Consider the following 55568-nt stretch of genomic DNA (forward strand, 5'->3'; position numbering starts at 1 on the left):
CGGCTCTGATCGGCAGGGAGGCGGAGAGGCGGCGCACGGAAGGAAGCGAGGGTCGCACACTCCGGCGCCTTGCCCAACGTCTGCCCCGTAGGAGCTGCTAACAATCGTTCACTCAGCAGTGATTGTTCCGGCTCGTATCCTGGTCCGGCATTCACATCTCGCACGTGCGCCGCAGCCGCGATCCGGCGCACAAGGAAGCGTGGAAGAGGTCGCACGTTGAGTCAGCCGAGCCACAGCAGTCGGCAGATCCCGGTCGTCGTACTCGCCGGATTCCTGGGTTCCGGCAAAACCACCCTCCTCAACCACCTCCTGCACCGCAGTGGTGGCAGCCGTATCGGCGCCGTCGTCAACGACTTCGGTGCCATCGAGATCGACGCCATGGCCGTCGCCGGTGCGCTCGGGGACTCCACCGTCTCCCTGGGCAACGGGTGCCTGTGCTGTGCCGTCGACGCCAGTGAGCTCGACGACTACCTGGAGCGGCTCGCCCGTCCCTCCGCCGGCGTCGACGTCATCGTCATCGAGGCCAGCGGGCTCGCAGAGCCGCAGGAACTCGTGCGCATGGTGCTCGCCAGTGAGCATCCGGGGGTCGTCTACGGCGGTCTCGTCGAGGTCGTCGACGCCGCCGAGTTCGACGACACCCGCGCCAGGCACCCCGAGGTCGACCGGCATCTCTCCCTCGCCGATCTCGTCGTCGTGAACAAGCTCGACCGCACGTCCGACGCCGAGCGCGTTCTCGGGCTCGTCCGGTCCCTCGTCGACCGTGCCGCCGTCGTTCCGGCCTCCTACGGCCGTATCGACCCCGAGTTCCTCTTCGACTGCCGGCCCGGTACCGAGCGGATCGGGCAGCTGTCCTTCGACGACCTGGACGTACCGGATGATGTGGACGTACCGGACGATGTGCACAGCCTCCACGATCACGCGGACCATATGCACGCCGCCTACGACAGCCTGTCCTTCACCTCCGAAGTGCCCATGGATCCGCGCCGGTTGATGGAGTTCCTCGACAGCCGGCCCGAAGGGCTGTACCGGATCAAGGGATACGTCGACTTCGGGGCGTACGACGTCCGCAACCGTTACGCCGTGCATGCCGTGGGGCGCTTTCTGCGGTTCTATCCCGAGCCCTGGCCCGGCGGCTCCGGCGACGCACGCCTCACGCAACTCGTCCTCATCGGCTCCGGCGTCGACGCGCCCACCCTCGGCAAGGGGCTCGAGGCGTGCAAGAGTGACGCCCCGCACACCGCCGACGAGGCCGGTATGTGGGGCGTCCTGCGCTACGTGCAGGATCCGGACGAGCAGGATCCGGTACGGCCGTCGGCCTAGACCGGTGCGGCCGCCGGTCTATACCGGTCCCGCCACCACCGACACCGTCCTCGCCAGCGACACCCCGGAGCCGTCGCGCCGCGGGTCGATGTCCGGGAGGTCGGCCGGAGTGCCGTTCTTCTGGGCCGCCTTGGCCGGGACGGTGCCCGCCCAGGCCAGGGAGAGGCAGTCCTCGCCCTTGAGGAAGCGCTGGCAGCGGACGCCGCCGGTGGCGCGGCCCTTGCGCGGGTACTGGTCGAACGGGGTGAGCTTGGCCGTCGTCTGGACCGAGTCGTCGAGCGTGCCGCGCGAGCCCGCGACGGTGAAGACCACCGCGTCCGCCGCCGGGTCCACCGCGGTGAAGGAGATGACCTTCGCGCCGTCCGTCAGCTTGATGCCCGCCATGCCGCCCGCGGGACGGCCCTGGGGGCGGACCTGCGAGGCCTGGTAGCGCAGCAGCTGGGCGTCGTCGGTGATGAAGACCAGGTCCTCTTCGCCGGTGCGCAGCTCGATCGCGCCGACGATCCGGTCGCCCTCCTTGAGCGTGATGACCTCCAACTCCTCCTTGTTGGTGGGGTAGTCGGGGACCACACGCTTGACCACGCCCTGTTCCGTGCCGATGGCGAGACCGGGGGAGGACTCGTCGAGCGTGATCAGGCAGACCACCGTCTCGGGGCCGTCCAGCGAGACGAACTCCGTGAGCGGCGCTCCGCCCGAGAGGTTCGGCGCCGACACGGTCTCCGGGAGCTGCGGGAGGTCGACGACGTTGATGCGCAGCAGGCGGCCGAGCGAGGTCACGGCGCCGATCTCGCCGCGCGCCGTCGCCGGGACCGCCGAGATGATCACGTCGTGCTTGACGCGCTTGGCGGCCTTGTCCTCCGGGAAGGGCTCGCCGTTCGCCGTGCGGGCCAGCAGGCCGGTGGAGGAGAGCAGGACCCGGCAGGGGTCGTCCGCGACCTGCAGCGGCACGACGGCGGCCGCGGCGCCGGACGTCTCCAGCAGGACCGTGCGCCGGTCGGTGCCGAACTTCTTGGCCACCTGGGCCAGTTCGGAGGAGACCAGCTTGCGCAGCTCCGTGTCCGAATCGAGGATCCGGGTCAGCTCCGCGATCTCCGCGTTGAGCCGGTCCTTCTCCGACTCCAACTCGATGCGGTCGAACTTGGTGAGGCGGCGCAGCGGTGTGTCGAGGATGTACTGGGTCTGGACGTCCGACAGGGAGAAGCGCTCCATCAGGCGCTCCTTCGCCTGCGCGCTGTTCTCGCTGGAGCGGATCAGGCGGATGACCTCGTCGATGTCGACGAGGGCCGTCAGCAGACCTTCCACCAGGTGCAGACGGTCGCGCCGCTTGCTGCGGCGGAACTCGCTGCGGCGGCGCACGACCTCGAAGCGGTGGTCGAGGTAGACCTCCAGGAGCTCCTTGAGGCCCAGCGTGAGCGGCTGGCCGTCCACCAGCGCGACGTTGTTGATGCCGAAGGACTCCTCCATCGGCGTCAGCTTGTACAGCTGCTCCAGGACGGCCTCCGGCACGAAGCCGTTCTTGATCTCGATGACCAGACGCAGGCCGTGCTGGCGGTCGGTGAGGTCCTTGACGTCGGCGATGCCCTGGATCTTCTTCGAACCGACCAGGTCCTTGATCTTGGCGATCACCTTCTCCGGGCCGACCGTGAAGGGCAGTTCGGTGACGACCAGGCCCTTGCGGCGGGCGGTGACGGTCTCGATCTCGACCGTGGCGCGGATCTTGAAGGTGCCGCGGCCGGTCTCGTACGCGTCCCGGACGCCGGAGAGGCCGACGATGCGGCCGCCGGTGGGCAGGTCGGGGCCCGGGACGTGCTTCATCAGCGTGTCCAGGTCCGCGTTCGGGTACCGGATCAGGTGGCGGGCGGCCGAGATGACCTCGGAGAGGTTGTGCGGCGGCATGTTCGTCGCCATGCCGACCGCGATGCCCGACGCGCCGTTCACCAGCAGGTTCGGGAAGGCCGCCGGCAGGGCGGCCGGCTCCTGCTCCTGGCCGTCGTAGTTCGGCGCGAAGTCGACGGTGTCCTCGTCGATCGACTCGGTCATCAGGCTCGTCGCGGCGGCCTGGCGGCACTCCGTGTACCGCATGGCGGCCGGCGGGTCGTCGTTGCCAAGCGATCCGAAGTTGCCGTGGCCGTCGACGAGCGGCACACGCATGGAGAAGGGCTGTGCCATGCGCACCAGGGCGTCGTAGATCGACGCGTCGCCGTGCGGGTGCAGCTTGCCCATGACCTCGCCGACCACGCGCGCGCACTTCACGTAACCGCGGTCGGGGCGCAGCCCCATCTCGTTCATCTGGTAGACGATGCGGCGGTGCACCGGCTTGAGGCCGTCGCGGGCGTCGGGCAGGGCTCGCGAGTAGATGACCGAGTACGCGTACTCGAGGAAGGAGCCCTGCATTTCGTCGACGACGTCGATGTCGAGGATCTTCTCCTCGTACGAGTCGTCGGGCGGCGGGGTCTTCGTGCTGCGGCGGGCCATCGCTGCCGGCTCCTTCTTTCTGGTCGCTCGCCTACGGGTCGCGCCCCTTCGGCTCACTCTTGCCTGAAGCGTGAACGAGATCTGACGCGGACCATTGTGGACCGCGGCACTGACAACGCGGACCGGGACCCGGAGCGGGCGGCCCGGACCGGCGCTCGGGGATCACCCTCGCCGCGGCTGCCCGCAGGTTACGCGATCCGCTGTGGGCGTACGTCGTCCGGGAACTTCGCCCGCGCTCCGCACGCTTGCATACAGTGGCAGGAACGGCAGGAAAACCGCGGTTCGAACCACCGCCTCGGCGATCGAAGGGACGTACATGACCATGGGTCACACGGCCACAGACCAGGCAGGCTCCGGGGGCCTGACAGCGACTGAGCACCGCCTGGCCAACGGCCTGCGCGTGGTGCTCTCCGAGGACCACCTGACCCCGGTCGCGGCGGTGTGCCTCTGGTACGACGTCGGCTCCCGGCACGAAGTCAAGGGACGTACCGGCCTGGCTCACCTTTTCGAGCACCTGATGTTCCAGGGCTCGGGCCAGGTGAAGGGCAACGGCCACTTCGAGCTGGTGCAGGGTGCGGGCGGTTCGCTCAACGGCACCACCAGTTTCGAGCGCACCAACTACTTCGAGACCATGCCCACCCACCAGCTGGAGCTCGCCCTCTGGCTGGAGGCCGACCGCATGGGCTCCCTGCTCGCCGCCCTGGACGACGAGTCCATGGAGAACCAGCGGGACGTCGTCAAGAACGAGCGCCGGCAGCGCTACGACAACGTGCCGTACGGCACGGCGTTCGAGAAGCTCACCGCGCTCACCTACCCCGAGGGCCACCCCTACCACCACACTCCCATCGGTTCGATGGCCGACCTGGACGCGGCGACGCTGGAGGACGCGCGCGCGTTCTTCCGCACGTACTACGCGCCGGGCAACGCGGTCCTGTCGATCGTCGGCGACATCGACCCCGAGCAGACGCTCGCCTGGGTCGAGAAGTACTTCGGCTCCATCGCCTCGCACGACGGCAAGCCCGCCCCCCAGGACGGTTCGCTGCCCGACGTCATCGGGGAGCAACTGCGCGAGGTCGTCGAGGAGGAGGTCCCGGCGCGCGCCCTGATGGCCGCCTACCGGCTCCCGCACGACGGCACGCGCGCGTGCGACGCGGCTGACCTGGCGCTCACCGTCCTCGGCGGCGGCGAGTCCTCCCGCCTCTACAACCGGCTCGTACGGCGCGACCGTACGGCCGTCGCGGCCGGGTTCGGCCTGCTGCGCCTCGCCGGAGCCCCCTCGCTGGGCTGGCTGGACGTGAAGACCTCCGGTGACGTCGAGGTGCCGGTCATCGAAACCGCCATCGACGAGGAGCTCGCCCGGTTCGCCGAGGAGGGTCCGACGGCCGAGGAAATGGAGCGCGCCCAGGCGCAGTTGGAGCGCGAGTGGCTGGACCGGCTCGGCACGGTCGCGGGCCGCGCCGACGAACTGTGCCGGTTCGCCGTCCTGTTCGGCGACCCGCAGCTCGCCCTCACCGCCGTGCAGCGCGTCCTGGAGGTGACGCCCGAGGAGGTCCAGGAGGTCGCCAAGGCCCGCCTGCGCCCCGACAACCGCGCGGTGCTCGTCTACGAGCCCGTCTCGGCAGAGTCCGCCGAGGACGCGAATCCCCCGGAAGACCCCGAGGCCGAGGCCACGGTCGAAGCCGGCGACGACAACGAGGAGGCGGCCAAGTGACCGAGCTCGCCACGATGGAGTTCCACCCGCAGCCCCAGGCGGGCGAGGCCAGGCCCTGGGCGTTCCCGGCCCCGGAGCGCGGCACGCTCGCCAACGGCATGACCGTCCTGCGCTGCCACCGCCCCGGCCAGCAGGTCGTCGCCGTGGAGGTGTCCCTGGACGCGCCCCTGGAGGCCGAGCCGGCCGCCGTCGAGGGCGTCGCCACGATCATGGCGCGGGCCTTCTCGGAGGGCACCGACAAGCACTCCGCCGAGGAGTTCGCCGCCGAGCTGGAGCGCTGCGGCGCCACCCTGGACGCGCATGCCGACCACCCGGGCGTGCGTCTGAGCCTCGAGGTCCCGGCCTCCCGCCTGGCCAAGGCGCTCGGTCTGCTGTCCGACGCCCTGAGGGCGCCCGCGTTCGCCGACAGCGAGGTGGAGCGGCTGGTCCGCAACCGCCTGGACGAGATCCCGCACGAGCTGGCCAACCCCTCCCGCCGTGCCGCCAAGGAGCTCTCCAAGGAGCTGTTCCCGGCGGCCTCGCGCATGTCGCGCCCGCGCCAGGGCACCGAGGACACGGTCGAGAAGATCGACGCCGCGGCCGTACGCGCCTTCTACGACCGCCATGTCCGGCCCGCCACAGCGACCGCCGTGGTGGTCGGTGACCTCACCGGCATCGACCTGGACGCCCTGCTCGGCGACACCCTGGGCGCCTGGACGGGCTCCTCGGGCGAGCCCCGTCCGGTGCCGCCGGTGACCGCCGACGACACCGGGCGCGTGGTCATCGTGGACCGCCCCGGGGCCGTCCAGACGCAGCTGCTCATCGGCCGCGTCGGCTCCGACCGGCACGACCGCGTCTGGCCCGCGCAGGTGCTCGGCACGTACTGCCTGGGCGGCACCCTCACCTCCCGCCTGGACCGCGTCCTGCGCGAGGAGAAGGGCTACACCTACGGCGTGCGCGCGTTCGGCCAGGTCCTCAGGTCCGCCCCGGACGGCACCGGTGCCGCGATGCTCGCCATCAGCGGCTCCGTCGACACGCCCAACACGGGCCCGGCGCTGCAGGATCTGTGGACGGTGCTGCGCACGCTGGCCGAGGGCGGCCTGACGGACGCCGAGCGCGACGTCGCCGTGCAGAACCTCGTCGGGGTGGCGCCGCTCAAGTACGAGACCGCGGCGGCCGTGGCGAGCACGCTGGCCGACCAGGTCGAGCAGCACCTGCCGGACGACTACCAGGCGACGCTGTATCAGCAGCTCGCCGCCACCGGCACCGTGGAGGCCACCGCGGCCGCCGTGAACGCCTTCCCGGTGGACCGCCTGGTGACGGTCCTCGTCGGTGACGCGGCCCAGATCAAGGAGCCCGTCGAGGCCCTGGGCATCGGTGAAGTCACCGTGGTGTCCGCCGAGTAGGGACACGCGCGCGTGGGGGCCCTGGTGACCGATGCGTCACCAGGGCCCTTGTATGTCCGAATTGAGGAAGAGTTGCCTGTCTGCCCTGTGGGATGCGCTACAAAAGCCCGGATCCGTTTGGGAATTGAAGACCGCTCTGCCTAGCGTCGTCCGGGCTGTTCGTCAGGCAGTGCGCCGCGCCCGCGGCACCGGACAGTCATCGCCGAGTCCCCGTACGGCGCGAGCCAGGGGAGCCGGGGACCCATCGCAGTCCCTGGGGTGAATCGGACGCCCGCGCGCGAGCGAGGGGGTCCGTAGGAGACCTTCCTGCTCCGAACCCGTCAGCTAACCCGGTAGGCGAGAGGGAAGGAAAGGACAAGCCAGTTCATGGCGTTCATCTGCGCCACCGGGAAGCACCGTCGTCCCAGCAGGATCAAGCGCGGCACCGTCCGGGCGGCCGGCGTCGCGGCCCTCGCCACCACCGGCATCGTCGGCGGCCTCGCCGCCCCCTCGTTCGCCGCGGAGAACTCTGCCGAGAACTCCGTCGAGCAGACCGGCCTCAACCCCGTCATCACCATCGGCAACACGATCGCCGACAAGATCGACGCCCAGGCCGAGGCCCAGAAGAACGCCGCCGAGGAGGCCGCCCGCCAGAAGGCCGCCCAGGAGGCCGCGCGTCTGAAGGCGGCCGCGAAGGCCAAGGCGGAGCGTGAGGCCAAGGAGCGCGCCGCCCGTGCCGCCGAGCGCAGGCGCCTGAACAGCTTCGTCGCCCCGATATCGAACTCGTACGTCTCGACGGGCTACAAGACCGGCGGCTCCCTGTGGTCCTCCGGCAGCCACACGGGTATCGACTTCCACGCCGCGAGCGGCACGTCCGTGCACGCCGTCGGCGCCGGCACCGTCGTCCAGACCGGCTGGGGCGGCGCCTACGGCAACCAGATCGTCATCAAGATGCACGACGGCACGTACACCCAGTACGGCCACCTGTCGTCCATCGGTGTCTCGGTGGGCCAGTCGGTCACCCCGGGGCAGCAGATAGGTCTCTCCGGTTCGACCGGCAACACCACCGGACCGCACCTGCACTTCGAGGCCCGTACGACGCCCGAGTACGGCTCGGACATCGACCCCGTCGCCTACCTGCGCTCGCACGGCGTCAGCGTCTGACGAACCACCGCGCGATCTCCTTCAGGCCCCGGCTCCCGAGCCGGGGCCTTTCGGTGTTTCACCGGCCCGGTGTCCAAAAAATATCCATGGATTCCGGCCCGCCGTCGGAAATTCCCGCCCGGTGCAATAGAGTCACCGGAACACACGCCCATCATTGGCGTTTCGCGGGGATTAAGTCGGAGGTCGGTCATGCGTATTCCGGCGCACTCGGTGTGCACGGCGATCCGGGACGACATCGTCGCGGGTGTCTACGAGCGCGGCAGCCGGCTCACCGAGGAACTCCTCGCCCGCCGCTACGGCGTCTCGCGCGTCCCCGTGCGTGAGGCGCTGCGCACCCTGGAGGCGGAAGGCTTCGTGGTGACCCGGCGGCACGCGGGCGCGTGCGTGGCGGAGCCGAACGAGCAGGAGGCCGCCGACCTGCTGGAGATGCGCGTGCTCCTGGAGCCGCTCGCCGCCTCCCGTGCGGCCCAGCGGCGCACGGAGGCCCACCTCAAGGTCCTGCGCGGCCTGGTCAGGCTCGGGCAGGAGCGCGCCAGGCGCGGCAACAGCGACGATCTGCGCTCCCTGGAGAGCTGGTTCCACGAGACGCTCGCCCAGGCCTCCGGCAGTCCCGCGCTGACCTCGATGCTGACCCAGCTGCGGCACAAGATCGCCTGGATGTACGCCGTGGAGACGCCCGCCAGCCCCGTGGAGTCCTGGGCGGAGCACGGCGCGATCGTCGACGCCGTGGCCCGCGGCGACAGCGAGCGCGCGCGTGCGGTCACGACCCTGCACACCGAGCGCTCCGGCGCGGCGCACCGGTTGCGGTTCGCCCTCGGCGGCGACCGCGCCGACCGTGTGAGGACCTCGCAACATGCCGTAAACGTGACGGGCCTACGGCATTAACATGCGCGCCGTATACAACGAGGGTGGAATTGGGCGGGGGGTCATTTCTGCTGCCCGCGACCGGAAATTCCGATGACGTCGACCGGAATTTCTTCCGTTCCGTCGGGAGAAATGCGAAGGGCTCGCCCGTAATTCGGACGAGCCCTTCTGTGGTGCCCTGATCAGACGGTCTCGGGGAGTTCCTCGAGACCCTCGGAGACCAGCTTGGCCAGCCGGTCGAGGGCCGCGTCGGCGCCCTCGGCGTCGGAGGCGAGGACGATCTCCTCGCCACCCTGGGCGCCCAGGCCCAGGACGGCCAGCATGGAGGCCGCGTTGACGGGGTTGCCGTCGGCCTTGGCGATCGTCACCGGGATACCTGCGGCCGTGGCGGCCCGGACGAAGATGGAAGCGGGGCGGGCGTGGAGGCCCTCGGCCCAGCCGACGTTGACGCGGCGCTCAGCCATGTGATGCTGCCCTTCGGTGTTCAGGGTTGTCTAGACCAGTTTCCCACAACGTGAAGCATGCCCGGAGCGGTCCTTCGTCCCGTCCGGAGGTGCGTCGTCGGACCGCGGCCTCGGCCCGACTTGCGTCCCTGTTCTGTTCTCGGCGACTGCCGTCCTCACCACAGACTGCCTCGCGCCGTTGTCGGACGCGAGCCGTACTCTGGGGCCCATGCAGACCTCGTCGGACCGGCACGAGTACCCCGCCCACTGGGAAGCCGACGTGGTGCTGCGCGACGGCGGCACCGCGCGCATCCGCCCCATCACCGTTGATGACGCCGAGCGCCTGGTCAGCTTCTACGAGCAGGTTTCGGACGAGTCGAAGTACTACCGCTTCTTCGCGCCGTACCCTCGCCTGTCCGCCAAGGACGTCCACCGCTTCACGCACCACGACTTTGTGGACCGGGTGGGACTCGCGGCCACGATCGGCGGCGAGTTCATCGCCACCGTACGCTACGACCGCATCGGCGCCGACGGAATGGCCGCGTCGGCACCGGCCGACGAGGCCGAGGTGGCCTTCCTCGTCCAGGACGCCCACCAGGGGCGAGGCGTCGCCTCCACGCTCCTCGAGCATGTCGCCGCGGTCGCCCGCGAGCGGGGCATCCGCCGCTTCACCGCCGAGGTGCTCCCCGCCAACGTCAAGATGATCAAGGTGTTCACCGACGCCGGGTACACCCAGAAGCGCAGCTTCGAGGACGGCGTCGTACACCTGGAGTTCGACATCGAGCCCACCGACCGGTCGCTCGCCGTGCAGCGCGCGCGGGAGCAGCGCGCCGAGGGGCGGTCCGTACGGCGGCTGCTGCTGCCCGGCTCCGTCGCCGTCGTCGGCACCGGCCGCACGCCCGGAGGCGTGGGCCGCGGCATCCTCGACAACATCCGGGACGCCGGCTTCACCGGGTCGCTGTACGCCGTGAACAGGGCGCTCCCCGAAGGGCTCAAGGAACTCGACGGGGTGCCCGCGTACCGCTCGGTGCGGGACATCGACGGGCCCGTCGACCTCGCCGTGGTCGCCGTCCCGGCCGACCACGTGCCCGAGGTCGTCACCGAGTGCGGCGAGCACGGCGTGCAGGGGCTCGTCGTCGTCTCCGCCGGGTACGCCGAGAGCGGGCCCGAGGGACGCGAGCGCCAGCGCGAACTCGTGCGGCACGCGCGCACGTACGGTATGCGGATCATCGGCCCGAACACCTTCGGCATCATCAACACCTCCCCCGAAATACGGCTGAACGCCTCCCTCGCCCCCGAGATGCCCCGCCCCGGCCGGATCGGCCTGTTCGCCCAGTCCGGCGCCATCGGCATCGCGCTGCTGTCCCGGCTGCAGCGCCGCGGCGGCGGAGTCACCGGGGTCACGGGCGTCTCGACCTTCGTGTCGTCCGGCAACCGCGCGGACGTGTCCGGCAACGACGTGATCCAGTTCTGGTACGACGACCCGGACACCGACGTCGTCCTCATGTACCTGGAGTCCATCGGCAACCCGCGCAAGTTCACCCGCCTCGCCCGGCGGACCGCGGCCGCGAAGCCGCTGGTCGTGGTCCAGGGCGCCGGTTCCGCGCCCCAGGGGCACGCCGTGCGGGCCACGCAACTGCCGCACGCGACGGTGTCCGCACTGCTCAGGCAAGCCGGGGTCATCCGCGTGGACACGATCACCGAACTGGTCGACGCGGGCCTGCTGCTCGCGCGCCAGCCACTGCCGGCGGGGCCGCGCGTGGCGATCCTGGGCAACTCCGAATCACTGGGACTGCTCACCTACGACGCCTGCCTGTCCGAAGGGCTCCGGCCGCTGAGGCCGCTCGACCTGACGACGCAGGCGTCGGCGGGCGACTTCCACGCGGCGCTCGCGCGCGCCCTGGCGGACGACTCGTGCGACGCGGTGGTCGTGACGGCGATCCCGGCGATCGGTGAGGGCTCGCCCGATGACGCGGAGCTCGCGGAGGCGCTGCGCTCGGCGGCCGAACAGGTCCCGGGGAAGCCGGTGCTCGTGGTGCACGTGGAACTCGGCGGGCTCGCGGAAGCCCTGTCGGCCGCGACGAGCACCGCGCCCCAGCCGGACGCCAGGGCCTCCGGCGCCCGCCGGCTCCGCCCGTCGCAGCAGCTGCCCCCGCCGGTGCGGACCCAGGAACCCGCGGCCCCCGACACCGGCCCCCGGCTCATCCCCGCCTACCCCGCCGCCGAGCGTGCGGTCCGCGCCCTCGCCGAGGCCGTGCACTACGCCCAGTGGCGGCGCGAGGCGGCCGAGCCCGGCAGGGTGCCCGAGTACGAGGACATCGACGAGAAGGGCGCCGCCCGGCTCATCGACGGGATGCTCGCGCGCGGCCAGGGGCTCACGCTCGGCACCGAGGAGACACGCCAGCTGCTCGGCCGGTACGGGATCGCCGTGCGCAAGGCGGTCCCCGCGTTCACCCCGGACGACGCCGCCCGGGCCGCCGCCGACCTCGGCTACCCCGTCGCCCTCAAGGCCACCGCCCCGCACCTGCGCCACCGCGCCGACCTGGGCGGCGTACGGCTGGACCTCGCCGACGAGGAGCAACTGCGGCGGGCGTACGCCGAGTTGACCGAGCTGTTCGGCAAGCCGGAGGAACTGCGGCCGGTGGTGCAGCAGATGGCGCCACGCGGCGTGGACACCGTCGTGCGGGCCGTCATCGACCCCGCGGCCGGGGCGGTGCTGTCCTTCGGGCTCGCCGGCGCCGCCTCCCAGCTGCTCGGCGACATGGGGCACCGGCTGGTCCCGGTCACCGACCGGGAGGCGACCTCGCTGATCCGCTCGATCCGGACGGCGCCGCTGCTGTTCGGCTGGCGCGGCTCGACACCGGTCGACACGGCTGCCCTGGAGGAGCTGCTGCTGCGGGTGTCCCGGCTCGTCGACGATCACCCGGAGGTCGTGGCGGTGACGCTGGAGCCGGTCGTGGTCGCACCGCGTGGCCTGACCGTTCTCGGCGCCTCGGTCCGCCTCGCGCCGCCGCCCGCCCGCAACGACCTCGGTCCGCGCACGCTCCCCCTCTACTGAGACGTGTACACGGAGACCGCATGACCGGTGCCTCGCAGTCGGTGCACCCCCTTAGGATGGACGTCATGGCCAAGACCAGTACGACGACCCAGGGGCTGCGTGCGGCGATCGAGCGCAGCGGCTACTACCCGGCCCTCGTGGCCGAGGCGGTGGAGGCCGCCGTGGGCGGCGAGCCCATCCGGTCGTACCTGGTCCACCAGGAGACGACGTTCGACCAGAACGAGGTGCGGCGGCACGTGACCGTGCTCGTCCTCACCGGCAACCGCTTCATCGTCAGCCACACCGACGAGCAGGCGGCGGACGACACCTCCCCGACGCCGTACGCCACGACCTCCACGGAGTCGGTGAAGCTCGGCCGGATCTCGTCGGTCGTGGTGAGCCGCGTGGTCGCCAACCCGGAGCAGTACCAGCCGGGCACGCTGCCCCGCGAGGTCGTCCTCACCATCGGCTGGGGCGCCGTCTCCCGCATCGACCTCGAGCCGGCCGCCTGCGGCGACCCCAACTGCGAGGCGGACCACGGCTACACGGGCAACTCGACCGCGGACGACCTCAGCCTGCGCGTCAGCGAGGCCGGGGACGGCCCGGACACGGTGCGCCAGGCGCTCGCCTTCGCCCAGTCCCTCTCCGAAGCGACCGCGGACACCACGCGCTGATGGCCCACCCGCCGCCGCCCGCCGCCCATGATCGAGGGCGCTCCGCGCCCACCCCTCCTTACTCACCCTGGGACGCCCACCCCGAGCCTCTCGCGGTCGACTCCGCGCCGCTCCCCGAGTACGGCAGCGGCTCGCTCGCCGACCTGCTGCCCACCCTGGCCGCCGGCATGGGCGTACCGGAGACGACCGCCGCGATCACCGAGCTGACCCCCGCCGACCGCAACTGCGTCTTCCTGATCGACGGGCTCGGCTGGGAGCAGCTGAAGGCCCACCCGGACGAGGCCCCCTTCATGACCTCGCTCCTCGGCAGCTCGCGCGGCGGCACGGGACGCCCCCTGACCACCGGCTACCCGGCGACCACCGCGACCTCCCTGGCCTCCGTCGGCACCGGCCTGCCGCCCGGCGCGCACGGCCTGCCCGGCTACACCGCGCGCAATCCCGAGACCGGCGAGCTGATGAACCAGCTGCGCTGGCAGCCGTGGACCCAGCCGCGCAAGTGGCAGCCGTACCCCACCGTCTTCCAGCGGGCCCACGACGCGGGCGTGCACGCGGCCCAGGTGTCCTCGCCCACCTTCGAGACCACCCCGCTGACCAAGGTCGCGCTCAGTGGCGGAACGTTCCACGGGCGGCTGTCCGGCGAGGAGCGCATGGACCTCGCCGCCGAGCAACTGGCCGCCGGCGACCGCTCCTTGGTCTACACGTACTACGCCGAGCTCGACGGCGCCGGCCACCGCTACGGCGTCGAGTCGGACACCTGGCGCGGCCAGCTCATGCACGTCGACCGGCTCGTCCAGCGCCTCGCCGAGCAACTGCCGGAGCGCACCGCGCTGTACGTCACCGCCGACCACGGCATGATCGACGTTCCCTTCGACGAGGAGCACCGCATCGACTTCGACGCGGACTGGGAGCTCCGGGCGGGCGTCGCCCTGCTCGGCGGCGAGGGCCGGGCCCGGCATGTGTACGCGGTCCCCGGCGCCCGGAACGACGTGCTGACGGTCTGGCGCGAGGTGCTCGGCGAGCAGTTCTGGGTGGCGTCGCGGGACGAGGCGATCGAGGCGGGCTGGTTCGGCCCGCGGGTCGACGAGCGGGTGTACGCGCGTATCGGCGACGTCGTCGCGGCCGCCCGCGACGACGTCCTGATCATCGCCTCAGAGCGGGAGCCGAAGGAGTCGGCGATGGTCGGCAACCACGGTTCGATGACCCCTGCCGAGCAGCTGATCCCCCTGCTCGAAGTACGCTCCTGAAGCCCGATCTCCGATCCCGCACGCCGAAAGGTGCTCAACTCGCCATGCCCGAGCTGGTGTTCTTCTCCGGAACCATGGACTGCGGGAAGTCGACGCTGGCTCTGCAGATCGAGCACAACCGCTCGGCGCGCGGCCTGGCGGGCATGATCTTCACCCGCGACGACCGCGCGGGCGAGGGCAAGCTCTCCTCGCGTCTCGGCCTGGTCACGGACGCGGTGGAGGTCGAGGACGGGCAGGACCTGTACGCGTACCTCGTCGACCACCTCTCGCAGGGCGGCCGCGCGGACTACGTCATCGCGGACGAGGCGCAGTTCCTGGCGCCGGAGCAGATCGACCAACTCGCGCGCGTGGTCGACGACCTGGGCCTGGACGTCTACGCCTTCGGCATCACGACGGACTTCCGCACCAAGCTCTTCCCCGGCTCCCAGCGCCTGATCGAGCTGGCCGACCGCGTCGAGGTCCTCCAGGTGGAGGCCCTGTGCTGGTGCGGCGCCCGCGCCACCCACAACGCCCGCACGATAGGCGGCGCCATGGTCGTCGAGGGCGCGCAGGTCGTCGTGGGCGACGTCAACCAGCCGGAGGACATCGGCTACGAGGTCCTGTGCCGGCGCCACCACCGCCGCCGCATGACGGCGGCGACGTCCGGTGCGGCGGCGCTGTCCCCGGACGTGCTGCCGATGTCGCAGGTCTAGGGACTTTCGCAACAGGCCCTGGGACCGAGGCGGGCGGGGCCGCGGCTCAGCGCGAGCTCTCGATGAGGCAGAAGCGGGCGCCCTCGGGGTCGGCCACCGTGGCCTCGCGCCCGTGGGCGCCGTCCTTGGGCGGCGACAGCACATGGCCGCCGAGGTCCATTACGCGCTCCACCGCGCCGTCCGCGTCGGCGACTTCGAAGTACGTGATCCAGTGCGGGCCCCGGTCGCGGGGCAGGGCGTGGCCCACGCCGTGGATGCCGGCGACCGGACGGCCCTCGATCTGCAGCGTCAGATAGTCGAAGTCGGCGGAGACGACCGCCTCCTCCTCGTAGCCGAAGACCGTCTCGTAGAACTTCGCCACGCTCACCGACTCGACGGTCAGCAGCTCGTTCCAGGCGGGGGTGCCGGGCACGCCCGTGATACCCGTGCCCTGGTGTTCGGCCGCCTGCCAGATGCCGAAGACGGCTCCGGAGGGGTCCGAGCCGATCGCCAGCCGGCCGGCCTCGGCGGCGTCCAGCGGCCCCACGCCGATGGTGCCGCCGCACAGGCGTACCTTCTCGGCGGTCACGTCCACGTCGTCGGAGGCGAGGTAGGGCGTCCAGGCGATGGGCAGATGGCGGTCCGGCGGCAGCTGGCCGATGCCGGCCACCTCGGCCCCGTCGAGCAGTGCCCGCACGTACGGGCCGAGCTGCTGCGGGCCCGGCCGGAACTCCCAGCCGAACAGCGAGCCGTAGAACTCCTGGGTGGTGGTCAGCCCGTGCACCATCAGGCTCACCCAGCAGGGCGTGCCGGGCGCGTGCCGAGTGTGCATCCCGCCGTTCGGGCCGGCCGGTCCCCGTGCCTCGGTCATCGTCGCTCTCTCCTCGACCCCTCGCCGTGGCCCCGTGGCCCCGCTCTCCGGATCTCCGTGCCGATGCTCGCACCACCGACGCCGGTGCGCGCTCCGGGCGCGCCGCCCTTCCCGGAGGATGCCCGGTGTGCGGTTTCCCATCCGTTTCTGTGCGATTGCCGACGAATGTCGATCAGCTGTACAGCATGTGCTCGAACCCGTACGCCTCGTGATCGAGGCTGTCCGGCCGAGCAGAGTAGCCGGACATGAACGATGCGGCCACCCCGTACGCAAGGATGGTGGCCATGAACGCCATCATCTCCGCTTCCGAACTCGCGAGCGACCTGGCGGGGCAGCGCCCGCCCGTCCTGCTCGACGTCCGCTGGCAGCTCAGTGTGGCCAAGGCGGCCGGTGAGCCGCCCTTCGACGGACGTGCCGAGTACGCGGCCGGGCACATCCCCGGTGCCGTCTTCGTCGACCTGGACGCCGAACTCGCCTCCGAGCCCGGCGAAACCGGCCGCCACCCGCTGCCGGACCTCGAGGTCTTCGGCGCGGCGATGCGACGGGCGGGGGTGTCGGCCGCGCGGCCGGTGGTCGTGTACGACGGCGGACAGGGATGGGCCGCGGCCCGTGCGTGGTGGCTGCTGCGCTGGACGGGTCACCCGGACGTACGGGTCCTCGACGGCGGACTGCCGTCCTGGGCGGGCCCGTCGGAGACGTCCGCGCCCACGCCCGCCGAGGGTGACTTCGAGCCGGTGCCGGGCGCCGAGGGGCTGCTGGACGCCGACGGCGCGGCGGCGCTGGCGCGTACCGGCGTGCTGTTCGACGCGCGGGCGGGGGAGCGGTACCGCGGCGAGGTGGAGCCGATCGACCGCGTCGGCGGGCACATCCCGGGCGCGGTGTCGGCGCCCACGAACGAGAACGTGGCCGGCGACGGGCGGTTCCTGCCCACGGAGGAGCTGGCCGCGCGCTTCAAGACCCTGGGCGCGATGGACGGTTCACCGGTCGGCGTCTACTGCGGCTCGGGCGTCTCCGGGGCGCACGAGGTGCTCGCACTGGCGGTCGCGGGCGTCGACGCGGCGCTGTACGTGGGTTCGTGGTCGGAGTGGTCGTCCGACCCGTCGCGTCCGGTGGCCGTGGGGCCCGACCCGCAGTAACACCCGGCAGCCGCGCACGAGAACGCGTACGAGAGGGGGGGGCCCCCCCCCGGGGGGGGCCCCCCCCCGGGGGGGGCCCGGGGGGGGGGGGGGGGGCGCCCCGGGGCCCCCGCCGGGGCGGCCCCGCCGGGGGGCGCGGCGGGGGGGGGGGGGGGCCGGCGGCCCCGGGGGGCCGGGGGGGGGGGGCGCCCCCCCCCCCCCGCCCCCCGGCCCCGCCCCCCCCCCCCCCGCCGGGGGGGGGGCCCCCCCCGGGGGGGGCGCCCCCCTCTCGTACGTACGCCTGCTAGTCCTGCTTCTTCCGCCGCGTCCCGAACACGATCTCGTCCCAGCTGGGGACCGCCGCGCGGCGGCCGGGGCGGACGCCGTCGGCCTCGGCCTGGCGGTCGGTGGCGCCGACGAGACGGTCACGGTGGCTGCCGACCGAGCGCGGCATGAGGACGTCCGCGTAGGCGGAACCGGCCGAGGCCGCGGGGGCCGGCGGTTCCTCCGTCTCGGGTTCGGCGGGCGGCTCCTCCGCAGGCGGCGCTGCCGGCGGCGGAGTGTCCGGAACCGGGCGCTCCGGTACCACCAGGTCACCGCGGAAGCTCGGAACGGCCTCCAACAGGCTGGTCAGCGAGTCCCGTTCACCCGTGCTCTCCTCGGCGGGCTCGGACGCCTGCGCGGGCAGGCTCGGCCGCTCCCGGTCGAGGGCGCGGTCCAGCGGACGGTCCCGCGGCAGCCGTGCGATGCGCGGTACGAACGGGAAGCTGGGCTCCGGGGCCGCGAGGTCCTCGGACTCGCCGATGAGCGAGCGCGCCTCGTCGTCGACGGCCTGGACGAGCCGCCGGGGCGGGTCGTACGTCCAGCTCGCCGAGTGCGGTTCGCCGGCGACCAGGTAGACCAGCAGGACCTCCCAGGTGCCGTCGTCGCGGCGCCACGAGTCCCACTGCACGGTGTCCTTCTCGGCGCCGCGCAGCAACAGCCGCTCCTGGACGGCCTCGCCGAGCTGCGGACCGGCGTTCTCACCGGGGCGGCGGACGGGCGTCTTGCGGGCCCGCTCGGCCATGAACGCGCGCTCCGCGAGCACGGGGCCCTCGAAGCGGCGTACGCGGTCGACGGGGATTCCGGCGAGCTGGGCCACCTCTTCGGCGGTCGCACCGGCGCGTATACGTGCCTGGATGTCGCGGGGGCGGAGATGGCTCTCCACCTCGATCTCGATCTGGCCGAGGCGGGGCCGGTCGCCGCGCACCGCAGCGCGCAGGCGTTCGTCGATCGGAAGGGTGTACTCCGTTGAGTCGGCAGCCTTCAGCACCAGCCGTGTGCCGTCATTCGAGACGGCCACGACACGCAGTTCGGGCATGGGGACCTCCCGGGTGGTGCCTGCCGACGTCACGTGCGTCGCTGCTTCCGCTAGTCGAGTGTGGCCTGCCCGGGTGCAGCCTGCCACAACCTTGCCGAGTTGCCCGGCGTGTCGGGCACGGGCCCTGGACCGCCGTTATGGCACGGTTACCTATTCGCAACGCTAAGTGACCAACTCCGTCACCCTGTGCAACTAGCCCCCTCATGGCGGTCCTTGAAGGCCATGGACGCCCTGGCGGGAGACCGGACCCAGGGCTCGCCACAGTACTCCATTCGGGCCACGTGCGTGGATTGGCACGCCGCTCAACTTCTGGCAAGGGGCGGTACCGGTCCGCTCGTTGAGCGGTTTTCGGGATCTTGAACGTGGCGTACTTCACGCAATCGTCGGAAACGGAACCAATGGCTACGAGCCCAACACCCTGCGCAGGTAGTCGTTCTGGAAGCGCCGGTCCGGGTCGAGCCGGTCGCGCAGCGCGGTGAACTCGCCGAAGCGCGGATAGACCCGTGAGAAGTAGTCGGCGTCCCGTGTGTGCACCTTGCCCCAGTGCGGCCGGCCCCCGTGGGCGGTAAAGATGCGCTCGGCGGCGGTGAAGTACGCCTGGTACGGCGTCCCCCTGAACATGTGGACGGCGATGTACGCGCTGTCGCGGCCCGACGCCGTGGACAGCGTGATGTCGTCGGCCGGGGCGGTGCGCACCTCGACCGGGAAGCTGATCCGCAGGCCGGAGCGGTCCACCATGGTCCTGATCTCGCGCAGCGTCTCGGTCAGGGCCTCGCGCGGGACGGCGTACTCCATCTCCACGAAGTGCACCCGGCGCGGGGAGGTGAAGACCTTGTACGGAATGTCCGTGTAACTGCGCGCGGACAGGGCCGTGCTGGAGATCCGGGCGATCGCCGGGACGGTCGCGGGCGCCGCGCGGCCGACCCACTGGGCCACCTGGAAGACGCCGTTGGAAAGGAACTCGTCCTCGATCCAGCCCGCGACCGGGGACACCGGCTTCTCCGGACCCGCGCTGCGGTTGTTGCGCTTGGTGTTGGTGTTGGTGGTGTGCGGGAACCAGTAGAACTCGAAGTGCTCGTTCTCGGCCCAGAGTTCGTCGAAGTCGGCGAGGACCCTGTCCAGGGGCATCGGCTCCTCGCGCGCGCTGAGCAGGAAGATCGGCTCCACGGCGAAGGTGATCGCGGTGACGATGCCGAGCGCGCCGAGGCCGATCCGGGCGGCCGCGAACACCTCGGGGTTCTCCTTCTCGGAGCAGGTGAGCACCGAGCCGTCACCGGTGACCAGCTCAAGTCCCTTGATCTGGGCGGCGATCGACGCCGACTCACGGCCCGTGCCGTGCGTGCCGGTGCTGGTGGCGCCGGAGACCGTCTGCTCCATGATGTCGCCCATGTTCGTGAGCGACAGGCCCTCGCGGGCCAGGGCCATGTTGAGTCTCTTGAGCGGCGTGCCCGCCTCGACCGTGACCGTCATGGCATCGCGATCGATCTTGCGGATGCCGGTCAACAGTTGAGGGCGGATCAACACACCGTCGGTGGCGGCGATGGACGTGAAGGAGTGCCCGCTGCCGACGGCCTTCACGGTCAGGCCGTCCTCCGCGGCCCTGCGCACCGCCGCGGACACCTCCTCCACGGAGGCCGGCGCGACCTCTCGCGCCGGACGGGACGCGACGTTGCCCCCCCAGTTACGCCACGTGCCGTTCTTCGCGCTCGCTGTGCTGCTCAACGGTGCCTCCCCGTTGCGTAGCCGGCCTGCTCAGCCGGCGATACCCCAGAAAACCGACCGCCACCGCGACGGCCCCGGCCACGGCCGGGACCCCGTATCCGGCACGCGCGCCGGCCGCGTCGATGACCCAGCCGGCCATCGAGGAGCCGAGCGCGACGCCGACCGCGAGCCCGGTGCTCACCCAGGTCATGCCCTCGGTCAATTGCGTGCGCGGTACGTGCTCTTCGATGAGGGACATCGTCGTGATCATCGTGGGAGCGATGGACAGGCCCGCAACGAACAGCGCCACGGCCAGAAGCGGCAAGTTTCCGACCAGTAGGAGGGGGATCATACTCACGCCCATCGCACATACGCCCAGCAGCCAGCGGCGGGCGGGCGCCCCGGCGAAGTGCAGCAGTCCGAACACGACCCCCGCCAGGCAGGAGCCCGCCGCGTACAGCGCGAGCACGAGGCTCGCGGCGGCCTTGTGCCCCCGCTCGTCGGCGAAGGCCACGGTGACCACGTCGACCGCCCCGAAGATCGCCCCGGTGGCCGCGAAGGTGGCCACCAGCACCTGCAGGCCGGGGGAGCGCAGGGCGCTGCCGCCGCCGTGCTGCGCGCGCGGGTGCGGTGCGGGCTCCGTGGCGCGCTGGGAGGTCAGCCAGAAGACGCCGGCCGCCAGGAAGCACGCGGCGAGCAACGGGCCGGCCTCGGGGAACCAGGCCGTGGACAGACCGATCGAGATGATCGGCCCGAAGATGAAGCACACCTCGTCGACCACGGACTCGAAGGAGTACGCGGTGTGCAGCTTCGGGGTGCCCCGGTACAGGGCGGCCCAGCGGGCGCGGATCATCGCGCCGAGGCTCGGCACGGAGCCGATGCCCGCGGCGCAGACGAACAGCACCCAGTCCGGCCATCCGAAGTGCGCGGCGAGCAGCAGCCCGGCCGCCGCGGAGAGCGCGACGAGCGTCGCGGGGCGCAGCACCCTGCGCTGCCCGTGCTGGTCCACCAGCCGGGAGATCTGCGGCCCGATCGCCGCGGCCGCGAGCGCGATGGTGGCCGACAGGGCACCCGCGAGCCCGTAGCGCCCGGTGAGCTGGGAGATCATCGTGACCACGCCGATGCCCATCATCGACAGCGGCATCCGGCCGAGGAGGCCCGCGGCGGAGAAGCCCTTGGTGCCGGGGGCGGCGAACAGGGCGCGGTAGGGGCTGGGCACGGGGTCTCCGATGGGTACGGATCAGTAACCGGACGGCACGGATCAGTAAGGTGCTACTGCAGCTGATACAGCTTACGAGTGAGGTCACCCTAATGCACCCGTGATTCCGCCGGTGAAAGCCCGCCGACAGGGTCCGGGCCACCTCCCGTCACCCCGCCGTTTCCCGGCTGTCGGTGCCGGGTGGGAGGATCGGTCCATGTCAGACGCGCTCGATGCCAGCCCCTACGACGCCCTTCTCCTGCTCTCGTTCGGCGGCCCGGAGGGCCCGGACGACGTGGTCCCGTTCCTGGAGAACGTGACGCGAGGGCGAGGCATCCCCAAGGAACGCCTGAAGGAAGTCGGGCAGCACTACTTCCTCTTCGGCGGGGTCAGCCCGATCAACGACCAGAACCGTGCCCTGCTGGACGTCCTGCGCAAGGACTTCGCGGAGCACGGCCTGGACCTGCCGGTCTACTGGGGCAACCGCAACTGGGCGCCCTACCTGACGGACACCCTGCGCGAGATCGTCGCCGACGGCCGCCGCCGCGTCCTGGTCCTGGCCACGAGCGCGTACGCGTCGTACTCCGGCTGCCGTCAGTACCGCGAGAACCTCGCCGACTCGCTCGCCGCCCTGGAGGCCGAAGGACTGGAGCTGCCGAAGATCGACAAGCTCCGGCACTACTTCAACCACGAGGGCTTCGTGGACCCGATGACCGACGGGGTGCTGCAGGCCCTGGCCGGCCTCCCCGAGGAGGTCCGCACGGGCGCGCACATCGCGTTCTCGACCCACTCGATCCCGACCGCGTCGGCGGACACCTCCGGCCCGGTCGAGGCCCACGGCGAGGGCGGGGCGTACGTCGAGCAGCACCTGGAGGTGGCGCAGCTGATCGCCGACGCCGTGCGCGAGCGCACCGGCGTCGACCACCCCTGGCAGCTCGTCTACCAGTCGCGCTCCGGCGCCCCGCACATCCCCTGGCTCGAGCCCGACATCTGCGACCACCTCGAGGAGCGGCACGCGGCCGGCGCCCCGGCGGTCGTGATCGCCCCCATCGGCTTCGTCTCCGACCACATGGAGGTCCTCTACGACCTCGACACGGAGGCCAGGGCCAAGGCCGAGGAGCTCGGGCTGCCGATGCGCCGCTCGGCGACGGTCGGCGACGACCCGCGCTTCGCCGCCGCGGTCCGCGACCTCGTCCTCGAGCGCGCGTCCGTGGAGCGCGGCGAGGAGGTCACGCCCTGCGCCCTGGGCGCGCTCGGCGCGAGCCACAACCTCTGCCCGGCCGGCTGCTGCCCGGCCCGCGCACCGCGTCCGGCCGCCGCCGGTGCCGACAGCCCGTACGTGTGAGGAGCGCCGTGACCGACCCCCTGCACCAGGAACTGCTCGCGCTCGCCCAGGAGGCCGCCCGCCGCGCCGGGGAACTGCTGCGGGACGGCCGCCCGGCCGACCTGGCGGTCGCCGCGACCAAGTCGAGCCCGATCGACGTGGTCACCGAGATGGACATCGCGGCGGAGAAGCTGATCACGGACCTGATCTCCGAGCGCCGCCCCGACGACGGCTTCCTCGGCGAGGAAGGCGCCTCCACCGAGGGCACGAGCGGGATCCGCTGGGTGATCGACCCGCTCGACGGCACGGTCAACTACCTGTACGGGCTGCCCACTTGGGCCGTCTCGATCGCCGCCGAACAGGACGGCGACGCCGTCGTCGGCGTGGTGGCCGCCCCGATGCGCGGCGAGACGTACCACGCGGTCCGCGGCGGCGGGGCCCGCGCCACAGGCGCCTGGGAGGGCGAGCGTGAGCTGGCCTGCCGCCCCGCGCCGCCCCTCGACCAGGCCCTGGTCTCGACGGGCTTCAACTACGTCACCGAGGTCCGCGTCCACCAGGCCGAGGTCGCCCGGCAGCTGATCCCCCTCCTGCGCGACATCCGGCGCGGCGGCTCGGCCGCGGTCGACCTGTGCGACGTGGCGTCCGGCCGTCTCGACGGCTACTTCGAACGCGGGCTCAACGCGTGGGACCTCGCGGCGGGCGACCTCATCGCGCGGGAAGCGGGCGCCCTGACCGGTGGGCGGCCCGGAGAGCGCCCCGGACGCGACCTCGCGGTCGCTGGCACCCCGGGCGTCTTCGAGCCCCTCCAGCGCCTCCTGGAGGACTTCGGCGCCTGGCACGACTGAGCGCGTCCGCCGGCCGGCCCCGCGACGAACAGCAGGTGAACGCGGCCGCAGGCCGTGGTACGACACAGCGGGCCCCCGGCGCTGGATTCGCCGGGGGCCCGCTGTCGCGCTGACCAACCGATCGGACGCTAGGCGCCGACCTCCACACCGTGTTCGGCGGCGAGACGGCGCAGGTCGTCGAGCTCGCCCTGCTCCACCTCGACGAGGAAGTCGTCGCCTTCGTCGCGAGCCCGCGTCAGGTCGGACTCGGTCGTCTTTATGCGCTGCAGAAGTCCTGCGGTGAAAGCGTCCATGCTGCGCCCCCTCGTCCTGGGTCGTGGGTCGATGGCACGGGGGTGTGCCGTTCGGAAGGGGCGATCACGTCTCCTGCGAGTGCCCGGCGCAGCCGTGCCGGGCGGCGACGGTGCCGGACACCCACGCCCACTCTGCGGTAAGCGGATTGCGCCGTGCCGCATGGTGCTGCGGCACTAGCAGAGCGTGATCGCGGGGTATGAACCGTCCTCCCCTCGCTCCCTTCCGTGGAAACCTCAACCCGACGACAAAATCCTTGATTCCCGGGTCTCACACCTGTCCTTCATCCGGCGCTCATCCGCCGCCCACCCGTCTTACTGCCGACTTATGACCGAAAAGGGCAGGATGGAGGCACCAACCCGAGACGGACCCCGCCCGCGTGTGCCTTCCGGCTGCGCGGGTGGACACAGGAAGGACTTGCGACGTGCGCGTACTCGTCGTCGAGGACGAGCAACTGCTCGCCGATGCGGTGGCCACCGGACTACGCCGGGAGGCCATGGCCGTCGACGTCGTGTACGACGGTGCGGCCGCCCTGGAGCGCATCGGCGTCAACGACTACGACGTGGTCGTCCTCGACCGCGACCTCCCGCTCGTGCACGGCGACGACGTGTGCCGCAAGATCGTCGAGCTGGGCATGCCCACGCGCGTGCTGATGCTCACGGCCTCCGGCGACGTCAGTGACCGCGTCGAGGGCCTGGAGATCGGCGCCGACGACTATCTGCCCAAGCCCTTCGCGTTCAGCGAGCTGATCGCACGCGTGCGTGCCCTCGGCCGGCGCACCAGCGTGCCGCTGCCACCGGTCCTGGAGCGTTCGGGCATCAAGCTCGACCCCAACCGCCGCGAGGTCTTCCGCGACGGCAAGGAGGTCCAGCTCGCGCCGAAGGAGTTCGCCGTCCTGGAGGTGCTGATGCGCTCCGAGGGCGCGGTCGTCTCCGCGGAGCAGCTCCTGGAGAAGGCCTGGGACGAGAACACCGACCCGTTCACGAACGTCGTGCGCGTGACCGTCATGACACTGCGCCGCAAGCTGGGCGAGCCTCCCGTCATCGTCACCGTGCCCGGCTCCGGATACCGGATCTGATACGCAATGGCCGCAACACCCGCTCTCCCCACCGCGCCGCCCAAGCCCACCTGGGACCCCAGGAAGCCCGAACCGCCGTTCCCGTGGCTGCGCCCGACCATCCGTATACGGCTCACCCTGCTGTACGGCGGCATGTTCCTGATCGCCGGGATCCTGCTGCTGTCGATCATCTATCTGCTGGCGGCCCAGGCTCTGCACGAGGGCAGTGGCCAGTCCTTCCAGGTGACCGGCTCCAACCTCGACATGACCAGCTCCACCTGCCCCGCCCTGAACTCGGCGCCGCCGACCGAGCTGAACTCGATCCTCAAGCAGTGCGACGCCGTGCAGCGCCAGCACGCGCTGGACGACCTCCTCAGCCGCTCGCTGCTGGCCCTGCTCGGCCTCGCCGTGATCGCCTTCGCCTTCGGCTACGCCATGGCCGGCCGCGTCCTGTCGCCGCTCGGCCGCATCCTGCGCACCGCGCGCGCGGTCGCGGGCTCGGACCTGTCGCGCCGGATCGAACTGGACGGCCCGGACGACGAGATCAAGGAGCTGGCCGACACCTTCGACGACATGCTGGAGCGCCTCCAGCGTGCCTTCACCGCCCAGCAGCGCTTCGTCGGCAACGCCTCGCACGAGCTGCGCACCCCGCTCGCGATCAACCGCACGCTCCTCGAGGTCCACCTCTCCGACCCGAACGCGCCGATGGAGCTGCAGCAGCTCGGCAAGACGCTGCTGGCCACCAACGAGCGCAGCGAGCAGCTCGTCGAGGGCCTGCTGCTGCTCGCCCGCAGCGACAACCAGATCGTCGAGCGCAAGCCGGTGGACCTCGCCGAGGTCGCCGAGCAGGCCGTCGACCAGGTGCGCGCGGAGGCGGACGCCAAGGGCGTGGTGATCCGCGGCGAGCAGAGGCCCGCCGTCGTCCAGGGCAACGGCGTGCTGCTGGAGCGGATCGCCCTGAACCTCGTGCAGAACGCCGTGCGGTACAACGTGCCGGACGACGGCTGGGTCGAGGTCACCACCGACGTCCAGCACGGCCAGGCGGTCCTGGTCGTGACCAACACCGGACCCGTCGTACCGGCGTACGAGATCGACAATCTCTTCGAGCCCTTCCGGCGGCTGCGCACCGAGCGCACCGGCAGCGACAAGGGTGTGGGGCTGGGTCTGTCCATCGTCCGGTCCGTGGCCCGGGCGCACGGCGGCCACATCTCGGCACGGCCGCGTGAGGGGGGTGGACTCGTGATGCGGGTGGCCCTGCCGATCTGAGATCATGTCCCGGACACGCGGGGATGTTCGCTTTGCGCGGAATTTTCTGGCCGCCGGATGGCCTATCCCGTGTGTGATCGATCACATGGGCGATTTTCCGGCCATCTACTCTCCGTGATCATGCTGACTTCCGGAAAGCCGGGAAAATCCGGGTTTTCGGGTCACCTGATCACGGGAAGTACAGGGTGAGATGCCTTTGAACAGCGGCATGGGGACCGTGTACGGTCCCGTTCGCCATCCAAGCCGATCACTCTTGAGGGGTCCGGTTGGGTGTCGATTGAGTAACAGACCTTGATGTGAGGCAAAATCTCCGCCTCGGGTCGGGCACAAGTCCGGCCTCTCACGCGTTACGTGCGCTGGAGACACCGCAGACACCCAGAGGGGGAGAGCGACATGGCAACGGATTACGACACTCCACGCAAGACCGACGACGACGTCGACTCGGACAGCCTTGAAGAGCTGAAGGCCCGGCGGAACGACAAGTCGACGTCCGCCGTCGACGTCGACGAGTTCGAGGCTGCCGAAGGCCTGGAGCTGCCCGGCGCGGACCTCTCCAACGAGGAGCTGGCCGTCCGGGTGCTGCCCAAGCAGCAGGACGAGTTCACGTGCATGAGCTGCTTCCTGGTGCACCACCGCAGTCAGCTGGCCCGGGAGAAGAACGGTCAGCCGATCTGCCGCGACTGCGACTGAGGCCGGGTCGGCCGTGACTGGCTCGACCCCACCTTGGAAGCGCCGCTTCCCGGTACTGGGAGCGGACGAAGGGCCGTACGACGGCCCTCATGGCGCGCGTGACCACGAGCGGGGCCCCTCCGGTGCGACGCCCGGTGAGGCGTCCACAGGATCGGCCTCGCTCGAACCGGCGGCCGGCCGGGGTGACCTCCCGGCTCCGTCGCAGACCCCCGCGCCCGTCGCGAAGCGGCGGGCCGCGGTGATCCGTGACAAGGCCCGGGAGGGCGTGCGCCGGAGCGGCAACGCCGCGAGAGCCGGTCTGGCGTACCTCGCCGACCGGATCATCGACATGGCCCCGCGCATCCCCGTACGGGACCTCGCCACGCTCCGCAGACAGTTCCCGGGCCTCGGACCCGAGCAGCTGGCGGACAAGCTCGTGGCGGGCGCGGCGGCCGCCACCTCCACCATCGGAGCGGGCATCGGAGCGGCGGCGATGCTGCCGGTGCCGCCCGCGATGCCGACGGAGATCGCCGCCGAGATCACCGGCGTCGCCGCGATCGAGCTCAAGCTGATCGCCGAACTCCACGAGGTCTACGGCGTACGGCCGCCGGGCAGCCTGAAGCAGCGCAGCACCGCGTATCTGAACTCCTGGTCGGGGGAGCGCCGGATCGACGTCACCAAGCCGGCGACCGTGACGACGGCGCTCAACAGCCGTGGGAAGCAGCAGCTGCGCCAGCAGATCATGAAGCGCACGGTGCGCGACCTGCCGAACCTGATGCCCTTCATGGTGGGCGCGGCGGTGGGCGCGGTCATGAACCGGCGGGACACCAGGAAGCTCGCCGGGCGCATCCGCAAGGACCTCCGCAAGGTCCAGGTGCCCTGGGACGCGCTGCCCGCGCTGCCTCCCCTGGAGGCGCCCGCCGATGCGCTGGACCTGGAGGACCTGGACGACGAAGCCGCGGGCTGAGGCCGCTCCAGACCTTACGCAGCCGCCTCCCGCGCAGCCTTCAGCGCCTCCGCGAGCCGCTCGGGCTCCCGCGTCGACAGATACAGGTACGGCGTCGGGTCCTCGGGGTCGGTGACCTCCACCCGCAGGGCCCTCGGGATGTAGGCGCGCAGCAGCAGGAAGGCGCGGGTGTCGGCCTTGTGAGTGCGCCAGGCGCGCGCCTCCTCCGGGTCCATGACCACCGCCTCGCCCAGGGCCGTGACCGGGATCTTCGCCTCGCCCGCGATCAGTGAGCCGCCCACCACGCGGATGCGCACCGAGCCGTACGAGCTCGCCACGACGGCCGCCGCCGCGGTGCCGCCGACCAGTCCGCCGAGCATCGGCAGAGTGCCGAACGGCAGCAGGATGAGGGCGAAGGAGACGCCCACCAGGAAGGAGATCAGCCACCACGAGCGGGGGGCCGTGAGGCGTTCTTCGTACGGGGCGGTGGAGAGCTGCATGGAGCCAAGCTTGGCACGGTGTCCGGAATCGGCTCGGGTCAGGGGTGCCGGCGCGGAGCGCCGTCGAGCAGGGCGGTGGTGGGAGACGGGCGGGCGGGTAAGGTCTGCGGCTGTGAGTGGTACTTCCCCAGCTCTTCAGCCTCCCGCAGACGCGGTACGACCCGTGCGGCACCCCGACGCTCCCGCGCCCGGCGAGCCCCTCGGCGCCCACTACGAACAGTGTTTCGGGTGCGGCGGCGGGCAGCCCCACGGACTGCACCTGGAGGCGCGGGCCGGCGAAGGCGTCACGATCACCGCCGAGTTCACCGTGCAGCCCGCCCACCAGGGCGCTCCCGGTCTCGCGCACGGCGGCGTGCTCGCGACCGCGCTCGACGAGACCCTCGGCTCGCTGAACTGGCTGCTGCGGACGATCGCCGTGACCGGGCGGCTGGAGACCGACTTCGTCAGGCCGGTGCCGGTGGGCACCACCCTGCATCTGACGGCCGAGGTCACGGCCGTGGCGGGCCGCAAGATCTACTCGACCGCCACCGGGCGCATCGGCGGCCCGGACGGGCCCGTCGCCGTCCGCGCGGACGCCTTGTTCATCGAGGTGAAGGTCGACCACTTCATCGACAACGGCCGCCCGGAGGAGATCCGCGCCGCCATGAGCGACCCCGATCAGCAAAGGCGCGCCCGCGCCTTCGAGGTGAACCCGTGAGCCGTGCTCCCCGTCAAGAGCTCGACGTGCAGATCCGCCGCGTCGATCCGGACGTACCGCTTCCGACGTACGAACACCCCGGCGACGCGGGAGCCGATCTGCGGACCACCGAGGCGTGCCAACTGGAGCCCGGTGAGCGGGCGGTGCTGCCCACCGGGGTGTCTATCGCCCTCCCGGAGGGGTACGCGGCCTTCGTGCACCCCCGATCCGGTCTCGCCGCCCGCTGCGGTGTCGCTCTCGTGAATGCCCCGGGGACGGTTGATGCCGGGTACCGTGGGGAGATCAAGGTGATCGTGGTGAATCTCGACCCGCGCGAGGCCGTGCGGTTCGAGCGCTTCGACCGGATTGCCCAACTGGTCGTCCAGCAGATCGAGAGGGTCCGCTTCCACGAGGTGGCGGAGCTTCCCGATTCGGCGCGGGCCGAAGGGGGCTTCGGGTCCACCGGGGGCCACGCCTCGGTGGCCGGAACCAGCAGCACGAACGGTCAGGCCGCCGAGGGCGGCCGGGCGGGTGGGAATCGATACGCATCGGTCGTATCCGACCGGGAAGGACAGTGACGTGTTCGGACGTCGCAATAAGAAGGGTGCCGCCGAGGACGCGGCCGGCGAGGCCGAGCAGGTCGTCGACAGCGTCGACACTGAGGCGGACGAGGAAGAGCGCGGGCGCGTGCGGCTCGAACCCGGGCCGCGGCCCGACGGACCCTGGGACGACTCCGAGGTGAGCGACCCGGCCGAGGGCCGCGTGGACCTGGGCGGCATGTTCGTACCCGGCGTCGACGGCATGGAGCTGCGGGTCGAGGTCGCGGGCGACGCGATCGTCGCGGCGACCGTCGTGCTGCGCGACAGCGCCATCCAGCTGCAGGCCTTCGCCGCTCCCAAGCGCGAGGGCATCTGGGGCGAGGTGCGCGAAGAGATCGGTTCGGGCATCACCCAGCAGGGTGGGATCATCGACGAGGTCGAGGGCCCGCTGGGCTGGGAGCTGCGGGCCCAGGTGCCGGTGCAACTGCCGGACGGCACGGGCGGTTTCCAGGTCGTGCGGTTCGTCGGTGTGGACGGTCCGCGCTGGTTCCTGCGCGGTGTGATCTCGGGGCAGGGCGCGGTGCAGCCGCAGGCGGCCGGCCTGCTCGAGCAGATCTTCCGGGACACGGTCGTGGTCCGCGGCGAGGGCCCGATGGCGCCCCGCGACCCCATCGTCCTGAAGCTGCCGAACGACGCGCAGATGGTGCCCGAGGGTGTGCAGCAGGAGGAGTCCTCGCGCTTCGCGGGCGGCATGGGACAGCTCCAGCGCGGACCGGAGATCACCGAGGTCCGCTAGACCCTCCGCACGCAGAACGGTTCGAGAGCCGCACCCCTTGGGGTGCGGCTCTTTCGCGTGCGTGTGTGCGTGAACTCTTGACGGCGTATTGGTCTGTACCTACCGTTCCGGCTCACCGGCGCCTGTTCATAAAGGCGCTTCACATTCACATATGAGAACGGATGGCCCCCCACCATGCGCCGTACCGCCCTCCTCGTCACCACCTCCGCGCTTGTCGTGGGCATGCTCGTGTGGCCCAGCGCCCGCCACGCGGACGCCGCCCCCAGCGCCTTCGTCCACCCCGGAGTCACCGTCTCCAGGGCGCAACTGGACTTCGCGCGCGCCAAGGTCGATACCGGCGCCCAGCCCTGGAAGGGCGCCTACGACCAGATGATGGCGAGCAAGTACGCGGATCTGAACCGCACGCCGAAGCCCCGCGCCACGGTCGAGTGCGGCTCGTACTCGAATCCCGACTACGGCTGCACGGACGAGCGCCAGGACGCGATCGCCGCGTACACCGACGCGCTCGCCTGGTACATCACCCGCGACGACCGGTACGCGAAGAAGTCCATCGAGCTGATGGACGCCTGGTCCGCCGTGATCAAGGACCACACCAACAGCAACGCGCCCCTGCAGACCGGCTGGGCGGGCTCCTCCTGGCCGAAGGCCGCCGAGATCATCAAGTACACGTACACCGGGACCTGGGCGAACTCCGGCCGCTTCGCGACCATGCTGCGTGACGTCTACCTCCCCGAGATCATCAACGGCTCCAACTCCAACGGGAATTGGGAGCTGACGATGATGGAGGCCGCCGTGGGCATCTCCGTCTTCCTTGACGACAAGGCGTCGTACGACAAGGCCATGGCGACGTTCCGGACCCGTACGGCCGCCTATGTGTACCTGGCCTCCGACGGCGCACTGCCGAAGACCGTGCCCAGCCAGCACCTCGACACCGAGCAGAAGATCGTCGACTACTGGCAGGGGCAGTCCACCTTCGTCACCGGGCTCACCCAGGAGACCTGCCGCGACTTCACCCACACCGGCTACGGCATCTCCTCGATCTCCCACGTCGCCGAGACCAGCCGGATCCAGGGCCAGGACCTCTATGGCACCGACGTCGGCGAGCGGCTGCGGCAGGCGCTCGGGTTCCAGTCCAAGTACCAGCTGGGCACGGCTGTCCCGAGCTGGCTCTGCGGCGGATCGCTGAAGCTCGGGCTCGGACCGGTCACCGAGGTCGGCTACAACGCCCTGCACAACCGCCTCGGCATCGCGATGACCAACACCCAGACGCTGACCGAGCGGCAGCGCCCGGCCGGCAGCAACAACCTCTTCGTCGCCTGGGAGACCCTCACCCACGGGGACAATCCGAGCTGACCGACCGTTGAAGGACCGGGCGCCGGGTGGCGATACTGGCGCCCGGCCGACGGCTGCACGGGGGAGGGCGCATGAGCCAGGTGGTCACCGAGACCATGGTGCGGGTCGAGAACGTCCACAAGTCCTACGGTCATGGGGCGGCCGCCGTGCACGCCCTGCGCGGCGTCTCCTTCGAGGTGCCCCGCGGCGAACTCGTGGCGCTCAAAGGGCGCTCGGGATCGGGCAAGACCACGCTCCTGAACATCGTCGGCGGGCTCGACGCACCCGGCGAGGGCCGGGTCACCGTCGACGGCCTCGATCTGTCGGACCTCGGAGAGGACGGGCTCCTCGCCCTGCGCCGCGACCGCGTCGGCTTCGTGTTCCAGTCCTTCGGGCTCATCCCGATCCTCACGGCCGCCGAGAACGTCGGCGTGCCCATGCGGCTCCGCCGGACGGAGGTCCGGGAGCGCGAGGACCGCGTCGAGCTGCTGCTCGCCCTGGTCGGCCTCGCGGACCACGCGGCGCAGCGGCCCGGCGAGCTGTCCGGCGGCCAGCAGCAGCGCGTCGCCATCGCCCGCGCGCTCGCGAACAGCCCCTCGCTGCTGATCGCAGACGAGCCGACCGGCCAGCTGGACGCGGAGACCGGGCACGCCGTCATGGAGCTGCTGCGGGCCGTCGTCCACAGCGAGAAGGTCACCGCTCTGGTCGCCACCCACGACGCGACCCTGCTGGACCTGGCCGACCGGGTCCTGGAGCTGGGGGACGGGCGGATCGTCGGGCACTGACCGGCCGAGTCCGTCAGGGATGCGTCAAAAACATCACTTGCCCCGGCTCTCGTCCCTTTTGTCCGGAACGCTGGCCGTAAGGTCGACGCTGCGTGCGCGGCACGGAACGGGAAGACAATAGGGGCCATGGGACGCGGCAAGCTTCGGATCTACCTCGGTGCGGCACCGGGCGTCGGCAAGACGTACGCCATGCTCTCCGAGGCGCACCGGCGCGTGGAGCGGGGCACCGACTGCGTCGTGGGCTTCGTGGAGCACCACGGCCGGCCGCGCACCGAGGTGATGCTGCACGGCCTGGAGCAGGTGGCGCGCAAGGAGCTGGAGTACCGCGGCGCCGCCTTCACCGAGATGGACGTCGACGCCGTGCTCGGCCGGGCCCCCCAGGTCGCCCTCGTGGACGAACTCGCCCACACCAACATCCCCGGCTCCCGCAACGCCAAGCGCTGGCAGGACGTGGAGGAGCTGCTCGCCGCCGGCATCGACGTCGTCTCCACCGTCAACATCCAGCATCTGGAGTCGCTCGGCGACGTCGTCGAATCGATCACCGGGGTGCGGCAGCGGGAGACGGTGCCGGACGAGATGGTGCGCCGCGCGGACCAGATCGAGCTGGTCGACATGTCGCCCGAGGCGCTGAGGCGGCGCATGGCGCACGGCAACATCTACCGGCCGGACAAGGTCGACGCGGCCCTGTCCAACTACTTCCGGCCCGGCAACCTCACCGCCCTGCGGGAGCTGGCGCTGCTGTGGGTGGCCGACCGGGTCGACGAGTACCTGAAGCAGTACCGCAGCGAGCACCGGGTCTCGAAGATCTGGGGATCGCGCGAGCGGATCGTGGTCGGCCTGACCGGCGGACCCGAGGGCCGCACCCTCATCCGGCGGGCCGCACGCCTGGCCGAGAAGGGCGCCGGCGGCGAGGTGCTGGCCGTCTACATAGCCAGCAGCGACGGGCTGACGGCCGCCTCGCCGAAGGAACTGGCCGTGCAGCGCACCCTCGTGGAGGACCTGGGCGGCACCTTCCACCACGTCGTCGGCGACGACATACCGGCGGCGCTGCTCGCCTTCGCGCGCGGGGCCAACGCGACCCAGATCGTGCTCGGCGTCTCCCGGCGCAAGAGCTGGCAGTACGTCTTCGGGCCCGGCGTCGGCGCGACGGTGGCCCGGGACTCCGGGCCCGACCTCGACGTCCACCTGATCAGCCACGGCCAGGCAGGCAAGGGGCGCGGACTTCCGGTGGCCCGCGGGGCACGGCTCGGCCGGTCCCGGATCATCGCCGGCTGGGCGGTCGGCGTGATCCTTCCGGCCATCCTCGCGGTGCTGCTCAACACCGTCCACCTGGGCCTCGCCAACGACATGCTGCTGTTCCTGGCGGTGACGGTCGCGGCGGCGCTGCTCGGCGGGCTGCTGCCCGCGCTGGCCTCGGCCGCGGTGGGCTCCCTGCTGCTGAACTACTTCTACACGCCGCCGCTGCACCGCTTCACCATCGCCGACCCCAAGAACATCGTCGCGATCGTCATCTTCGTCGGTGTCGGCGCCTCGGTCGCCTCGGTCGTGGACCTCGCGGCCCGCCGCACCCACCAGGCGGCCCGGCTGCGCGCCGAGTCGGAGATCCTGTCCTTCCTGGCGGGCAACGTGCTGCGCGGCGAGACCGGCCTGGAGGACCTCCTGGAACGGGTCCGCGAGACCTTCGGCATGGAGTCGGCCGCCCTGCTGGAGCGGGCGAGCGACCACGACCCGTGGACCTGCGCGGGCCGCGCCGGACTCGGGCCGGCGGTCGTGCGGCCGGAGGACGCCGACGTGGACGTGCCGGTCGGGGACCATCTGGCGCTGGCCCTCACCGGCCGGGTGCTGCCCGCCGAGGACCGCCGGGTGCTGGCCGCGTTCGCCGCCCAGGCCGCCGTCGTACTGGACCGCACGCGCCTTCAGGAGGAGGCCGACCGAGCCCGGGCGCTGGCCGAGGGCAACCGCATCCGTACGGCGCTGCTGGCCGCCGTCTCCCATGACCTGCGCACCCCGCTCGCCGGGATCAAGGCGTCGGTGTCGTCGCTGCGCTCGGACGACGTGGCGTGGTCCGAGGAGGACCAGGCGGAACTGCTGGAGGGCATCGAGGAGGGCGCCGACCGGCTCGACCACCTCGTGGGCAACCTCCTGGACATGTCCCGGCTGCAGACCGGCACGGTCAGGCCGCTGATCCGCGAGGCCGACGTCGACGAGGTCGTGCCGATGGCGCTGGTCGGGGTGCCCGAGGGCAGCGTCGCGCTGGACGTGCCGGAAACCCTGCCCATGGTCGACGTCGACCCGGGGCTGCTGGAGCGGGCGATGGCCAACCTGGTCGAGAACGCCGTCAAGTACAGCCCGCCGCAGGAGGCGGTCCTGGTCGCCGCGAGCGCCATCGCCGACCGGGTGGAGGTACGGGTCGTCGACCGCGGCCCCGGCGTCCCCGACGACGCCAAGGAACGCATCTTCGAGCCCTTCCAGCGCTACGGCGACGCGCCGCGCGGAGCCGGCGTGGGCCTCGGCCTCGCCGTGGCGCGCGGCTTCACCGAGGCGATGGGCGGCACCCTGGACGCCGAGGACACCCCCGGCGGCGGCCTCACGATGGTCCTCACCCTGCGCGCGGCCGCCTCGCACGCGCAGGATGATCTCCACCCGGCGGAACCCGAAAGGCAGACCACATGGTGAGCCCGACCGGGGGTGCCCCCCAGGCCCCCACCAGGGTGCTCGTCATCGACGACGAGCCGCAGATCGTCCGTGCCCTCGTGATCAACCTCAAGGCGCGCCGGTACGAGGTCGACGCGGCCCACGACGGCGCCAGCGCCCTCCAGCTCGCCGCCACCCGCCACCCCGACGTGGTCGTCCTCGACCTGGGCCTGCCCGACATGGACGGCGTCGAGGTGATCAAGGGGCTGCGCGGCTGGACCCGGGTGCCGATCCTGGTGCTGTCCGCGCGGCACACCTCCGACGAGAAGGTCGAGGCGCTGGACGCGGGCGCGGACGACTACGTCACCAAGCCGTTCGGCATGGACGAGCTGCTGGCCCGGCTGCGGGCCGCGGTCCGCCGGGCCGAGCCGGTCGGTGCCGGCGAGGACGACGTGACGACCGTGGAGACCGAGGAGTTCACCGTCGACCTGGCCGCGAAGAAGGTCAACCGGGACGGCAGGGACGTACGGCTGACGCCCACGGAGTGGCACCTGCTGGAGGTGCTGGTGCGCAACACGGGACGCCTGGTGAGCCAGAAGCAGCTCCTGCAGGAAGTGTGGGGTCCGTCATACGGAACCGAGACGAACTACCTCAGGGTGTACATGGCGCAACTGCGAAGGAAACTCGAGGCCGACCCCTCGCACCCCAAGCACTTCGTCACCGAGCCGGGCATGGGCTACCGGTTCGAGCGCTAGGGCCGCGGGTACGTAGCCGTCAGTGCACCCCGGTACGCTTCAAGACATGAGTGCTGTTCCTCGTTCCGAAAAGCCGGTGGGCCGGTTCCGGCGCATGCTTGACCGGCTCTCCTCTTCGCAGGAGGACCTGGAGTCCGAGGAGCTGCGGGAGGATACCCAGACCGCGGGATGTACCCGGATCGGTGACTGCCACGACCGACAGATCGTCACGGTTACTGGTACCTTGCGCACGGTCACCCTGCGGCCGCGCGCGGGCGTCCCGGCCCTGGAGGCCGAGCTGTTCGACGGCTCCGCCGCGCTCGACGTGGTGTGGCTCGGGCGGCGCTCCATCGTCGGGATAGAGCCGGGGCGCAGACTGATCGCATCGGGCCGGATCTCGATGAGCCGGGGCCGCCGGGTGCTGTTCAATCCGAAATACGAACTGAGACCCCTCGGACGGGAGTAGCCGGTGACGTCGCTCGACAAGCCGACCGAAGACACTCAAGCCGACGACACGCGGACGGTGACGGAGGCCGCCCTGTTCGAGGCGTTCGGCGGAGTGCGGGGCATGGTCGAGACGGTGCTGCCCGGCCTGCTCTTCGTCACCATCTACACGATCAACAAGGACCTGCACTGGTCGGCCATCGCGGCGCTCGTGGTGTCCCTGGCGCTCGTGGTGGTCCGCCTGGTCATGCGGGACACCGTCAAGCATGCCTTCAGCGGGGTCTTCGGCGTCGCCTTCGGCGTCGTCTTCGCGATGATGACGGGCAACGCCAAGGACTTCTATCTGCCCGGCATGCTCTACACGCTGGGCCTGGCGCTGGCGTACATCGTCACGACGCTGTGCGGGGTCCCGCTCCTCGGGCTGATCCTCGGGCCCGTCTTCAAGGAGAACCTCTCCTGGCGTACGCGCAACCCGGGCCGCAAGAAGGCGTACTCCAAGGCCAGTTGGGCCTGGGGCCTGATCCTGCTCGGCAAGTGCGCGATCCTCTTCCCGCTGTACTGGTGGGCGAACACCGCTCAGCTGGGCTGGGTCCTGGTCGCCCTCAAGATCCCGCCGTTCCTGCTGGCCGTGTGGCTGACCTGGGTCTTCCTGGCGAAGGCGCCCGCGCCGATCGACGTGTTCGCGGAGATGGAGGCGGAGGAGCAGGCCGAGAAGGAGCGGGCCGCCGCCGCGGGGGTCGAGGCGAGCGGCGGGCGGCACCGCCGGGAGGCGTAGGCCCCCCGCGAGCGGTCATTCGCTCTACGACGACGAGGGGGGGGCCCCCCCGGGGGGGGGGGCCCCCGGGGGGGGGGGGGGGGGGCCCGCGGGGGGGCCCCCCCCCGGGGCCCCGCCCCCCCCCCCCCCGGGGGGCCCCCCGCCGGGGGGGGGCGCCCCTCGTCGTCGTAGACGCGGCGAACGCGGCGGCTAGCCCGCCGTGTCCCCCCTGCGCAGCGACAGCAGGTCCTCCAGCTGCTCCTCCCTGGCCTGGGCGGCCACGAAGAGCAGCTCGTCGCCCGGCTCCAGGGAGTCCTCCTTGGAGGGGGTGAGGACACGGGTGCCGCGGATGATCGTGACCAGGGAGGTGTCCTCGGGCCACTCCACGTCGCCGACCTGGGTGCCGGCCAGGGCCGACTCCTCCGGCAGCGTCAGCTCCACCAGGTTCGCGTCGCCGTGGCTGAAGCGGAGCAGGCGGACCAGGTCGCCGACGCTCACCGCCTCCTCGACCAGGGCGGACATCAGACGCGGGGTGGAGACGGCGACGTCGACGCCCCAGGACTCGTTGAAGAGCCACTCGTTCTTGGGGTTGTTGACGCGGGCCACGACGCGCGGAACGCCGTACTCCGTCTTGGCCAGGAGCGAGACGACCAGGTTCACCTTGTCGTCGCCCGTCGCGGCGATCACGACGTTGCAGCGCTGTAGCGCCGCCTCGTCCAGCGACGTGATCTCGCAGGCGTCGGCGAGCAGCCACTCCGCCTGCGGGACACGCTCGACCGAGATGGCGGTCGGCGTCTTGTCGATGAGCAGGACCTCGTGGCCGTTCTCCAGCAGCTCGCCCGCGATCGAGCGGCCGACCGCTCCGGCACCGGCAATGGCAACCCTCATCAGTGCCCCCCCTCCTCGTCGGGCCCCTTGGCGAAGGACGCCTCGACCTTGTCGACCTCGTCGGTGCGCATCATCACGTGCACCAGGTCGCCCTCCTGCAGCACCGTCTGGGAGGTGGGCAGGATCGCCTCGCCGAGCCGGGTCAGGAACGCCACCCGGACGCCCGTCTCCTCCTGCAGCCTGCTGATCTTGTGACCGACCCAGGCGGCGGAGGCGTGCACCTCGGCGAGCTGGACGCCGCCGGTGGGGTCGCGCCACAGCGGCTCGGCGCCCGAGGGGAGCAGCCGGCGCAGCATCTGGTCGGCCGTCCAGCGGACCGTCGCGACCGTGGGGATGCCGAGGCGCTGGTAGACCTCGGCGCGGCGCGGGTCGTAGATGCGGGCGGCGACGTTCTCGACACCGAACATCTCGCGGGCCACGCGCGCGGAGATGATGTTCGAGTTGTCGCCGCTGGACACGGCGGCGAAGGCACCGGCCTCTTCGATGCCGGCCTCGCGCAGGGTGTCCTGGTCGAAGCCGATGCCGGTGACCCGGCGGCCGCCGAATCCGGGGCCGAGGCGGCGGAAGGCCGTGGGGTCCCGGTCGATGACGGCGACCGTGTGCCCCTGCTGCTCCAGGGTCTGGGCAAGAGCGGAACCTACTCTTCCGCAGCCCATGATGACGATGTGCACGACCGTCCTTCCGGTGTCAAGAATCACAGCTCAGCTCGATCAGGGTCTCAGACCGACGCCCAAAGCTACACACCAGCGGTGGGACGCAGGCACCCCTGTGCACGGTTGCCGCACGGCTTGTGACCTCAGCGCCGGCTGATGCTGCGGACGCTGGCGAGCGTCAGGATTCCGAGGCCGACGAGGGCCGCCGCGGCGCCGATCAACTCTGCGGTGGCATGCATGGAACCTCCGTAGGACGACAACAGGGCGATGACAGCGGGGAGTAGAGCGGTGCTTGTCATATAGGCATGACGCGACGGCGGCCCGCGGAATCCGCAGCCGTGGCCTCGCTGTTTTCACCCGGAGGGCAGATCCGGGGACGGCGGTTCCGCACTCGCGCACAGCCGAGGGTGGGGGAGGTGGTTCGGCGGCCGTTCGAACGCCTACGATTACCTGTTGTGTCCAAACTGACCGACGTGCCCAAACGGATTCTGATCGGGCGCGCACTGCGCAGCGACCGGCTCGGCGAAACGCTCCTTCCGAAGCGGATCGCCCTCCCCGTCTTCGCCTCCGACCCGCTGTCCTCGGTGGCGTACGCCCCCGGGGAAGTACTGCTGGTCCTTTCCATCGCAGGCGTGTCGGCGTACCACTTCAGCCCCTGGATCGCGCTCGCCGTCGTGGTGCTGATGTTCACGGTGGTCGCCTCCTACCGGCAGAACGTGCACGCCTACCCCAGCGGCGGCGGCGACTACGAGGTCGCGACCACCAACCTGGGCGCCAGGGCGGGCCTGACCGTGGCCAGCGCCCTTCTCGTCGACTACGTCCTCACCGTCGCCGTCTCGATCGCGTCCGGCATCGAGAACCTCGGCTCGGCGGTCCCCTTCGTGGTCGAGCACAAGGTGTTCTGCGCGGTGGCCGTGATCGTGCTGCTGACGCTGATGAACCTGCGCGGGGTCAAGGAGTCCGGCAAGCTCTTCGCGATCCCGACGTACGTGTTCGTCGGCGGCGTGTTCATCATGATCGCGTGGGGCGCCTTCCGCGGCCTCGTGCTCGGCGACACCATGCGGGCGCCGACGGCGGACTACACGATCAAGGCCGAGCACCAGGGACTGGCCGGTTTCGCCCTCGTCTTCCTGCTGTTGCGCGCCTTCTCCTCCGGCTGTGCGGCGCTCACCGGCGTCGAGGCGATCTCCAACGGCGTGCCGGCCTTCCGCAAGCCCAAGTCGAAGAACGCCGCGACCACGCTCGCGGCGATGGGCCTGCTCGCCGTCACCATGTTCTGCGGCATCATCGTCCTCGCCCTGACGACCAAGGTCCGCATGGTCGAGAACCCGGCCACCGACCTGCTCAAGGAAGGCGTGGGCGTCGGTTCCGGATATGTGCAGAACCCGGTGATCACGCAGGTCGCCGAGGCCGTCTTCGGCAAGGGCAGCTTCTTCTTCGTGGTGCTGGCCGCGGCCACCGCGCTGGTGCTGTTCCTGGCCGCCAACACCGCCTACAACGGCTTCCCGGTGCTCGGCTCGATCCTCGCCCAGGACCGCTACCTGCCCCGCCAGCTGCACACCCGCGGCGACCGGCTCGCCTTCTCCAACGGCATCGTCCTGCTGGCCGGTGCGGCGACCCTGCTCGTCATCATCTACGGCGCCGACTCGACCCGGCTGATCCAGCTCTACATCGTCGGCGTGTTCGTGTCCTTCACCCTCAGCCAGACCGGCATGGTCCGGCACTGGAACCGCCATCTGGCGACCGAGAAGGACCCGGCCAGGCGCAGCCACATGATCCGCTCGCGCGCCATCAACACCTTCGGCGCCTTCTTCACCGGCCTGGTGCTGGTGGTCGTCCTCGTCACCAAGTTCACGCACGGCGCCTGGGTGGCGCTGCTGGGCATGTGCATCTTCTACGCGACGATGACGGCCATCCGTAAGCACTACGACCGCGTGTCCTCCGAGATCGCGGCACCCGAGGGCCCGAGCGACGACAGCGTCCGGCCGTCCCGGGTGCACTCGGTGGTCCTGATCTCGAAGATCCACCGCCCCACGCTGCGCGCCCTCGCCTACGCCAAGCTGATGCGCTCCGACTCCCTGGAGGCGCTGACCGTCAACGTCGACCCGGCGGAGACGAAGATGCTGCGCGAGGAGTGGGAGCGGCGCGGCATCGACGTACCGCTGAAGGTGCTGGACTCGCCGTACCGCGAGATCACGCGGCCGATCATCGAGTACGTGAAGGGGCTGCGCACGGAGTCGCCGCGCGACGCGGTGTCCGTGATCATCCCCGAGTACGTGGTGGGCCACTGGTACGAGCACCTGCTGCACAACCAGAGCGCGCTCCGGCTGAAGGGCCGGTTGCTGTTCACGCCCGGCGTCATGGTCACCTCGGTGCCCTACCAGCTGGTGTCCTCGGAGGCCGCGAAGCTGCGAGCCCGCAGGCGGCAGGACTGGAACGCGCCGGGTTCGGTGCGGCGCGGCCCGGCCCAGTCGGGCCGCTCGAAGGAGCACACCGGCAACAAGGGCTGACGCTCGCCGGTCAACGGCCGGACGACACCCACGTAGACTGGTGGGCTGTTGTCCGGCCGTTTCGCACCCGACGTTGTGGAGTCACCCCGCCATGCAGGCAGAACCGAAGAAGTCGCTGGTGGGGGAGGAGTACGAGGTCGAGGTCGGTCCCGTCGCCCACGGCGGTCACTGCATCGCCCGTACCGCCGAGGGCCAGGTCCTGTTCGTCCGGCACGCGCTGCCCGGCGAACTGGTCGTGGCACGCGTGACCGAGGGCGAGGAAGGGGCCCGGTACCTGCGCGCGGACGCGGTCGAGATCCTCACCCCCGCCAAGGACCGCATCGAGGCGCCCTGCCCCTACGCCGGTCCCGGCCGCTGCGGCGGCTGCGACTGGCAGCACGCCAAGCCGGGCGCACAGCGCCGGCTCAAGGGCGAGGTCCTCGCCGAGCAGTTGCAGCGGCTCGCGGGCCTCACGCCCGAGGAGGCCGGCTGGGACGGCACGGTGATGCCGGCCGAGGGCGACAAGCTGCCCGCGGGCGAGGTGCCCGCCTGGCGCACGCGCGTGCAGTACGCGGTGGACGCCGACGGCCACGCCGGTCTGCGCCGCCACCGGTCGCACGACGTCGAGCCGATCGACCACTGCATGATCGCCGCTCCCGGAGTGAGTGAACTGGGCATCGAGAAGCGCGACTGGAGCGGCATGGCCTCCGTCGACGCGATCGCGGCGACGGGTTCGCAGGACCGCCAGGTGATCCTGACCCCGCGTCCGGGCGCCCGCCTGCCGATCGTGGAGCTGGACAAGCCGGTGTCGGTGATGCGGGTCGGCGAGAAGGACGGCGGGGTGCACCGGGTGCACGGCCGTCCCTTCGTCCGCGAGCGCGCGGACGGGCGCACGTACCGGGTCGGCAGCGGCGGCTTCTGGCAGGTCCACCCGAAGTCGGCGGACACGCTGGTGACGGCCGTCATGCAGGGCCTGCTGCCGCGCAAGGGCGAGATGGCGCTCGACCTGTACTGCGGCGTCGGCCTGTTCGCGGGCGCGCTGGCCGACCGGCTCGGCGAACAGGGCGCGGTGCTCGGCATCGAGTCCGGCAAGCGAGCGGTCGAGGACGCCCGGCACAACCTCGAGGGCTTCGAGCGGGTGCGCATCGAGCACGGCAAGGTGGAGAGCGTGCTGCCGCGCACCGGCATCACCGAGGTCGACCTGATCGTCCTGGACCCGCCCCGGGCGGGCGCGGGCCGGAACACGGTGGCGCACCTGGCATCGCTCGGCGCGCGCAGGATCGCCTACGTCGCCTGCGACCCGGCCGCGCTGGCCCGGGACCTGGCGTACTTCCGGGACGGCGGCTACCGGGTGCGGACGCTGCGGGCGTTCGACCTGTTCCCGATGACCCATCACCTGGAGTGCGTGGCGATCCTGGAGCCGGCGGTGAAGTGAGGTGCCGTGGACGACAGGGACCGGCGCGCCGATGAACTGGGGCCATGACCCGCTGAGTTGACGGAAGTTCGGCTGCTGCACCGTTCCGTGCCGCGTTCAACCCCCATCGGGCGAGACCGCGAGAAAGATCACGCCTGGTGGGGCGGTATTGGCCATGTCCGCGACACGCGATACCGTCGATGCGATATCGACGAAGGCAAGACGGAAGCCGGTGGGAATCCGGCACGGTCGCGCCACTGTGTGTCGCCGCCTCGCAAGGGCGGCGGCGAGTCAGACCCGTAGCCCTCGTCCTGTGCACCATCGAAAAGGGACGCGAACTCCCGGAGAGGCACTGCCATGGCGCAGCATGTCGCGCAGCCGACAGCCACCACTCCCACCCTCCCCGCCAAGTTGCCGATCGGAGCGATCGTCCCGTGGGCGGTCTTCTTCGGCATTCTGATGCTGGTCCTGCTGTACTTCGTCGGCGCCGAGCAGGGCGCCACGTCCGTCGTCTCCGGCTCGGACGTCCACGAGTGGGTGCACGACGCCCGCCATCTGCTCGGGTTCCCCTGCCACTGAGGCAGGGACCCCGACACCCTCATGAACTCCGCAACGGTAAGAAAACTGCTCGTGCGGGGCATGCTCGCCGGCCTCGCGGCCGGCGTGCTCGCTCTGGTCGCCGCCTACTTCCTCGGTGAGCCGAACGTCGACAAGGCGATCGGCTTCGAGGAGGCGCACGCCCACGAACACGAGATGGAGATCGTCTCCCGCGGTCTGCAGTCCACCGCCGGCCTGGCCACCGGTGTACTGGTCTACGGGGTCGCCTTCGGCGGCATCGCCGCCCTCGCGTACTGCTTCGCGCTCGGCCGCGTCGGCCGCTTCGGCCCGCGGGCGACCGCGCTGCTGCTGTCCGGCTGCGCGCTGCTCGCGGTGTACGTCGTGCCCTTCCTGAAGTACCCGGCCAACCCGCCCGCCGTCGGCAACGCCGACACCATCGGCAGGCGGACGACCCTGTACTTCCTGATGATGGTGCTCAGCGTGCTGCTCGCGGTCGCCGCGACCATCCTGGGCAAGCGGCTCGCCCCGAGACTGGGCAACTGGTACGCCACCGTCGTCGCGGTGGCCGCCTTCGCCTTGCTGATCGGCCTGGCGTTCGCGTTCCTGCCGGCCGTCAACGAGGTGCCCGCGCACTTCCCGGCCACCGTGCTGTGGCGGTTCCGGCTCTCGGCACTGGCCGTCCAGCTCACCCTGTGGGGAGCATTCGGGCTCGCCTTCGGCGAGTTGGCCGAACGGCTGCTGAATCCCAGACCGGCGAAGGCGGCCGCGCCGTCGGCGGTCACCGCCGCCGGCTGACTGGCACGAGCTGAGCGAACGACAGGGCCCGCGGGAGCGTCCGCGGGCTCTGTCGTGGTCGTGGATCAGTCGTCGGCCGGCTGGAGCGGGTTGCCCAGCCGCAGGTTCCAGCGCCCCGCCCGTCCGCTGATCTCCGTCGCCGTCAGCGGCGGCACGTCCGCGCGCCAGAAGGACGCCGCGGGCGCTCCCAACACCCGTACCAGCACGGCCCGTACGACATCCGGCTCGACCACGGCCAGCGTGCGGCCGTCCGTCTGCGACACGGTGTCCAGCCAGCGCCCGACGCGCAGGCACAGGTCCTGCACCGACTCCCCGCCGTGGGGCGCGGCGGCCGGGTCGGTCAACCACCGGGCCACCGCCTCCGGTTCGGACCCACCGACCTCCTCGATCGTGAGGCCCTCCCAGCGGCCCGCCCGCAGACCGGCCAGTTCCGCGAGCGGTTCGGCGGCGGCGAGCCCGAGTGCCGTGGCGGTCTCGCGGCAGCGCGCGCTGGGGGAGACGACGACGTGTGCGGCCGGGGGCAGCGTCCCGGCCGCCGCGCGGGCCCGCGCCGCCCCGTTGCCGTCGAGCGACGTGGTGCCGTCGTCGAAACGGGCCTGGCGCAGCGACGGGCTTGTGGCGGGCGAGATGAGGGTGACGCGGCTGGTCACGTGGCTCCTGTCGGCTGGGTCGGGGAGTTCGGCGCCCGCCCCGGGCGAGCGGCGGTGCCGTCCCTCCCTCGGTGCCGGCCCCGCCCGTACAGCGTCCTACAACCGCGCGCACTCCGGCATTCGGTTGGCGTGCGCCCGTCGGACTGCGGTGTCATGGGTTCTACGGCGGTGTGCCGTCCGGTGTGGAAAGGCAGGGCCGAACGTGGCCGACTACTCCCTGACTCTCAGTGACTCGGAGATCCAGCGCTACCGGCTCATGGCGGACGCCGCCGAGCGGCGGGAGCGTGAGTTGTGGGCCGCGGCCGGGGCGGTTCCCGGTGCGCGGATCGCGGACGTCGGATGCGGGCCCGGCGCGGTCGCGGTGCGGCTGGCGCACCTGGTGGTCCCGGACGGAGCGGTGTGGGCGGTCGACCGGGACGGCGAGGCGCTGGCCGTCGCCTCGGCGCTCGCCGGGCGCTCGGGCGTGCCGGTGCACGTCGGGGCCGGGTTTGCCGAGCACACGGGCCTGGACGCCGGCACCTTCGACCTGGTGATGATGCGGCACGTCCTGGCCCACAACGGCGGGCACGAGCAGGCGATCGTCGACCACCTCGCCACGCTCGCCCGGCCCGGCGGCGGCACGGTGTACCTCGTCGACATCGACATCGGTTCCTCCGGTCTGCGCAACGCCCCGCCCGCCTTCGACGAGATGCACGAGCTGTACGGCGAACTGCACCGGCGCCGGGGCGACGACCTGGCCATCGGCAGGCGGCTCGACGAACTGCTCGTCGCCGCGGGCCTGGACGTCGTCGCCTACGAGGGGCACATCGACGTCGTCACGCCGCCGCCCGGGATGCGCGGCCCCGCCTGGGCCGCCCGGGATTCCCTGGTCGCCGAGGGGCTGGCGGGCCCGGACGACATCGCCCGCTGGGACGCGGCCTTCCAGGAGGCCGAGAAGGACGGGGGCGCGCGCCGCTTCTTCGCCGCCAACTTCGTTGCCGTCGGGCGGCGTTCGTGAGTCTTTCCAGCTCCGAACACGGCCGGGGCCGGCCCGATGCGGGCCGGCCCCGGTGTGTGGTGCGGTGGGATCAGACGAGGTCGAACCGGTCCAGGTTCATGACCTTGACCCACGCCTTGACGAAGTCCGTCACGAACTTCTCCTTGGCGTCGTCGCTCGCGTAGACCTCCGCGAGGGCGCGCAGCTCGGAGTTGGAGCCGAAGACGAGGTCGGCACGGGTGCCGGTCCACCTGACCGCGCCGGAGGCGTCACGGCCCTCGAACGTGGTCTGGTCCTCGGACGTGGACTTCCAGGTCGTGCCCAGGTCGAGCAGGTTGACGAAGAAGTCGTTGGTCAGCCGGCCCGGCGTCTCGGTGAGGACGCCGTGCTTCGAACCGTCGTAGTTCGCACCCAGGACCCGCAGGCCGCCGACCAGCGCGGTCATCTCGGGGGCGCTCAGGTTGAGCAGGTTGGCGCGGTCCAGCAGCAGGAACTCGGCCGGCAGGCGGGTGCCCTTGCCGACGTAGTTGCGGAACCCGTCGTACTGCGGCTCCAGCGCGGCGAACGACTCGGCGTCGGTGTGCTCGTCGGTCGCGTCGACACGGCCGGCCGCGAACGGTACCTCGACCTCGACGCCGGCGTCCTTGGCCGCCTTCTCCACGGCCGCGGTGCCGCCGAGGACGATCAGGTCGGCCACGGAGACCTTCTTGGCGCCGGAGTTGAACTCGCCCTGGATGTTGTCCAGGACACGCAGGACCTGCGCGAGCTCGTCCGGGTTGTTGACCTCCCAGCCGCGCTGCGGCTCGAGGCGGAGGCGGCCGCCGTTGGCGCCACCGCGCTTGTCGGTGCCGCGGAACGTCGCGGCAGACGCCCAGGCGGCGCCGATCAGCTGCGGGACGGTCAGGCCGGAGTCGAGGATCTTGGCCTTGAGCGCGGCGACGTCCGCGGCGTCGATCGCCTCGCCCTCCGCCTCGGGCAGCGGGTCCTGCCACAGCAGCGTCTCCGCCGGGACCTCCGGGCCGAGGTACAGGGACTTCGGGCCCATGTCACGGTGGGTCAGCTTGTACCAGGCGCGCGCGAACGCGTCCCGGAACTCCTCCGGGTTCTCGTAGAACCGGCGGGAGATGGGCTCGTAGATCGGGTCGAAGCGCAGCGACAGGTCGGTGGTGAGCATCGTCGGGCGGTGCTTCTTCTCCGGGTCGAAGGCGTCCGGAACGATCTCCGGGGCGTCCTTCGCCTCCCACTGGTTGGCGCCGGCCGGGCTCTGGACGAGCTCGTACTCGTACTCGAAGAGGTTCTTGAAGAACCCGTTGCTCCACTGGGTCGGGGTGGTGGTCCAGGTGACCTCCAGGCCGGACGTGATCGCGTCCTTGCCCACGCCCGTGCCGTACGTGCTCTTCCAGCCGAGGCCCATCTGCTCCATCGGGGCGGCCTCGGGGTCGTCGCCCACGTTGTCGGCCGGGCCGGCGCCGTGGGTCTTGCCGAAGGTGTGGCCACCGGCGATGAGGGCGACGGTCTCCTCGTCGTTCATCGCCATCCGGCGGAAGGTCTCGCGGATGTCGCGGGCCGCGGCGAGCGGGTCCGGGTTGCCGTTCGGGCCCTCCGGGTTGACGTAGATCAGGCCCATCTGGACGGCGCCGAGCGGGTTCTCCAGCTCACGGTCGCCGGTGTAGCGCTGGTCGTCCAGCCAGGTGGTCTCGGGGCCCCAGTAGACGTCCTCCTCGGCCTCCCAGACGTCCTCGCGGCCGCCGCCGAAGCCGAAGGGGGTGAAGCCCATCTGCTCCAGCGCGACGTTGCCGGTGAGGACCAGGAGGTCGGCCCAGGAGATGCTCTGGCCGTACTTCTTCTTGACCGGCCACAGCAGACGGCGGGCCTTGTCGAGGCTCACGTTGTCCGGCCAGCTGTTGAGCGGGGCGAAGCGCTGCTGACCGGCGCCGGCGCCGCCGCGGCCGTCGCTGATGCGGTAGGTGCCCGCGCTGTGCCAGGCCATACGGATCATCAGCGGGCCGTAGTTGCCGAAGTCCGCGGGCCACCAGTCCTGCGAGCTGGTGAGCACGTCGGCGATGTCCTGTTTCACGGCCGCGAGGTCGAGGGCCTGGAAGGCGGCGGCGTAGTCGAAGTCCTTGCCGAGCGGGTTCGCCACGTCGGGGTTCTTGGCGAGGACCTTCAGGTTGAGCCGCTCCGGCCACCACTGACGGTTGCCACCACCCTGAGTCGGGTGCGCGGCACGCTCGTGCGCGACCGGGCAGCCGCCGGTGCCCTCCGCCTTGGGGTCGGTCACGATTGCATCGGGGTTCTCAGACATGACAGTCCTTCCGAACTGGGTGAATCAGGGTGCTGAAGTGGGGGCTTCGGTGGAACAGCCGGGGCACAGGCCCCAGTAGATGACCTCGGCCTCGTCGACCGCGAAGCCGCGGTCGTCGGAGGCGGTCAGACAGGGGGCGTGGCCCACCGCGCAGTCGACGTCGACGACGGTTCCGCACGATCGGCACACGAGGTGGTGATGGTTGTCGCCGACCCGTCCCTCGAACCGGACGGCACTGCCCGGAGGCTCGAGGCGGCGGACGAGTCCTGCCGTGGTGAGCGCGTGGAGAGCCTCGTACACGGCCTGAAGGGATATGTGGCCCACCCGGTCGCGCACTCCCGACGCGATCGCTTCGACGCCGAGGTGATCGCCCTCGCGGACGGTCTCCAGCAGCGCTACACGGGCGGCCGTCACCCGCAGGCCGGCACCGCGCAGCTCAGCGGCGGTGTTCGGGGTCTGGGACGCGGTCATGGCATCAACCTAGCCGGATAAACACGAAGAGTTCAAGAAAACGAACTCGCCAAGTTTTGCCGCGCCGCCCTGAACGCCGGATGAAGCGCGGGGGTGCCGGGCGCAGGACGGGGATTCTCACCGCTGTTCCTGTCTTGTTCATGCCTACGGGTGAATCGAGGAAAGGACATCCGGTCCGCGGCGGCGCTCTGCGGTGTCCTGGAAGGAAGGTGCCGTGACCGGACGGAGGGGGGAACGCGCGTGGGTGTCCTCGTTCTATGTGCGTGGCTGCTGACCGCGGGGCTGGGCGGCTATCTCGCGGCGGTGTGGATCCGCCACGGCGGCCTGCGGCAGCGCATGCCGGGTGTGACGCGGCTGCCGCTGTGGCTGGTGGTGGGGCATGTGCTGCTCGCCGTCGCCGGGCTGGCCAGCTGGACGGCGTACCTCGCGGGCGGGGTGCGGAGCACTGCCTGGGCGGCGTGCGCCGTGGTGCTGGTCGTCGCCACGTTCGGCTTCATGATGCTGCTGCGGTGGATGCCCAGCGCGGGGCGGCACTCGCGCGGCGGCAGGACCGCCGAGCGCCACTTCCCGCTGACCGCGGTCGTCGCGCACGGGATGTGCGCGGGCGCCACCGTGCTGCTGGTCGTACTCGTGGTGCTGCGCAGGATGTGAGGCCCGGGCCGGGGCGCCGGGTGCGAGCCCGGCTCAGCGGCCGGTGTGCAGTTCCACGCAGCAGGTGTCGTCGTGGGCGGTCAGGACGGCGGTGGTCCCGGTGTGGCCGGAGGCGGCGAGGTAGCCGCACAGGAAGGCCCGGTTCATGCCGCAGATCAGATCCGGCGCCTGCGCGGCGACCGGATGGAAGGGGCAGTTGTGCAGCACCGTGCGGCCGCCGCCCGCGTCGGCGGGCTCGAAGCCGAGTGACTCCAGGGTGGCGTTGATGTCGCCCGCCCCGGTCCCGGCGCCCAGGGCCTCGCCCCTCTCCCGGGCCACGCGCACGGACGCCTCCTGTGGGCTCTCGCCGGGCTTCTGCGCCGTCAGCGCCTCGGTCAGCAGCGAGGCCAGCAGTTCGTGGCGGCGTGGGGGGAGGCTCAGCGAGACGGCGTGCGGACTCGGCTCGTACACCTTCGGGGCGCGGCCCACCCGGCGCGGGCCGTGGCCGCCGTGCCGGGCCTGGAGCAGGCCCGACGCCACGAGCTTGTCGAGGTGGAAGGCCGCGAGCTTGCGGGAGATGCCGACCGCCGCCGACGCCTCCTCCCGGGTCACGGGGTGCCTGGCCCGCCGGACGAAGTCGAGCAGCCGCCTGCGGGACTCGTCGCCCAGGACGGCGAGCGCGGCGATCGGGTCGGACGGGGCGGGGCCGGTGGTCACGAGGCCACCGTAACTCCGGCCCAGACCCTTGACCCCGGCCCGAATAAGACTAAAACTTGTTGGTGAAATACCTCACAGGCGAGGTGGGTCATGACGGTCGACGATGCTCGGGACAGTGCGCTGCGGCAGGCGAAGGAGCCGGTCAGCGGTGCGATGGCGGGGCCTTACGGGCATCCCTTCCATCCGATCCTGGTGACCGTGCCGATCGGGGCCTGGGTGTGCAGCCTGGTCTTCGACATCGCGTCGAAGACCGTGGACCGGCCGGGGTTCCTGACGCACGGGTCGGCGTGGCTGATCGCGATCGGGGTGCTGGGAGCGCTGGCCGCGGCCGCTGTCGGCTTCCTCGACCTGCTCGCGATTCCCACCGGGACACCGGCGTTCCGGACCGGTCTGGTGCACATGACCCTCAATCTCGCGGTGACCGCGGCGTACGCCGCGGGATTCGCCTGGCGGCAGGGCGGCGGCTATGCGGGAGGGCGGAGCGTCGGCGACGGGCAGCTGGCGCTCTCCGCCGCCGCCCTGGCCCTCCTCGGCGTCTCCGGCTACCTCGGCGGCAAGCTCGCCTACCGCTACGGCGTCCGCGTGGCCGCGGAGTCCGTGCAGGCCGAGGGCTACCGCAGCACTCGTACGACGTCCTGACCAGAACCGCTGGAGGCGGACCATGGACATCGCCGCTCTCGTCGCCTGGATCGTCACCGCACTCGGCGGTTTCGTCCTCCTCGCCCGCTGGATCGGCCGCGGCGGACTACGGCAGCAGCAGGCCGGGGCCACGCGCTTCCCGGCGCCGCTCGTCTTCGGTCACTTCCTGCTGGCCGCGGCCGGCCTGATCCTCTGGATCGTCTACCTCGCCGCCGACACCGGCGCCCTGGCCTGGACGTCCTTCGTCATCCTCGCGATCGTGGCCCTGCTCGGCTTCACCCTGTTCGCCCGCTGGCTCCCCGGATACCGCTCGGCCTCCGCGCCGGACGAAACCGCCCCGGCCGAGCGGCACCTCCCCGTCCCGGTCGTCGCGGCACACGGCCTGCTGGGCGCGACGACGCTGGTACTGGTGTTGCTGGCCGCGGCGGGGGTGGGGGGCAGCTGAGGGGACGGCGGACGGGTCTGCCGCCCGGAGCCGGTGACTGTGTGCCGTAGTGCGTCGCCGGTGGTACGGAGCCGACCGCCGGCCGTCGCGTTCCCGGCTCCCGTCGCGGGTACGTCGTGGCAGGTCGCGCGGTTTCCCGTGTCCCTTCTGGCGCCTAGGCTCGAGCCATGAGGGAACTGGCGGACACGGCAAGGCAGTGGGCGGCCCCCGGTCGCGGTGCGGCGGTCCTCGCGCGGCCGGTCACCGAGCGGGGATTCGGGCCCAGGAGGCCGGCCGATGCGCTCCTGATCGACGCGGACGGGACCTGCCACGGCAGTCTCTACCAGGGCGCCTTCGACCGGCGGCTGGCCGAGGAGGCCGCCACGCTCGCTCCCGGGCACACCGCCCGCGTGTGCGCGGTGGCCGTCCACGAGGACGGGGTCAAGGACGCGGGGCTGACCTGCGGAGGGCAGGCCGAGATCCTGCTCCAGCCGCTGCCCGCCGTCCCGGCCCGCTGGTGGGAGGTACTCGCGGGCGGCGGCGACGCCGCGCTGATCACCTGGCTCGACGAGCGGCGCACCCATGCCGTGAGCGTCGTGGTCACGCCGGGCCCGGGGCCGGACGACCCGGACCTGCCGCCGCAGGCCGCCGTTCGCGCCCGCGACCTGCTCGCCCGCCGTCGCGCGGGTCGTGAGGTGCAGGCCACCGACGCCGGGCTCGTCCTCATCGAGACCTGCCCCGCCGTCCCCCGTCTCGTCATCGTCGGCGGCGGTGAACTCGCCGAACTCCTGGTCTCCCAGGCGGAGTTGCTCGGCTGGCAGGCCACGGTGACCTCCGCCGCGCAGGACGCCGCCAAGCTCCTTGCGGAGCGTCCCGCGGCCGCCTGTCTGATCATGCTCAGCCACGAGCCCGAGGTCGACGTCCCCACCCTTCGCACGGCGCTCACCTCGGGCATTCCCTACGTGGGCGCGCTGGGCTCGCGCCACACGCAGGAGCGCCGGGCCGCGGGGCTGGCCGAGGCGGGCCTGGGCGAGCGGCTTGTCGGGCGCATCCACGGCCCGATCGGCCTGGACATCGGCGCCCGCACCCCGGCGGAGACCGCCATGGCCATCTGCGCGGAGGTCCTCGCGGCGCTCGTCCGTTAGCCGCGGATGCCGGCGTCCACTTCTGCTCCGTCACCGGGTGCTGCGATCACCTGGCCTGGGTGACCCGCCAGAGCCGGTACGGCAGTTCGCCCTCCTCGAAGGCATTCACGCCGTGCACGTGCCAGCCCTGTGCCAGGTCGTGCAGCAGGTCCGCGTCGAAGAAGTGGACGGCGACGCCGCCGTGTTCGTAGATGTTCTCGCCGCGGTGGACCCCGGTGCGGCAGTGCGGGTCGCCGGTGTGGCGGACGGTGTAGACGAGCAGGCCGCGGGGGCGCAGAACGCGGCCGGTCTCGTCGACCGCCGCCCGGATCTCCCGCCTCGTCAGCGCCGCGCACAGCACCATGGGCGCGAACACGGCGTCCACGCAGGCGTCGGGCAGCGGCAGCGGGTCGCGCAGTTCGGCCGTGTGCACCGTGAAGCCCGCGCGGGTGAGGAACGGGGCGTCCCGGCCGGCGCCGAGCACGAGCACCGTACGGGCGCCGGCGGCACGAAAGGCGCCGACGGCCCACCGGGCGGACGCCGAGGCGGCCGAGGAGGCCCCGTCCTGACGGTCGTGCGGTTCCTGCTGACGCAAGGTCGCCTCGCCGGTCGTCGAGTGGGACGGGACGTGCGCCCGGTCAACTCCGGTGGGCGGGACGGGTGTTCCAGCCGACACGCGGCGGCACGACGCGTGCGCGCCCGCAGTTGCGGCCGGGCCGCCGTCGATCGGGATGCGCATCCCGTCACCGCCTTGGCCGTTCGGTCCGTGCGTCTTCAGTGTGCACCGGTGCGCGCCGGCATCCGGAGGGCGGGGCCGATCCCGGGCATGGCAGTATCGGGCGCCATGAGGGCGGCTCCTTCGGTACGCGTGACGCGCGCGGCGGTGTTCGCCGCGCTGTGCGTGCTGCTCGCCGCCGGGGGCCACGCGCTGGCGACCGGGGCGGCACCGCACATGTGGGTGCAGGCCGCCGGGTTCGGGCCGGTCTTCGCAGCCGGCTGTCTGCTGGCCGGCCGCGAGCGGTCGCTGCCCGCCATCGGCGCGGGCACGCTCACGGCCCAGGGCGGGCTGCACCTCGCCTTCGACGCCGTACGGCCGCACATGGCTGTGCCGATGCACGGCATGGGCGCCATGCGGGGCATGAGCGGCATGAGCATGGCCCACCAGCACGCCCTCACACCGCACGCCACCGTCGCCCACGTCGGCGCGGCCGCGGTGCTGACGTGGTGGCTGCGGCGCGGCGAGGCCGCGGTGTGGTCGCTGCTGCGCCGGGCCGCCTCGCTCGTGCCGGGCCTCGCGGCCTGGTGGCGGGCGCGCGGCGGGACGTGGCGGGTGCCGGACACACGGGGCGCCGTACGCCTGGGGGCCGGTGGTCCGCGGCCGCTGCGACGGCTCCTGCTGCGGCACGCGGTGCAGCGGCGCGGTCCGCCGCCGGGAACGTCGTACGCGATCTGACCTCGACATCCCCCACCCGGTACGGAGTTCGACCCAGTCATGTCCCACACACGCACCGCCCTGCGCCGCGCCGGCGCCGTGACCGCCCTGGCCGCCGTCGGGGTCCTCGCCGCCGCGGGCGCGGCCTCCGCGCACGTCACCGTCCACCCCGACAGCTATGCGAAGGGCGCCACGGACGGCGTCCTGACCTTCCGGGTCCCCAACGAGGAGGACACGGCCAGTACCACCAAGGTGCAGGTCTTCCTGCCCACCGACCACCCCGTCCTCGGCGTGCTCGTCTCGCCGCCGCGGGACGGCTGGACGGCGAAGGTCACCGACACCAAGCTGAAGACGCCGATCAAGACCGACGACGGCACCATCACCGACGCCGTCTCCGAGATCACCTGGACCGGCGGGAAGATCGGCCCCGGCCAGTACGAGGACTTCAACGTCGCCTTCGGTCAACTGTCCGACAGCGGCGATCAGTTGGTGTTCAAGACCCTGCAGACCTACTCGGACGGGAAGACCGTCCGCTGGATCGAGGCGCCCCAGTCGGGCGGGGACGAGCCGGAGAACCCGGCACCCGTCCTCAAGCTCACCGCGAAGGCCGCCGGGGACGACGGGGGCGACGGGGGCGACAGCGGTACCGGGGCCGACGGCTCCGGCGCCTCGGCACCGGCGTCGAAGGCCCCCGCCGGCTCCGCGTCCGCCTCCTCGGACAGCAGCGACTCCACCGCCCGCGGCCTCGGGATCGCCGGGCTCGTCGTGGGCGTACTGGGCCTGGCGGCGGCCGCGTTCGCCCTGCTGCGCGGCCGCTCCGGCCAGGCATCCTGACGGCCGCTACCGCTACCGCCGCCGCAGCACCTGGGTGACCCCCGCCGCGACGAGCGCCGCGCCCAGCCCGGCTCCGGCCAGGGCGAGGGTCCTGGCGCGTCGTCCCGGCGGGGCGGGCCGCACCTCCGGGCCCGTGGCGTACGCGCTGCCGTGCGCGCCCCCGGGCAGGCCCGAGGCCAGCAACTCCGCCAGGTGCACCCCCTCGTGGCCGCCGCTGTCGAACTCGTGGACCTGGGTGCGGCAGCTGAAGCCGTCGGCGAGGAGGACGGTCCCCTCGTCCTCCTCGCGCAGCCGGGGCAGCAGGACCCGTTCCGCGCAGGCCTCGCTCACCTCCAAGTGGCCGCGTTCGAAGCCGAAGTTGCCGGCCAGCCCGCAGCAGCCGGCCTCCAGCTGCTCGACGTCGACGCCGGCCCGCTTCAGCAGTTCCCGGTCGGCGTTCCAGCCGAGCACCGCGTGCTGGTGGCAGTGCACCTGGGCCAGCGCCCGCGCCGAACGGTCCGGGACCTGCGGCGGCCGGTAGCCGGGGGAGTGCTCGGTGAGCAGCTCCGCCAGCGTCACCGTCTGGTCGCGCAGCCTGCGCACGTCCCGGTCGCCGGGGAAGAGGTCGCCCATGTCCGAACGGAACACGGTGGTGCAGCTCGGCTCCAGACCCACCACGAGCCCGCCGGCCCGGACATGCCCGGCGAGATGCCGCACGGTGCGGCTCAACACCCGCTCGGCCATGTCCAGTTGACCGGTGGAAATCCAGGTCAGCCCGCAGCACAGCGACTCCTCGGGCAGTTCGACCCGCCACCCGGCGTGCTCCAGCACCTCCACGGCCGCCCGTCCGACGTGCGGGTGGAAGAAGTTGGTGAAGGTGTCCGGCCACAGCAGCACGCTGCCGCGCGACCCGTCGCCGTACGTCTCACGGCGTCCGGCGAACCACTGCTGGAGCGACTGCTCCGCGAACAGCGGCACCTCCCGGTCCTCGACCCCCGCGAGCGCGCGCGCCGCCTTCGACAGCGGCGGGGTGTGGGTGAGGGCGTTGACGAGCGGGCCGAGACGGGCACGGCCGACGGCCTGGGCGACGAGCGGCAGCCAGCCCATGGAGAGGTCGGACCGCGGCCTGCGCCAGGGCCGTCCCGCGTAGTGGTGGGAGAGGAACTCCGCCTTGTAGGTGGCCATGTCGACATCGGCCGGGCAGTCCTTCTTGCACCCCTTGCAGGACAGGCACAGGTCGAGCGCGTCACGCACCGCCTCGGACCGCCAGCCGTCCTGGACGGCGCTGTCGCCGTGCCCGTCGAGCATCTCGAACAGCAGCCGCGCGCGCCCGCGCGTGGAGTCCTCCTCCTCGCGCGTCACCTGGTACGAGGGGCACATCACCGAGCCGCCGTCGGTGGTGAGCTGCCGGCATTTGCCCACGCCCACGCACCGGTTGGCGGCCTGGGCGAACGACCCGCCGTCGTCCGGGAACTGGAAGTGCAGGTCACGGGGGGCGTACGGGGCCCAGCCGGCGCCGAGGCGGAGGTTCTCGTCCAGCCCGTACGGTGCCACGACCTTGCCCGGGTTCATCCGGTCCAGCGGATCGAAGACGGCCTTCAACCGCCCGAAGGCCTCGACCAGTTCGTCCCCGAACATGCGCGGCAGCAGTTCGCCCCGGCTCTGCCCGTCCCCGTGCTCCCCGGAGAAGGACCCGCCGAACTCGGCGACCAGGTCCGCCGCCCGCTCCATGAACCGCCGGTAGGCCGCCACCCCGTCGGCCGTGTACAGGTCGAAGGGGATACGG

52 protein-coding genes and 2 riboswitches (1 of these 54 only partly in view) are annotated in these 55568 nt (G+C 71.8%); of the genes, 36 read left to right on the top strand and 16 right to left on the bottom strand.

The genetic code is table 11. The features are described 5' to 3' along the window. Window positions 1-216 precede the first annotated feature (216 nt). Window positions 217-1320 (top strand): CobW family GTP-binding protein, encoded by a 1104-nt coding sequence (locus ACIBN2_RS06120; protein WP_399132990.1) that lies wholly within the window; start codon window positions 217-219, stop codon window positions 1318-1320. 18 nt (window positions 1321-1338) lie between these two features. Here ACIBN2_RS06120 and ACIBN2_RS06125 read toward each other — a convergent pair whose 3' ends face one another. Next, window positions 1339-3795, bottom strand: a complete 2457-nt coding sequence (locus ACIBN2_RS06125; RefSeq protein ID WP_399132991.1) for a DNA topoisomerase (ATP-hydrolyzing) subunit A — start codon at window positions 3793-3795, stop codon at window positions 1339-1341. A gap of 316 nt (window positions 3796-4111) precedes the next feature. On the opposite strand from ACIBN2_RS06125, the gene ACIBN2_RS06130 reads away from it, so the two are divergent. The 4 genes from ACIBN2_RS06130 (at window position 4112) to ACIBN2_RS06145 (ending at window position 8919) form a co-directional block, all read left to right on the top strand. Next, entirely contained in the window at window positions 4112-5506 is a 1395-nt protein-coding gene (locus ACIBN2_RS06130; RefSeq protein WP_399132992.1) for a M16 family metallopeptidase, read from the top strand. Next, window positions 5503-6891, top strand: a complete 1389-nt coding sequence (locus ACIBN2_RS06135; protein ID WP_399132993.1) for a M16 family metallopeptidase — start codon at window positions 5503-5505, stop codon at window positions 6889-6891. Before ACIBN2_RS06130 ends, ACIBN2_RS06135 begins: the two co-directional genes overlap by 4 nt. Before the next feature lie 190 nt (window positions 6892-7081). After that, window positions 7082-7245: riboswitch (cyclic di-AMP (ydaO/yuaA leader) on the top strand. A 12-nt stretch (window positions 7246-7257) separates the two neighbouring features. Beyond that, window positions 7258-8034: a M23 family metallopeptidase gene (locus tag ACIBN2_RS06140; protein ID WP_399132994.1), complete on the top strand. Its 777-nt coding sequence runs from the start codon at window positions 7258-7260 to the stop codon at window positions 8032-8034. Between the two features lie 189 nt (window positions 8035-8223). Further along, window positions 8224-8919: a GntR family transcriptional regulator gene (locus ACIBN2_RS06145; RefSeq protein WP_399132995.1), complete on the top strand. Its 696-nt coding sequence runs from the start codon at window positions 8224-8226 to the stop codon at window positions 8917-8919. 161 nt (window positions 8920-9080) lie between these two features. Here the strand turns inward: ACIBN2_RS06145 and ACIBN2_RS06150 are convergent, their stop codons facing one another. After that, a complete protein-coding gene (locus ACIBN2_RS06150; protein WP_016432192.1) occupies window positions 9081-9362 on the bottom strand; it encodes an HPr family phosphocarrier protein in 282 nt (93 codons plus the stop codon). A gap of 208 nt (window positions 9363-9570) precedes the next feature. On the opposite strand from ACIBN2_RS06150, the gene ACIBN2_RS06155 reads away from it, so the two are divergent. From ACIBN2_RS06155 to ACIBN2_RS06170, 4 genes are all read left to right on the top strand, one after another. After that, the gene (locus tag ACIBN2_RS06155) at window positions 9571-12399 is read left to right on the top strand and encodes a GNAT family N-acetyltransferase (RefSeq protein ID WP_399132996.1); all 2829 of its coding nucleotides are present in this window, start codon (window positions 9571-9573) and stop codon (window positions 12397-12399) included. A gap of 65 nt (window positions 12400-12464) precedes the next feature. Continuing rightward, complete coding sequence (locus tag ACIBN2_RS06160; protein ID WP_399132997.1) at window positions 12465-13052, top strand: DUF5998 family protein; 588 nt, start codon at window positions 12465-12467, stop codon at window positions 13050-13052. Beyond that, the gene (locus ACIBN2_RS06165) at window positions 13052-14296 is read left to right on the top strand and encodes an alkaline phosphatase family protein (RefSeq protein ID WP_399132998.1); all 1245 of its coding nucleotides are present in this window, start codon (window positions 13052-13054) and stop codon (window positions 14294-14296) included. The genes ACIBN2_RS06160 and ACIBN2_RS06165 overlap by 1 nt, the downstream gene beginning before the upstream one ends. Before the next feature lie 44 nt (window positions 14297-14340). Continuing rightward, a complete protein-coding gene (locus tag ACIBN2_RS06170) occupies window positions 14341-14988 on the top strand; it encodes a thymidine kinase (protein ID WP_399132999.1) in 648 nt (215 codons plus the stop codon). Window positions 14989-15034: 46 nt separating this feature from the next. On the opposite strand, the gene ACIBN2_RS06175 is transcribed toward ACIBN2_RS06170, so the two are convergent. Beyond that, window positions 15035-15838 carry a VOC family protein gene (locus ACIBN2_RS06175; RefSeq protein ID WP_399133000.1) on the bottom strand — a complete coding sequence of 268 codons (804 nt, stop codon included), beginning with the start codon at window positions 15836-15838 and terminating at the stop codon, window positions 15035-15037. A gap of 284 nt (window positions 15839-16122) precedes the next feature. Between ACIBN2_RS06175 and ACIBN2_RS06180 the strand changes: the two genes are divergently transcribed. Continuing rightward, window positions 16123-16974 (top strand): sulfurtransferase, encoded by an 852-nt coding sequence (locus ACIBN2_RS06180; RefSeq protein WP_399133001.1) that lies wholly within the window; start codon window positions 16123-16125, stop codon window positions 16972-16974. 283 nt (window positions 16975-17257) lie between these two features. Here ACIBN2_RS06180 and sepH read toward each other — a convergent pair whose 3' ends face one another. From sepH to ACIBN2_RS06195, 3 genes are all read right to left on the bottom strand, one after another. After that, complete coding sequence (sepH, locus tag ACIBN2_RS06185) at window positions 17258-18313, bottom strand: septation protein SepH (RefSeq protein WP_399133002.1); 1056 nt, start codon at window positions 18311-18313, stop codon at window positions 17258-17260. A 402-nt stretch (window positions 18314-18715) separates the two neighbouring features. After that, window positions 18716-20035, bottom strand: coding sequence for a D-arabinono-1,4-lactone oxidase (locus ACIBN2_RS06190; protein ID WP_399133003.1), 1320 nt, complete (start codon window positions 20033-20035; stop codon window positions 18716-18718). Next, entirely contained in the window at window positions 19995-21233 is a 1239-nt protein-coding gene (locus ACIBN2_RS06195; protein ID WP_399133004.1) for an MFS transporter, read from the bottom strand. Before ACIBN2_RS06195 ends, ACIBN2_RS06190 begins: the two co-directional genes overlap by 41 nt. A 196-nt stretch (window positions 21234-21429) precedes the next feature. Between ACIBN2_RS06195 and ACIBN2_RS06200 the strand changes: the two genes are divergently transcribed. Next, a complete protein-coding gene (locus ACIBN2_RS06200; RefSeq protein WP_399133005.1) occupies window positions 21430-22557 on the top strand; it encodes a ferrochelatase in 1128 nt (375 codons plus the stop codon). 8 nt (window positions 22558-22565) lie between these two features. Beyond that, a complete protein-coding gene (locus ACIBN2_RS06205; protein ID WP_399133006.1) occupies window positions 22566-23381 on the top strand; it encodes an inositol monophosphatase family protein in 816 nt (271 codons plus the stop codon). Window positions 23382-23509: 128 nt separating this feature from the next. Here ACIBN2_RS06205 and ACIBN2_RS06210 read toward each other — a convergent pair whose 3' ends face one another. Continuing rightward, window positions 23510-23674 carry a hypothetical protein gene (locus ACIBN2_RS06210; protein WP_164932146.1) on the bottom strand — a complete coding sequence of 55 codons (165 nt, stop codon included), beginning with the start codon at window positions 23672-23674 and terminating at the stop codon, window positions 23510-23512. Window positions 23675-24096: 422 nt separating this feature from the next. Between ACIBN2_RS06210 and ACIBN2_RS06215 the strand changes: the two genes are divergently transcribed. The 4 genes from ACIBN2_RS06215 (at window position 24097) to ACIBN2_RS06230 (ending at window position 27631) form a co-directional block, all read left to right on the top strand. Then, window positions 24097-24750 (top strand): response regulator transcription factor, encoded by a 654-nt coding sequence (locus ACIBN2_RS06215; RefSeq protein WP_016432179.1) that lies wholly within the window; start codon window positions 24097-24099, stop codon window positions 24748-24750. A 6-nt stretch (window positions 24751-24756) separates the two neighbouring features. After that, on the top strand, window positions 24757-25995 hold the full coding sequence (locus ACIBN2_RS06220; RefSeq protein ID WP_399133007.1) for a sensor histidine kinase: 1239 nt from the start codon (window positions 24757-24759) through the stop codon (window positions 25993-25995). A 393-nt stretch (window positions 25996-26388) separates the two neighbouring features. After that, a complete protein-coding gene (locus tag ACIBN2_RS06225) occupies window positions 26389-26685 on the top strand; it encodes a DUF4193 domain-containing protein (protein ID WP_005481602.1) in 297 nt (98 codons plus the stop codon). A gap of 13 nt (window positions 26686-26698) precedes the next feature. Then, window positions 26699-27631, top strand: coding sequence for a hypothetical protein (locus tag ACIBN2_RS06230; RefSeq protein ID WP_399133008.1), 933 nt, complete (start codon window positions 26699-26701; stop codon window positions 27629-27631). 14 nt (window positions 27632-27645) lie between these two features. On the opposite strand, the gene ACIBN2_RS06235 is transcribed toward ACIBN2_RS06230, so the two are convergent. Continuing rightward, window positions 27646-28110, bottom strand: a complete 465-nt coding sequence (locus ACIBN2_RS06235) for a DUF3093 domain-containing protein (RefSeq protein WP_399133009.1) — start codon at window positions 28108-28110, stop codon at window positions 27646-27648. 112 nt (window positions 28111-28222) lie between these two features. Here ACIBN2_RS06235 and ACIBN2_RS06240 point away from each other — a divergent pair, with 112 nt between their 5' ends. The 9 genes from ACIBN2_RS06240 (at window position 28223) to ACIBN2_RS06280 (ending at window position 36825) form a co-directional block, all read left to right on the top strand. After that, on the top strand, window positions 28223-28807 hold the full coding sequence (locus ACIBN2_RS06240; protein WP_399133010.1) for a PaaI family thioesterase: 585 nt from the start codon (window positions 28223-28225) through the stop codon (window positions 28805-28807). After that, entirely contained in the window at window positions 28804-29364 is a 561-nt protein-coding gene (dut, locus tag ACIBN2_RS06245; protein WP_399133011.1) for a dUTP diphosphatase, read from the top strand. Before ACIBN2_RS06240 ends, dut begins: the two co-directional genes overlap by 4 nt. 1 nt (window position 29365) lies before the next feature. Continuing rightward, on the top strand, window positions 29366-30121 hold the full coding sequence (locus tag ACIBN2_RS06250) for a DUF3710 domain-containing protein (RefSeq protein WP_399133012.1): 756 nt from the start codon (window positions 29366-29368) through the stop codon (window positions 30119-30121). A gap of 174 nt (window positions 30122-30295) precedes the next feature. Next, window positions 30296-31474, top strand: a complete 1179-nt coding sequence (locus tag ACIBN2_RS06255) for an alginate lyase family protein (protein WP_399133014.1) — start codon at window positions 30296-30298, stop codon at window positions 31472-31474. A gap of 71 nt (window positions 31475-31545) precedes the next feature. Then, window positions 31546-32238, top strand: a complete 693-nt coding sequence (locus tag ACIBN2_RS06260; RefSeq protein ID WP_399133015.1) for an ABC transporter ATP-binding protein — start codon at window positions 31546-31548, stop codon at window positions 32236-32238. A gap of 126 nt (window positions 32239-32364) precedes the next feature. After that, a complete protein-coding gene (locus tag ACIBN2_RS06265) occupies window positions 32365-34914 on the top strand; it encodes an ATP-binding protein (protein ID WP_399133016.1) in 2550 nt (849 codons plus the stop codon). Next, on the top strand, window positions 34908-35627 hold the full coding sequence (locus ACIBN2_RS06270) for a response regulator (protein ID WP_399133017.1): 720 nt from the start codon (window positions 34908-34910) through the stop codon (window positions 35625-35627). Before ACIBN2_RS06265 ends, ACIBN2_RS06270 begins: the two co-directional genes overlap by 7 nt. A gap of 46 nt (window positions 35628-35673) precedes the next feature. Then, the gene (locus tag ACIBN2_RS06275; protein WP_399133018.1) at window positions 35674-36072 is read left to right on the top strand and encodes an OB-fold nucleic acid binding domain-containing protein; all 399 of its coding nucleotides are present in this window, start codon (window positions 35674-35676) and stop codon (window positions 36070-36072) included. 3 nt (window positions 36073-36075) lie between these two features. Further along, entirely contained in the window at window positions 36076-36825 is a 750-nt protein-coding gene (locus tag ACIBN2_RS06280; RefSeq protein WP_399133019.1) for a DUF3159 domain-containing protein, read from the top strand. Between the two features lie 189 nt (window positions 36826-37014). On the opposite strand, the gene ACIBN2_RS06285 is transcribed toward ACIBN2_RS06280, so the two are convergent. Then, window positions 37015-37692 (bottom strand): potassium channel family protein, encoded by a 678-nt coding sequence (locus tag ACIBN2_RS06285; protein ID WP_399133020.1) that lies wholly within the window; start codon window positions 37690-37692, stop codon window positions 37015-37017. Further along, window positions 37692-38363: a potassium channel family protein gene (locus tag ACIBN2_RS06290; protein WP_399133021.1), complete on the bottom strand. Its 672-nt coding sequence runs from the start codon at window positions 38361-38363 to the stop codon at window positions 37692-37694. The genes ACIBN2_RS06285 and ACIBN2_RS06290 overlap by 1 nt, the downstream gene beginning before the upstream one ends. Before the next feature lie 437 nt (window positions 38364-38800). On the opposite strand from ACIBN2_RS06290, the gene ACIBN2_RS06295 reads away from it, so the two are divergent. The 4 genes from ACIBN2_RS06295 (at window position 38801) to ACIBN2_RS06310 (ending at window position 43601) form a co-directional block, all read left to right on the top strand. Beyond that, a complete protein-coding gene (locus ACIBN2_RS06295) occupies window positions 38801-40855 on the top strand; it encodes an APC family permease (RefSeq protein WP_399133022.1) in 2055 nt (684 codons plus the stop codon). Window positions 40856-40946: 91 nt separating this feature from the next. Further along, window positions 40947-42269: a class I SAM-dependent RNA methyltransferase gene (locus ACIBN2_RS06300; RefSeq protein ID WP_399133023.1), complete on the top strand. Its 1323-nt coding sequence runs from the start codon at window positions 40947-40949 to the stop codon at window positions 42267-42269. A gap of 203 nt (window positions 42270-42472) precedes the next feature. Then, window positions 42473-42545, top strand: a riboswitch (cobalamin riboswitch). A 60-nt stretch (window positions 42546-42605) separates the two neighbouring features. Next, window positions 42606-42827, top strand: coding sequence for a CbtB-domain containing protein (locus ACIBN2_RS06305; RefSeq protein WP_399133024.1), 222 nt, complete (start codon window positions 42606-42608; stop codon window positions 42825-42827). Between the two features lie 21 nt (window positions 42828-42848). Then, complete coding sequence (locus ACIBN2_RS06310) at window positions 42849-43601, top strand: CbtA family protein (RefSeq protein ID WP_399133025.1); 753 nt, start codon at window positions 42849-42851, stop codon at window positions 43599-43601. Between the two features lie 65 nt (window positions 43602-43666). Here ACIBN2_RS06310 and ACIBN2_RS06315 read toward each other — a convergent pair whose 3' ends face one another. Continuing rightward, window positions 43667-44251 carry a histidine phosphatase family protein gene (locus ACIBN2_RS06315; RefSeq protein ID WP_399133026.1) on the bottom strand — a complete coding sequence of 195 codons (585 nt, stop codon included), beginning with the start codon at window positions 44249-44251 and terminating at the stop codon, window positions 43667-43669. A gap of 202 nt (window positions 44252-44453) precedes the next feature. Here ACIBN2_RS06315 and ACIBN2_RS06320 point away from each other — a divergent pair, with 202 nt between their 5' ends. Then, a complete protein-coding gene (locus ACIBN2_RS06320; RefSeq protein WP_399133028.1) occupies window positions 44454-45248 on the top strand; it encodes a class I SAM-dependent methyltransferase in 795 nt (264 codons plus the stop codon). 70 nt (window positions 45249-45318) lie between these two features. On the opposite strand, the gene katG is transcribed toward ACIBN2_RS06320, so the two are convergent. Then, window positions 45319-47532: a catalase/peroxidase HPI gene (gene katG / locus ACIBN2_RS06325; protein WP_399133029.1), complete on the bottom strand. Its 2214-nt coding sequence runs from the start codon at window positions 47530-47532 to the stop codon at window positions 45319-45321. Between the two features lie 24 nt (window positions 47533-47556). Next, entirely contained in the window at window positions 47557-48003 is a 447-nt protein-coding gene (locus tag ACIBN2_RS06330; protein ID WP_399133030.1) for a Fur family transcriptional regulator, read from the bottom strand. Between the two features lie 240 nt (window positions 48004-48243). Between ACIBN2_RS06330 and ACIBN2_RS06335 the strand changes: the two genes are divergently transcribed. Beyond that, window positions 48244-48654, top strand: coding sequence for a hypothetical protein (locus tag ACIBN2_RS06335; RefSeq protein WP_399133031.1), 411 nt, complete (start codon window positions 48244-48246; stop codon window positions 48652-48654). 33 nt (window positions 48655-48687) lie between these two features. Here ACIBN2_RS06335 and ACIBN2_RS06340 read toward each other — a convergent pair whose 3' ends face one another. Continuing rightward, window positions 48688-49350 (bottom strand): helix-turn-helix transcriptional regulator, encoded by a 663-nt coding sequence (locus tag ACIBN2_RS06340; RefSeq protein WP_399133032.1) that lies wholly within the window; start codon window positions 49348-49350, stop codon window positions 48688-48690. A 90-nt stretch (window positions 49351-49440) separates the two neighbouring features. Here ACIBN2_RS06340 and ACIBN2_RS06345 point away from each other — a divergent pair, with 90 nt between their 5' ends. The 3 genes from ACIBN2_RS06345 to ACIBN2_RS06355 all read left to right on the top strand — a co-directional run bounded on the left by ACIBN2_RS06345 (window position 49441) and on the right by ACIBN2_RS06355 (window position 51558). Beyond that, on the top strand, window positions 49441-49989 hold the full coding sequence (locus ACIBN2_RS06345) for a DUF2231 domain-containing protein (RefSeq protein WP_399133033.1): 549 nt from the start codon (window positions 49441-49443) through the stop codon (window positions 49987-49989). A 22-nt stretch (window positions 49990-50011) separates the two neighbouring features. Continuing rightward, a complete protein-coding gene (locus tag ACIBN2_RS06350) occupies window positions 50012-50434 on the top strand; it encodes a hypothetical protein (protein WP_399133034.1) in 423 nt (140 codons plus the stop codon). 167 nt (window positions 50435-50601) lie between these two features. Next, complete coding sequence (locus ACIBN2_RS06355) at window positions 50602-51558, top strand: XdhC family protein (protein ID WP_399133035.1); 957 nt, start codon at window positions 50602-50604, stop codon at window positions 51556-51558. Window positions 51559-51604: 46 nt separating this feature from the next. Here the strand turns inward: ACIBN2_RS06355 and ACIBN2_RS06360 are convergent, their stop codons facing one another. Then, window positions 51605-52276, bottom strand: coding sequence for a methyltransferase domain-containing protein (locus ACIBN2_RS06360; RefSeq protein ID WP_399133036.1), 672 nt, complete (start codon window positions 52274-52276; stop codon window positions 51605-51607). 105 nt (window positions 52277-52381) lie between these two features. Between ACIBN2_RS06360 and ACIBN2_RS06365 the strand changes: the two genes are divergently transcribed. Continuing rightward, the gene (locus ACIBN2_RS06365) at window positions 52382-52990 is read left to right on the top strand and encodes a hypothetical protein (protein ID WP_399133037.1); all 609 of its coding nucleotides are present in this window, start codon (window positions 52382-52384) and stop codon (window positions 52988-52990) included. 39 nt (window positions 52991-53029) lie between these two features. Then, on the top strand, window positions 53030-53803 hold the full coding sequence (locus ACIBN2_RS06370) for a YcnI family protein (protein ID WP_399133038.1): 774 nt from the start codon (window positions 53030-53032) through the stop codon (window positions 53801-53803). A gap of 12 nt (window positions 53804-53815) precedes the next feature. On the opposite strand, the gene ACIBN2_RS06375 is transcribed toward ACIBN2_RS06370, so the two are convergent. Further along, a protein-coding gene (locus ACIBN2_RS06375; RefSeq protein ID WP_399133039.1) for an FAD-binding and (Fe-S)-binding domain-containing protein crosses the window boundary here: on the bottom strand, window positions 53816-55568 show its 3' portion. It continues 1370 nt past the right edge of the window; 1753 of the gene's 3123 nt are visible here — the last part of the coding sequence; the start codon falls outside the window, past its right edge; the stop codon is at window positions 53816-53818.

The organism is Streptomyces sp. NPDC050534 (assembly GCF_044457745.1).
Classification (GTDB): Bacteria; Actinomycetota; Actinomycetes; order Streptomycetales; family Streptomycetaceae; genus Streptomyces.

What these genes read in the sequence shown, in the direction of transcription:
- ACIBN2_RS06125 (WP_399132991.1), bottom strand. Translation starts at nt 3,795, where the DNA reads ATGGCCCGCCGCAGCACGAAGACCCCGCCGCCCGACGACTCGTACGAG.
- ACIBN2_RS06130 (WP_399132992.1), top strand. Translation starts at nt 4,112, where the DNA reads ATGACCATGGGTCACACGGCCACAGACCAGGCAGGCTCCGGGGGCCTG.
- ACIBN2_RS06140 (WP_399132994.1), top strand. Translation starts at nt 7,258, where the DNA reads ATGGCGTTCATCTGCGCCACCGGGAAGCACCGTCGTCCCAGCAGGATC.
- ACIBN2_RS06145 (WP_399132995.1), top strand. Translation starts at nt 8,224, where the DNA reads ATGCGTATTCCGGCGCACTCGGTGTGCACGGCGATCCGGGACGACATC.
- ACIBN2_RS06150 (WP_016432192.1), bottom strand. Translation starts at nt 9,362, where the DNA reads ATGGCTGAGCGCCGCGTCAACGTCGGCTGGGCCGAGGGCCTCCACGCC.
- ACIBN2_RS06155 (WP_399132996.1), top strand. Translation starts at nt 9,571, where the DNA reads ATGCAGACCTCGTCGGACCGGCACGAGTACCCCGCCCACTGGGAAGCC.
- ACIBN2_RS06160 (WP_399132997.1), top strand. Translation starts at nt 12,465, where the DNA reads ATGGCCAAGACCAGTACGACGACCCAGGGGCTGCGTGCGGCGATCGAG.
- ACIBN2_RS06165 (WP_399132998.1), top strand. Translation starts at nt 13,052, where the DNA reads ATGGCCCACCCGCCGCCGCCCGCCGCCCATGATCGAGGGCGCTCCGCG.
- ACIBN2_RS06170 (WP_399132999.1), top strand. Translation starts at nt 14,341, where the DNA reads ATGCCCGAGCTGGTGTTCTTCTCCGGAACCATGGACTGCGGGAAGTCG.
- ACIBN2_RS06175 (WP_399133000.1), bottom strand. Translation starts at nt 15,838, where the DNA reads ATGACCGAGGCACGGGGACCGGCCGGCCCGAACGGCGGGATGCACACT.
- ACIBN2_RS06180 (WP_399133001.1), top strand. Translation starts at nt 16,123, where the DNA reads ATGAACGCCATCATCTCCGCTTCCGAACTCGCGAGCGACCTGGCGGGG.
- sepH (WP_399133002.1), bottom strand. Translation starts at nt 18,313, where the DNA reads ATGCCCGAACTGCGTGTCGTGGCCGTCTCGAATGACGGCACACGGCTG.
- ACIBN2_RS06200 (WP_399133005.1), top strand. Translation starts at nt 21,430, where the DNA reads ATGTCAGACGCGCTCGATGCCAGCCCCTACGACGCCCTTCTCCTGCTC.
- ACIBN2_RS06210 (WP_164932146.1), bottom strand. Translation starts at nt 23,674, where the DNA reads ATGGACGCTTTCACCGCAGGACTTCTGCAGCGCATAAAGACGACCGAG.
- ACIBN2_RS06220 (WP_399133007.1), top strand. Translation starts at nt 24,757, where the DNA reads ATGGCCGCAACACCCGCTCTCCCCACCGCGCCGCCCAAGCCCACCTGG.
- ACIBN2_RS06225 (WP_005481602.1), top strand. Translation starts at nt 26,389, where the DNA reads ATGGCAACGGATTACGACACTCCACGCAAGACCGACGACGACGTCGAC.
- ACIBN2_RS06235 (WP_399133009.1), bottom strand. Translation starts at nt 28,110, where the DNA reads ATGCAGCTCTCCACCGCCCCGTACGAAGAACGCCTCACGGCCCCCCGC.
- ACIBN2_RS06255 (WP_399133014.1), top strand. Translation starts at nt 30,296, where the DNA reads ATGCGCCGTACCGCCCTCCTCGTCACCACCTCCGCGCTTGTCGTGGGC.
- ACIBN2_RS06260 (WP_399133015.1), top strand. Translation starts at nt 31,546, where the DNA reads ATGAGCCAGGTGGTCACCGAGACCATGGTGCGGGTCGAGAACGTCCAC.
- ACIBN2_RS06265 (WP_399133016.1), top strand. Translation starts at nt 32,365, where the DNA reads ATGGGACGCGGCAAGCTTCGGATCTACCTCGGTGCGGCACCGGGCGTC.
- ACIBN2_RS06270 (WP_399133017.1), top strand. Translation starts at nt 34,908, where the DNA reads ATGGTGAGCCCGACCGGGGGTGCCCCCCAGGCCCCCACCAGGGTGCTC.
- ACIBN2_RS06275 (WP_399133018.1), top strand. Translation starts at nt 35,674, where the DNA reads ATGAGTGCTGTTCCTCGTTCCGAAAAGCCGGTGGGCCGGTTCCGGCGC.
- ACIBN2_RS06285 (WP_399133020.1), bottom strand. Translation starts at nt 37,692, where the DNA reads ATGAGGGTTGCCATTGCCGGTGCCGGAGCGGTCGGCCGCTCGATCGCG.
- ACIBN2_RS06300 (WP_399133023.1), top strand. Translation starts at nt 40,947, where the DNA reads ATGCAGGCAGAACCGAAGAAGTCGCTGGTGGGGGAGGAGTACGAGGTC.
- ACIBN2_RS06305 (WP_399133024.1), top strand. Translation starts at nt 42,606, where the DNA reads ATGGCGCAGCATGTCGCGCAGCCGACAGCCACCACTCCCACCCTCCCC.
- ACIBN2_RS06310 (WP_399133025.1), top strand. Translation starts at nt 42,849, where the DNA reads ATGAACTCCGCAACGGTAAGAAAACTGCTCGTGCGGGGCATGCTCGCC.
- katG (WP_399133029.1), bottom strand. Translation starts at nt 47,532, where the DNA reads ATGTCTGAGAACCCCGATGCAATCGTGACCGACCCCAAGGCGGAGGGC.
- ACIBN2_RS06330 (WP_399133030.1), bottom strand. Translation starts at nt 48,003, where the DNA reads ATGACCGCGTCCCAGACCCCGAACACCGCCGCTGAGCTGCGCGGTGCC.
- ACIBN2_RS06345 (WP_399133033.1), top strand. Translation starts at nt 49,441, where the DNA reads ATGACGGTCGACGATGCTCGGGACAGTGCGCTGCGGCAGGCGAAGGAG.
- ACIBN2_RS06350 (WP_399133034.1), top strand. Translation starts at nt 50,012, where the DNA reads ATGGACATCGCCGCTCTCGTCGCCTGGATCGTCACCGCACTCGGCGGT.
- ACIBN2_RS06355 (WP_399133035.1), top strand. Translation starts at nt 50,602, where the DNA reads ATGAGGGAACTGGCGGACACGGCAAGGCAGTGGGCGGCCCCCGGTCGC.
- ACIBN2_RS06360 (WP_399133036.1), bottom strand. Translation starts at nt 52,276, where the DNA reads ATGCGCATCCCGATCGACGGCGGCCCGGCCGCAACTGCGGGCGCGCAC.
- ACIBN2_RS06365 (WP_399133037.1), top strand. Translation starts at nt 52,382, where the DNA reads ATGAGGGCGGCTCCTTCGGTACGCGTGACGCGCGCGGCGGTGTTCGCC.
- ACIBN2_RS06370 (WP_399133038.1), top strand. Translation starts at nt 53,030, where the DNA reads ATGTCCCACACACGCACCGCCCTGCGCCGCGCCGGCGCCGTGACCGCC.